The organism is Pseudomonas sp. LjRoot277 (genome assembly GCF_964253845.1).
Classification (GTDB): Bacteria; Pseudomonadota; Gammaproteobacteria; order Pseudomonadales; family Pseudomonadaceae; genus Aquipseudomonas.
This window is the reverse complement of sequence record NZ_CAXURI020000001.1, coordinates 828,751-886,421: the sequence shown is the minus strand read 5'-3', so window position 1 is coordinate 886,421 and position 57,671 is coordinate 828,751. Positions and strand designations below refer to the sequence as shown.

At 59.2% G+C, this 57,671-nt stretch carries 48 protein-coding genes (2 of these 48 only partly in view); 19 read left to right on the top strand and 29 right to left on the bottom strand.

Translation table 11 applies throughout. The annotated features are described in order from the left end of the window. Positions 1-157 carry the final stretch of a helix-turn-helix domain-containing protein gene (locus tag ACSQ87_RS04205; RefSeq protein WP_436273412.1) on the top strand. It extends 395 nt beyond the left edge of the window, so only the last 157 of its 552 coding nucleotides appear in the window; the start codon falls outside the window, past its left edge; the stop codon is at positions 155-157. Positions 158-380: 223 nt separating this feature from the next. Here ACSQ87_RS04205 and ACSQ87_RS04200 read toward each other — a convergent pair whose 3' ends face one another. The 13 genes from ACSQ87_RS04200 to ACSQ87_RS04140 all read right to left on the bottom strand — a co-directional run bounded on the left by ACSQ87_RS04200 (position 381) and on the right by ACSQ87_RS04140 (position 24,116). Continuing rightward, positions 381-2,522, bottom strand: a complete 2,142-nt coding sequence (locus tag ACSQ87_RS04200) for a GmrSD restriction endonuclease domain-containing protein (protein WP_436273411.1) — start codon at positions 2,520-2,522, stop codon at positions 381-383. 127 nt (positions 2,523-2,649) lie between these two features. Then, positions 2,650-3,708, bottom strand: coding sequence for a hypothetical protein (locus ACSQ87_RS04195; protein WP_436273410.1), 1,059 nt, complete (start codon positions 3,706-3,708; stop codon positions 2,650-2,652). A 41-nt stretch (positions 3,709-3,749) separates the two neighbouring features. Then, positions 3,750-6,482 carry a phospholipase D-like domain-containing anti-phage protein gene (locus ACSQ87_RS04190; protein WP_436273409.1) on the bottom strand — a complete coding sequence of 911 codons (2,733 nt, stop codon included), beginning with the start codon at positions 6,480-6,482 and terminating at the stop codon, positions 3,750-3,752. 12 nt (positions 6,483-6,494) lie between these two features. Next, positions 6,495-9,524, bottom strand: coding sequence for an anti-phage-associated DUF1156 domain-containing protein (locus ACSQ87_RS04185; protein ID WP_436273408.1), 3,030 nt, complete (start codon positions 9,522-9,524; stop codon positions 6,495-6,497). An 11-nt stretch (positions 9,525-9,535) separates the two neighbouring features. Further along, positions 9,536-10,180 carry an anti-phage-associated DUF3780 domain-containing protein gene (locus ACSQ87_RS04180; RefSeq protein WP_436273407.1) on the bottom strand — a complete coding sequence of 215 codons (645 nt, stop codon included), beginning with the start codon at positions 10,178-10,180 and terminating at the stop codon, positions 9,536-9,538. A gap of 2 nt (positions 10,181-10,182) precedes the next feature. Next, positions 10,183-13,302: an anti-phage-associated DUF499 domain-containing protein gene (locus ACSQ87_RS04175; RefSeq protein WP_436273406.1), complete on the bottom strand. Its 3,120-nt coding sequence runs from the start codon at positions 13,300-13,302 to the stop codon at positions 10,183-10,185. 24 nt (positions 13,303-13,326) lie between these two features. Continuing rightward, entirely contained in the window at positions 13,327-13,506 is a 180-nt protein-coding gene (locus tag ACSQ87_RS04170) for a hypothetical protein (RefSeq protein WP_436273405.1), read from the bottom strand. A 431-nt stretch (positions 13,507-13,937) separates the two neighbouring features. After that, entirely contained in the window at positions 13,938-14,753 is an 816-nt protein-coding gene (locus ACSQ87_RS04165; protein ID WP_436273404.1) for a YfaP family protein, read from the bottom strand. 3 nt (positions 14,754-14,756) lie between these two features. Continuing rightward, a complete protein-coding gene (locus ACSQ87_RS04160) occupies positions 14,757-16,376 on the bottom strand; it encodes a DUF2300 domain-containing protein (RefSeq protein ID WP_436273403.1) in 1,620 nt (539 codons plus the stop codon). Between the two features lies 1 nt (position 16,377). Further along, a complete protein-coding gene (locus ACSQ87_RS04155; protein ID WP_436275076.1) occupies positions 16,378-20,943 on the bottom strand; it encodes an alpha-2-macroglobulin family protein in 4,566 nt (1,521 codons plus the stop codon). Beyond that, positions 20,940-21,590, bottom strand: coding sequence for a DUF1175 domain-containing protein (locus ACSQ87_RS04150; protein WP_436273402.1), 651 nt, complete (start codon positions 21,588-21,590; stop codon positions 20,940-20,942). Before ACSQ87_RS04150 ends, ACSQ87_RS04155 begins: the two co-directional genes overlap by 4 nt. Next, on the bottom strand, positions 21,575-23,287 hold the full coding sequence (locus ACSQ87_RS04145; protein ID WP_436273401.1) for a DUF2138 domain-containing protein: 1,713 nt from the start codon (positions 23,285-23,287) through the stop codon (positions 21,575-21,577). The genes ACSQ87_RS04150 and ACSQ87_RS04145 overlap by 16 nt, the downstream gene beginning before the upstream one ends. 37 nt (positions 23,288-23,324) lie before the next feature. Beyond that, positions 23,325-24,116 (bottom strand): YfaP family protein, encoded by a 792-nt coding sequence (locus ACSQ87_RS04140; protein WP_223432932.1) that lies wholly within the window; start codon positions 24,114-24,116, stop codon positions 23,325-23,327. Positions 24,117-24,636: 520 nt separating this feature from the next. Between ACSQ87_RS04140 and ACSQ87_RS04135 the strand changes: the two genes are divergently transcribed. The 4 genes from ACSQ87_RS04135 (at position 24,637) to ACSQ87_RS04120 (ending at position 29,806) form a co-directional block, all read left to right on the top strand. Further along, positions 24,637-24,879 (top strand): exodeoxyribonuclease VII small subunit, encoded by a 243-nt coding sequence (locus ACSQ87_RS04135; protein ID WP_007894317.1) that lies wholly within the window; start codon positions 24,637-24,639, stop codon positions 24,877-24,879. Beyond that, positions 24,876-25,763: a (2E,6E)-farnesyl diphosphate synthase gene (gene ispA, locus ACSQ87_RS04130; protein WP_095131404.1), complete on the top strand. Its 888-nt coding sequence runs from the start codon at positions 24,876-24,878 to the stop codon at positions 25,761-25,763. Before ACSQ87_RS04135 ends, ispA begins: the two co-directional genes overlap by 4 nt. Before the next feature lie 92 nt (positions 25,764-25,855). After that, a complete protein-coding gene (gene dxs / locus ACSQ87_RS04125) occupies positions 25,856-27,754 on the top strand; it encodes a 1-deoxy-D-xylulose-5-phosphate synthase (protein ID WP_436273400.1) in 1,899 nt (632 codons plus the stop codon). Positions 27,755-27,922: 168 nt separating this feature from the next. Next, a complete protein-coding gene (locus ACSQ87_RS04120) occupies positions 27,923-29,806 on the top strand; it encodes a TonB-dependent receptor domain-containing protein (protein WP_436273399.1) in 1,884 nt (627 codons plus the stop codon). Positions 29,807-29,810: 4 nt separating this feature from the next. Here the strand turns inward: ACSQ87_RS04120 and ACSQ87_RS04115 are convergent, their stop codons facing one another. The 12 genes from ACSQ87_RS04115 to nrdR form a co-directional block, all read right to left on the bottom strand. Beyond that, complete coding sequence (locus ACSQ87_RS04115; RefSeq protein WP_436273398.1) at positions 29,811-30,611, bottom strand: cobalamin-binding protein; 801 nt, start codon at positions 30,609-30,611, stop codon at positions 29,811-29,813. Then, positions 30,611-31,030, bottom strand: a complete 420-nt coding sequence (locus tag ACSQ87_RS04110; protein ID WP_223432927.1) for an MFS transporter — start codon at positions 31,028-31,030, stop codon at positions 30,611-30,613. Before ACSQ87_RS04110 ends, ACSQ87_RS04115 begins: the two co-directional genes overlap by 1 nt. Next, a complete protein-coding gene (gene ribA, locus ACSQ87_RS04105; protein WP_033059420.1) occupies positions 31,027-31,644 on the bottom strand; it encodes a GTP cyclohydrolase II in 618 nt (205 codons plus the stop codon). The genes ACSQ87_RS04110 and ribA overlap by 4 nt, the downstream gene beginning before the upstream one ends. Positions 31,645-31,876: 232 nt before the next feature. Next, a complete protein-coding gene (locus ACSQ87_RS04100; RefSeq protein ID WP_223432926.1) occupies positions 31,877-32,614 on the bottom strand; it encodes a substrate-binding periplasmic protein in 738 nt (245 codons plus the stop codon). A 22-nt stretch (positions 32,615-32,636) separates the two neighbouring features. Further along, complete coding sequence (locus tag ACSQ87_RS04095; RefSeq protein WP_003228639.1) at positions 32,637-33,140, bottom strand: phosphatidylglycerophosphatase A family protein; 504 nt, start codon at positions 33,138-33,140, stop codon at positions 32,637-32,639. Beyond that, positions 33,137-34,102, bottom strand: a complete 966-nt coding sequence (thiL, locus tag ACSQ87_RS04090) for a thiamine-phosphate kinase (RefSeq protein WP_223432925.1) — start codon at positions 34,100-34,102, stop codon at positions 33,137-33,139. The genes ACSQ87_RS04095 and thiL overlap by 4 nt, the downstream gene beginning before the upstream one ends. Positions 34,103-34,123: 21 nt before the next feature. Next, entirely contained in the window at positions 34,124-34,624 is a 501-nt protein-coding gene (nusB, locus tag ACSQ87_RS04085) for a transcription antitermination factor NusB (protein ID WP_008153530.1), read from the bottom strand. Next, complete coding sequence (gene ribH, locus ACSQ87_RS04080; protein ID WP_003185938.1) at positions 34,621-35,097, bottom strand: 6,7-dimethyl-8-ribityllumazine synthase; 477 nt, start codon at positions 35,095-35,097, stop codon at positions 34,621-34,623. The genes nusB and ribH overlap by 4 nt, the downstream gene beginning before the upstream one ends. A gap of 91 nt (positions 35,098-35,188) precedes the next feature. Next, on the bottom strand, positions 35,189-36,280 hold the full coding sequence (ribBA, locus tag ACSQ87_RS04075; RefSeq protein ID WP_033059428.1) for a bifunctional 3,4-dihydroxy-2-butanone-4-phosphate synthase/GTP cyclohydrolase II: 1,092 nt from the start codon (positions 36,278-36,280) through the stop codon (positions 35,189-35,191). Between the two features lie 16 nt (positions 36,281-36,296). Next, on the bottom strand, positions 36,297-36,959 hold the full coding sequence (locus tag ACSQ87_RS04070) for a riboflavin synthase (protein ID WP_008033746.1): 663 nt from the start codon (positions 36,957-36,959) through the stop codon (positions 36,297-36,299). A gap of 46 nt (positions 36,960-37,005) precedes the next feature. Continuing rightward, complete coding sequence (ribD, locus tag ACSQ87_RS04065; RefSeq protein WP_436273397.1) at positions 37,006-38,139, bottom strand: bifunctional diaminohydroxyphosphoribosylaminopyrimidine deaminase/5-amino-6-(5-phosphoribosylamino)uracil reductase RibD; 1,134 nt, start codon at positions 38,137-38,139, stop codon at positions 37,006-37,008. Further along, complete coding sequence (gene nrdR / locus ACSQ87_RS04060; protein WP_003228656.1) at positions 38,136-38,600, bottom strand: transcriptional regulator NrdR; 465 nt, start codon at positions 38,598-38,600, stop codon at positions 38,136-38,138. Before nrdR ends, ribD begins: the two co-directional genes overlap by 4 nt. 128 nt (positions 38,601-38,728) lie before the next feature. On the opposite strand from nrdR, the gene ACSQ87_RS04055 reads away from it, so the two are divergent. The 3 genes from ACSQ87_RS04055 to trxA all read left to right on the top strand — a co-directional run bounded on the left by ACSQ87_RS04055 (position 38,729) and on the right by trxA (position 40,901). Then, entirely contained in the window at positions 38,729-39,193 is a 465-nt protein-coding gene (locus ACSQ87_RS04055) for a YbaY family lipoprotein (protein WP_223432922.1), read from the top strand. Beyond that, positions 39,190-39,846, top strand: coding sequence for a class I SAM-dependent methyltransferase (locus ACSQ87_RS04050; RefSeq protein ID WP_436273396.1), 657 nt, complete (start codon positions 39,190-39,192; stop codon positions 39,844-39,846). The genes ACSQ87_RS04055 and ACSQ87_RS04050 overlap by 4 nt, the downstream gene beginning before the upstream one ends. A gap of 182 nt (positions 39,847-40,028) precedes the next feature. Next, complete coding sequence (trxA, locus tag ACSQ87_RS04045) at positions 40,029-40,901, top strand: thioredoxin (RefSeq protein ID WP_056743673.1); 873 nt, start codon at positions 40,029-40,031, stop codon at positions 40,899-40,901. Here the strand turns inward: trxA and ACSQ87_RS04040 are convergent. Continuing rightward, positions 40,898-41,245: a hypothetical protein gene (locus ACSQ87_RS04040; RefSeq protein ID WP_436273395.1), complete on the bottom strand. Its 348-nt coding sequence runs from the start codon at positions 41,243-41,245 to the stop codon at positions 40,898-40,900. The two genes, trxA and ACSQ87_RS04040, sit on opposite strands and share 4 nt — an antisense overlap. Positions 41,246-41,380: 135 nt before the next feature. Here ACSQ87_RS04040 and ACSQ87_RS04035 point away from each other — a divergent pair, with 135 nt between their 5' ends. The 5 genes from ACSQ87_RS04035 to ACSQ87_RS04015 all read left to right on the top strand — a co-directional run bounded on the left by ACSQ87_RS04035 (position 41,381) and on the right by ACSQ87_RS04015 (position 45,313). Then, positions 41,381-41,959 (top strand): DUF2796 domain-containing protein, encoded by a 579-nt coding sequence (locus ACSQ87_RS04035; RefSeq protein WP_223432918.1) that lies wholly within the window; start codon positions 41,381-41,383, stop codon positions 41,957-41,959. 44 nt (positions 41,960-42,003) lie between these two features. After that, on the top strand, positions 42,004-42,714 hold the full coding sequence (locus ACSQ87_RS04030; protein WP_436273394.1) for an ABC transporter ATP-binding protein: 711 nt from the start codon (positions 42,004-42,006) through the stop codon (positions 42,712-42,714). A gap of 1 nt (position 42,715) precedes the next feature. Next, the gene (locus ACSQ87_RS04025; RefSeq protein WP_436273393.1) at positions 42,716-43,981 is read left to right on the top strand and encodes an ABC transporter permease; all 1,266 of its coding nucleotides are present in this window, start codon (positions 42,716-42,718) and stop codon (positions 43,979-43,981) included. 11 nt (positions 43,982-43,992) lie between these two features. Then, positions 43,993-44,511, top strand: a complete 519-nt coding sequence (locus tag ACSQ87_RS04020; protein ID WP_223432917.1) for a DUF3299 domain-containing protein — start codon at positions 43,993-43,995, stop codon at positions 44,509-44,511. A gap of 103 nt (positions 44,512-44,614) precedes the next feature. Further along, positions 44,615-45,313, top strand: coding sequence for an OmpW/AlkL family protein (locus tag ACSQ87_RS04015; RefSeq protein ID WP_436273392.1), 699 nt, complete (start codon positions 44,615-44,617; stop codon positions 45,311-45,313). 56 nt (positions 45,314-45,369) lie between these two features. Here ACSQ87_RS04015 and ACSQ87_RS04010 read toward each other — a convergent pair whose 3' ends face one another. Together ACSQ87_RS04010 and ACSQ87_RS04005 are read right to left on the bottom strand one after the other, a co-directional pair. Beyond that, entirely contained in the window at positions 45,370-46,299 is a 930-nt protein-coding gene (locus ACSQ87_RS04010; protein WP_436273391.1) for an NAD-dependent epimerase/dehydratase family protein, read from the bottom strand. Then, positions 46,292-47,176, bottom strand: a complete 885-nt coding sequence (locus tag ACSQ87_RS04005; RefSeq protein WP_046047341.1) for a sugar nucleotide-binding protein — start codon at positions 47,174-47,176, stop codon at positions 46,292-46,294. The genes ACSQ87_RS04010 and ACSQ87_RS04005 overlap by 8 nt, the downstream gene beginning before the upstream one ends. 327 nt (positions 47,177-47,503) lie before the next feature. On the opposite strand from ACSQ87_RS04005, the gene ACSQ87_RS04000 reads away from it, so the two are divergent. From ACSQ87_RS04000 to ACSQ87_RS03975, 6 genes are all read left to right on the top strand, one after another. After that, a complete protein-coding gene (locus ACSQ87_RS04000; protein ID WP_436273390.1) occupies positions 47,504-51,820 on the top strand; it encodes a DEAD/DEAH box helicase in 4,317 nt (1,438 codons plus the stop codon). A 363-nt stretch (positions 51,821-52,183) separates the two neighbouring features. Beyond that, positions 52,184-53,395: an MFS transporter gene (locus ACSQ87_RS03995; protein WP_223432913.1), complete on the top strand. Its 1,212-nt coding sequence runs from the start codon at positions 52,184-52,186 to the stop codon at positions 53,393-53,395. Between the two features lie 210 nt (positions 53,396-53,605). Then, complete coding sequence (locus ACSQ87_RS03990; protein WP_223432912.1) at positions 53,606-54,532, top strand: DUF72 domain-containing protein; 927 nt, start codon at positions 53,606-53,608, stop codon at positions 54,530-54,532. Beyond that, positions 54,529-55,326, top strand: coding sequence for an endonuclease/exonuclease/phosphatase family protein (locus tag ACSQ87_RS03985; protein ID WP_223432911.1), 798 nt, complete (start codon positions 54,529-54,531; stop codon positions 55,324-55,326). Before ACSQ87_RS03990 ends, ACSQ87_RS03985 begins: the two co-directional genes overlap by 4 nt. Beyond that, positions 55,323-56,606, top strand: a complete 1,284-nt coding sequence (gene clsB / locus ACSQ87_RS03980; protein ID WP_436273389.1) for a cardiolipin synthase ClsB — start codon at positions 55,323-55,325, stop codon at positions 56,604-56,606. The genes ACSQ87_RS03985 and clsB overlap by 4 nt, the downstream gene beginning before the upstream one ends. Continuing rightward, positions 56,606-57,595: a lysylphosphatidylglycerol synthase domain-containing protein gene (locus ACSQ87_RS03975; protein ID WP_436273388.1), complete on the top strand. Its 990-nt coding sequence runs from the start codon at positions 56,606-56,608 to the stop codon at positions 57,593-57,595. The genes clsB and ACSQ87_RS03975 overlap by 1 nt, the downstream gene beginning before the upstream one ends. 12 nt (positions 57,596-57,607) lie before the next feature. Here ACSQ87_RS03975 and ACSQ87_RS03970 read toward each other — a convergent pair whose 3' ends face one another. Beyond that, a protein-coding gene (locus ACSQ87_RS03970; RefSeq protein WP_436273387.1) for an alpha/beta hydrolase family protein crosses the window boundary here: on the bottom strand, positions 57,608-57,671 show its final stretch. 695 nt of this gene lie beyond the right edge of the window; 64 of the gene's 759 nt are visible here — the last part of the coding sequence; its start codon lies beyond the right edge, outside the window; it ends in the stop codon at positions 57,608-57,610.

Genomic DNA, 57,671 nt, shown 5'->3' with positions numbered 1-57,671 from the left:
GCTCGCCAATCGCTGGAGCCAGTTACCTGTGCTCAACGGTCCCCAGTGGAGCGTCGACGGCACGATGATCGTCTCCGCCCCATTCCTCTTCGCCGCAAACCTGCCGTTCCGGGAGGCTCAATTGTCAGCTCAAGAGCCGCCAAGCTTAGGCTTCTAAGTCCAGACGAAGCTTGTCAGTACATAGGCGGCGCAGGGCTACAGAAACCATCGCCCTTAATGCTGGGATTCTGAAGATGTGTTTGCTGGCCGCTTACCGTGCATTCCTGGGGAACCGATGGATCTGCTGGCGTTAATTCAATACCGATATTGATTCACCCAGGAAAAAACCATCAGCATCATGCTCTTTAGTTTTTTCCTTCATCGCCATTTTGACGACGGCATCAGACGTTGAAATCATCACCCATCTGACGGTCGAATGATTGGCGAATTAGACCAACGACATAAGGCAGCTCGTCCTTGCTGGCGAGACCAATTTCCACGTCCCCATTGCCCCAGCGCCCTAGATTGGTCACATCGCGGCACAAGCCCTTGGGATCATCGATCTCTTGAAAAGGCATATTGAGCGACAAGCGTAGGCGCCTGGTCTGCGGCACCACATCGACGAAATTGGTTTCCGCCTTGAAGGCAATATAGAGCTTGAGCACCTCTTCTTTTACGCAAGGATCAAGCTCTAGAACGGCACTACGCAAACTTTCAAAAAGCTCGCGCATAGGGCCGGCGGCCAGAAAGGGATGCTCATCAATGCTGTATTGCTGCCCAAACTGAATAGTTGCCGGACGGTAGGCGTCGAGAATATCAATGCTTAGGAACGGCGCGCCCCATACCTTTGCCGCCTCTTTTGCTAAACGATCGGCGCGAGCCTTGATCGCCTCTTCGTTCCACACTTGGACCTGTCCCAATCCTTTATTAAGCTTTAATGGACTCTGCGCAAAGCCGACAGGATTGCCGTCTTTGTCGGTCACCTGATCACGTTTGTAGCTAAAGGGATGATCTCGATACTCGCTGTTATAGCCTGTAAGCGTTAGGTTACCCAAGGTATGCAGCCACGTCTGCTGGACTGTCTGCCAGTCTGGCCCCAACTCCGCCTGCCACTGAGTGGACAGCTCCGGATTCTGCGGCAAGATGTGCTCGATGGTGTAATCCTCCACCATCACGCGCTCCTTGCGGCCATGGTTCTCCAGACGTCGCAACCAGTAGCTACGACTGCGGAAATTGTAGAGATCACGTTGTTTGAGTTCTCGCTGAAGCTCTTCATCGGCTGGAAAGCGGCGATAGGACGGCAGAAGCAAGAAAGCGGCATGAACGCTCTCCAAGTACCGATCCTTCTTTAGCGTGCGTGAAAGTCCAGCGAAAGTCTTGTTTAACGAATTGGTCGGGATGGAGCACACAGCACGACGAAAAACGTAGCTCTCAACCAACCGAACCACCTGGTGTAGCTCTTCCACGGTGAGCCGACCCTGCTTGTAGTCATGGTAGGCATCGAGCAGGAAAGGATAGGCCACATCAACCTTCAGCTCCCTGAGGTCGTGGAAGACCTGCTTGAGCATCGATTGCGACTCCGCGCCAAGCGCAATGGCGCAGTAGTAGGTTGCATAACCGTGTATATCGGCAACCAGGTCGGATATGTTGCCAGTTAAGGTACGCGCATAGATTTTGAAAGCGACATACACCTCCCGGACATTAGGGATCTCGCCAGTTTTTGCTGTCAGATAGTGGCGCATGAACGCATCGAAATGAACCGTGTAGGCTGCCTGTCCAAACCCCTTTTCCATCGGACGCCAGTAGCTCCTATAGAGTTCGGTCTGCAAATTGGGCTCCAGCCCCATTAGGATGTAGTTGCGTATCAGGTCAGCCTGGCTGAGCTCCAGCCCAGTCGAGTTCATACTCTCAAAGATCAGCTGGGGATTATCCTGAGCACGGTCCAACGACACATCGACAATAACTAGCTTCGCTAAACCTTCACAAACCGCACCAAGCTCATTGTGATGTTGCCTCAAGAGATCTCGGAACAACTGATAGTTCTCGTAGACGCGAGCACTGCTCTCGGCGGGCATAGGCGTGTCTTTGAGGATCGCCAAAAGCGTGTCTTTGTCCGTTTCAGAAAGGATCAGCTTGAAGTGACGCTCACCATCTTCATCAGGGTTGAGTAGGTAATAATTGCGAAGTTTCCGAGGGGCAAAGGTTTCCCACAACTCTTCGAAAGGCGCCAGCTCATCGGAGGTGAGACCCTCAAGGTGATTAGCCAATGCAGCGATCATTAGGGTACTGGTGGTTAGTCGCTGCTGCCCGTCGATTACCAACAAAGCTTCCTGACTGGTGACCGAGGACAACGCACGTTCGATATAGACAATGGAGCCAATGAAGTGCGCATTAACCTTTTCATTGCGCCCTGCCCGCAAAAGATCCGCCCATAGTTGGCGGCACTGCCCCTCAGTCCAGGAGTAGTTGCGTTGGTAAATCGGGATTACAAACTGTGGCGATTTGCGCAAGAACTTTAGCAAATTGGCTTCCGTTGCTTTCACTTTCTTCCCTCGATTAACTCTCGATTACCCAATAAACACATATGCGTCCGGAGTAGTCATCCAGCCCGTTTTGCAAAGCCAGGGCATGGCGTGCAATTCAATTTGAGCGGACGACATTTTTGGCAACTTAGCCGAGTAGGCCTTCACTTTTATCTATCGAGCGTTGGTTGGCCAGATCAACTACCTCTTGCACTGACAGTCTCGCAACGGAGCTGAAATTCACAAAATCCTTAGCCGAGGCGATTATTTCGGCGGCAGACTCTCTACCCAACGCGGGAACATAGGTCCGAGCTAGCACCAAGGCCTGCTCAAAGGCGTCACTGTGCATTGACAAATCAATACTTGAACCTTCGTTGAAGCTATTCATCAACGCTTGGCAGTCGATGACGATTTGTTCGTGCACACCGCCGGCAACGAAGGTTCCCGCGCCAGCTAGCCAGATCGCATGCCCGGCGGCGGACAAAAGGTGCGGGTGAACCTCTAACGCCTTTCTGGAAGCCTTTAGATCTTCGTACATGTTGGCGAACGGTCCCAACTTGTCGTTAGCTTCCTTCTCAACTACATCAATGAGCCGCCAAGTAGATTTGGATTCTGGATGCCCCGCGTGGGTGCCACTCTCAATCATCCGTTGGACAATTGCCATGCATGTTTCGGATGTGAACCATTGTTGCCCTGGCACGGATTCTTCACTGCCAGGCAAAGCAAAATGCCTCGCGTTGAATCCCTTATGCACGCTATCAATGATCGCAACGACAATGGGGGCTGACGCCGCTGGCTCGTAAAGCCTCAACAGGTCAAGAGCCTGACTGCTTGCTATTTCCTGGAATCGTACGGTCTGTTCTGTATGCAGTTGGTAATGCTCAAAGATCTTTTGTACGTGGCCGATGTGCTTTTCGTCGACTAGCCCTTGGAAGTACAGGCCGTAACCAACTATGCGGCGCGCGTACCCATAGGCCATTGTGGCCATGGGTGACTTATCCAAATCATCCTTAGTTAACAACCCAAGATCTCGATCCAAATCAGCAAACGCCCCATAACCACCTGGCGCGCCAACTGATACTAGCTCTGAGATATGTGTTGGCGGCGAGCAGGAAATGGGCAGAGGCTCTTCATTTGGCACAGATTGGGCGGGGGTGGTTTGAGGTACGCTGGGTTCACGCTTGGAGAACACCTTCCAGAAACTCATTCGTATGCTTCCCTTCACATAGGTGTTGATTGCGGAGGCGGTTACCACCCTTTACGCATTAAAGTATCAAAGTCACGCCGAGAGAGGACATTTGCGCAATCGCGCCAGTCATTATCGGTTGGCCGCAACGTGGTGTTGTAACGCAGATCGAACCCTGTCTCTTTTTTCTGGGCATTGATGTACTGATCCATCAATTCGCCTAGATGTTCGATGTTATCAATCCATTCGTCTTTGATGGTGTCCGGCAGGGAGCCAAATAGATCGAAACGATCTTTCATTCGCTCGGAAAGGCGAGCATATACCTTCTCGTCCACCGTCTGCTCATTGACTAGATTGAGCATGTCCACTCTGTCACGGACCTGGCCAAAACGCTTGATACGGCCAATTCTTTGTTCAAGTTTGGTTGGGTTCCATGGCAGATCGACGTTGATAAGTGTACCCAGCGTTTGCAGGTTCAAACCTTCACAGGCGGCGTCAGTAGCCACCATTAGGCGCAGCTTACGATCCGCAACCATGCGTTTGAGCGTTTCCCGCTCGATACTTACGCTATCACCCTGGCGATAAAGGCGGCTACGGCCAGCACCAGCGTACAGGCCAATAGCTTCATCCGGGTAAAGGGCAGCTAACGACTCAGCAACCCAGCGGGCGGTGTCATAATACTGACTGAAAATAATGCAGCCCAACTCGCGCCACCCCTCAACACCCAGGTAATGCAAAATCGCCTTGAGTTTGGGGTCTTCCTTTACGCGCTGGAGTCGATCCAATAGACGCTGTAGAGCAAGTTGCTCATCTGAGTTCTGCACTGAAACTGAGACCACACCTTCATCGCTTTCCTCAGTTACTGTTTCGCCCTGCAATAATTTCTGTGCCGTGTTAATTCCAGCAACGATGCTGCTGCAGATACGCTGCTCCATCAGATTTTTCATGAAGCCACTGCCGCGACCATTACGGGCCAATGCCTTGCCGAAGGTTCGCGCTTGGCTATAGGCCTCTCGAAAGTCTTCGCTGGAGCGCAAGGCAATTCCCTCGAATAGTGCATTGAAACGGTGAACATCCTTAACCAGTCCAGCCTCGGGATGCACATCCACGCCGATTGGCTTAAGCAAACCGGCCTCCTCCAAGGTGGTGCGCTTGCGCAGCACCACATGGCGGACAAAAGGGTTCTCACGCTGAAAGAAGCTTGCGCCAGAAACACGGCGCCCCAACGCATCCTCCAACACCTCACGAGCATCTTCGCTCAGCTCCGCATAAGAGCCGGCCAGCCAAACCTTCTGCGGTAATCCAAGATCCTGACGCACCATGCTGTAGAGCTGACGGGCTCGTCCATCTTGCGTTGAGTTGACCGTTGGAAGGGGAGACCGAAGCAATCGCCACGCATATCCGGGATCACTTACATCCTCCTCACCCGACAATATTGGAATTATCTCCTTGGGTTTGTGCCATTCGGAGAAGTCACTACCTAATACGAAGTTGCCCTTGCCCTGATGGAGCACACCCACCAGATCCCACAAGTCTTCACGTTGAGTCTGGATAGGTGTTGCCGTGCCTAAAAGGACGTGATCTGAACAAGCAGAAATCTTGCGAATGAACGCTAGCAACTCATTGTGGGTGCCCGCATCCTTGCCCATCCCCTGTCGCGTACGTGCCTTGTGCGCCTCATCAAGGATCACCAATCCGTAACCACCTCGCAATCCTAGTAGATACTGCTTCTCAAACGAGTCACGTAGCATCAGGCCAGTGGAAATGATGCCAATCCGAAGTGGACAACTGGTGACATGCTCGGGACCTGAAGGTGAAATCACTCGTTCCTTATCGTCGAGCCAAACCTTTTGCTGAGTCTGCCAACGGGCGCAGGGGACACCGAGCTTATCCATCATCTCGGTCTGCCACTGCTCACACAGGGTTGCAGGCGTGAAGATGATCACTGGCTTACTTCGCCCCTTCTGCTCGGCCAACAGACTCAACGCCAGAGCAGCGGTCCCCAGGGATAGAGTCTTCCCCAGCCCAACTTCATCGGCCAGCAGTAAACGCACATAGCCGTATTCCTGATAGTGCTTCAGGCACTCACTGACAAATCCCTGCTGCCAGGGCTGTAGAGAGAATCCCTCACGGTACAGCGGTGATTCGATCAGCACCGCCGGGGCTATTTGCTCAGGCTCATCAACTTCATCAATACCAATCTCGCGACGCCGACTGCATCTAGATATCTCACGACACACAGCATCTGGAAGCGGCTTAGCCGCATTCCATAGGTAGTCAAACTCTGCTTCGATCCAAGCCACGCCTTCCGGTGAGTCGTCCGACCACAATATTTCGTAGTGTGACTGCCACCCATTGCTGGTTTCGTTCATTGATCCTATAAAACCGAGTTTGCGGCCATCAGCGAGATCAATCACCCCTGCTTTACCATGAACGAACCCGCAGGCACTGTCTGGCGCCACCCTAATAACCTGGCCACGCTTATCCAGGAAAGCAGCCAACCGCTGATAGCGTTCACGGTTCATTAACGCTTCGGCTTCCACCGAATGCTCGTTCCACCTACCCAGCAGCTTGGCCTCGCAAACTTGGGCCACCCGCAGATCTTCTGCCTGGATGTCCGCATTGCAGACAATCTGCACCTCAGGAATCTGCTCGATCAATTCACCTGCCACCTCGAACAGCGAACTGGTGAAGTAACCGGCAATGCGCCTATAGCGCAGGGCGCCCTTGAGGTGCTCTGCAAGAAAACTCTGGTCCAGCGCATGAGTACGCGAAGACATGCGGGTCATCGTCATGTCGCTGCTTCCTTATTGATCTAGTGCCCGCTGATTTTGCATCCGTGCCGCAAGTATCTCTGCCCCCGAACGTACCGTTTCATTTCGCGACTTGCGCGACAGGAAGGTAGCGACATCGACTAATTTCAGACGGTTTTCCATGTAATCTGGCAGGTCGGCAGCCAAATTCCTCACTACCGTCTGCGGCTCGACTTCGCTTAGTAGCTGCTGAATGGAGATGATCAGCTGTCCAAGCCAGGTTGGGCCAATCTCGGTGCTGTCGGTTAACTCACGGGAGGTAAACTCATCCACCTGTTTCAGCGCAGCCTTGTTGGCTGCCATGCTACCCATCACCTTGGTGTAATCCTCCACACGGAAGGCCTTGGCGAAGTTCTGATAGTTATCCAGCTTCGATGCACCAACCGACTCCATATCCAGCATGCGTAAGTAGAAGCGTTGCACGCCACTAAGCGACTGCCATGTATCGAGCTGAACACCCTCCGGCACCAACAGGCTATTAGCCGCTTCGGAAGCCTGCTGCACAATCTCGTCCACCACTGTAACCTCGCCCTTGGTACGCGGGCGCAGGGCAAAGGTAGTCACATCCGTCTCACCAATCTTGGTGTAACCGGTCAATATCTTGAGCGCTGCTGCATAACCGGCCATCTGCAGGTCAGCGTCATTAAACACTGGCTCGCCCATACGAGCTTTCACCTCGTCGTTAAGGTGCATCATTTGCTCAATCTGGGAGGCTACTTCATTGCGAACCGCCGGCAGAATTCGTTGCTTGAAGCCGATCTTTTCTCCGTCTGGACGCTTACGCAGCATCAGGATCACGGTCCCCTGTACGTAGCCGCCCTTCTTCAGTTCAGAGGTAGTCTCAGTAGCGATATACCAGGCCGCCACAACCTGTAAGCCCGCCGCCCAGAATATACCCACCATGTCCGACCAAACCTCAGTACTTTGATGGGTGAACATCACACACTGCATGCCATTATTCGGCATGTGCTTGGCCATCGCAGAGTAAGCGTCAATCATGCCCCGGCGGAAATCATCTCCATCGCCCTTGATGGCCAACGCACGACGAGAGTCCCAAGTCCACTCGTTGAACGGTGCGGGAGGATTCTTCCTCAGCCATGCAATGAAGAATTCTGTAATCTCGTGGTAGTTCACTGCATCCGCATACGGGGGGTCAGTGATAAAGATATCCTGAGTTTCACATATGGTATTTGCTGGGGCTAGCTTGACGACTTTCGAAGTGGATATGGATTCACACTTATAGTCTTGAATGAACTCATGCTCGCTAAAGGAACGATTGGCCCAATTTGTTAGCGTATTAAGCGCTTGACTAGAGAAAACATTAGAAGTGAAATCACTTCCACCACCAGAAGAAAACCTGATGATCCACCGAGACAACTTTGAGCAAAAGTCCAAGATCCCGCAAAACTCCGGCGCCAGCACTGAACTATCTATTTCATTACGCAGAGTTGCGAGAGTTAATAGCTCTCGCGGGCCAAACATATGATGCCAATGTGACCAGCCGCGCTCCCTGATGGGTTGGTCGGTGTTATATCCCGACTCAATCTCCATATCTGGAACTAGCCCCTGCTCTTGCCAAGACGAAAGATTATTGGCAACTAAAGTCTCTATCTTTCTTTCACGCGCTAAATCATCTTCGGTAACGCTGGCAAAGTAGGTTGAAGGTCTCGATTCTTTTAATGAGGCCTCAGTGATCCACTGAATGCAATAAAGTCGCTCTTGAAAAATATCACTAACATGAGGTTTGAACTCACCTTTCCCCCAGCGACGAAGTCTGTTTGAGGTCTCGCCATCTCCATTGCGATAATCGCCTCGAATCGTTTTTATTGGCGTCCGGTATTCTTTTCCATCAAGACTATAAACCATGTTGCCATCTTGGACGCTTCCCTTAATCGCGCTTTGTAACTCCGCATCTGAAACGCCGGAAACGATCTCAATATCGAAAGTTTTACTGGCGTGATTAGGGACCATTTTAGCGATAGTCATTTGACGCGGCGAGACAACCCATGTTGTAGAAAGGGGGATCATCCAACCGGTCTCATTACAACGGGTTTCCAAACAATAAAGGTAGGCTTTGGCACGATTCCCTTGGCTGTCTCGCTCTATCGCTAGTGCGTCAATTTTAGCACGCGCCAACTCGATCGTTTTACGCTGTGCCTCCTTGATTTCCGCACTCTTTTCCTGAGAAGCGCCAATGATATTTAATGCTCCCCAAGTGAGCATGCAGGCAATCGGATTCAAATCCGAGGCATAAACATCACACCCCATACGAGCAGCCTCAAATGGAATGCTGCCGCCGCCAGCAAAGGTATCACCAACTTTCGGGCGATGACCGTATCGCAGAATTCCGAGCTGCTCAACAAGTTCGATCATGGAGTGAGCGTTGACGCCGAAGTGCCCGAGGCGCTCGTTGACCTTCAGCCACACAGGTGCAAGTAAAAAGGTCTGATCCACCTCCTCCGGGCGCTTACAAAGTAGTGAGCGCTCCTCGTAAGTCGGAAGGGTAGACAAAGCCTTAGCGTAAATATCTGCCTTAGCGTCATCGCTAATACCACGCTTCCAACTAAGCTTGAGGCCTTTTTCCTCCCCGTAAATGGGAAACATCCAGCTATCCACGTCCTGCTCGTGAAGTTCACTGTCGACCAGAATCTTGTAGCTGAAGTAATCCCATGGATTCGCCAAGGCAATCATCTTAGCTATCTCAGCCGGTTTCAGCGCCGCCTGAGAAACCGCTCGACGACCGAGACCTTGGTAATCGAAAGCCATAAGGGCCTCAAAAAGTTCAAGATCCTGCTCTGCATCGTCGGTCCGAGGCAGCAAGCTACCTAGCACAATTGCTCGCACTAGAATCAATGGCTTACGGCCTTTCCAGTACGAACCCAAAGATGTCAGGGTTTGACCAGGGCCAGCCTTGCGCTCACGTTGTGCCTCGAACGATACCTTCTGCGCCGGGAATACTGTCTCGATCAGGGCCGGCACATCTTTGAGAGCGAAGGGCACCAATTGTGGAGTCATTGCGGTCATTCCGGTAATCCTTAATCGAATAGGCCCAAGGTCGGGCGCTCGGTGTCATGTTTGCGAGCTTTTACTGTATGAGGTTTGAACAGCTCATTTTGAGCCACATCCCCCAGCGCATGACGTAAAGCCAAACGCCAACCTTTGCTACCGTCATTCACGCCGCCAGTACTCATGGCCGTCATACCAAACAACCACCACCGCTCCTCAGGGCGCAAAGCAAGCCAATTACGTACTGCGACCGGAATATTCTCCATCGCCATGCCTTCGACCGCCCACGCAATAACACATAGCTCCTTACCTAGCAGACGATCCACCGGGTTTTCACCCACCTTCCAGGCGCTGACACGCAGGTTGTGCTCCTTAAGGCGAGCATTGAAAGCACGCTGCACCTCGCTGCGGATCGCCGTCCAACGGGAACGCTCCAGTACGACGCGCTCGATGATGCCCGCTTGCTGATCCTGAGCCTGCAGACCAAGGCTCTCGATGATGCTAACGGCTCCAGACGAGTTTTTCGGGACGTCAACAATAAAGTGGTGCGGATCTGTGGTCGCTGGCACACCGAATCCGATCGTTGGGCGCTCCGGTGCCTTGGTTACGCGGGCCGGCTTGATCGGCGAACGGGCCATGTCATATTCCTCGAAAATACTTTGTGCATGGCTCATGATCATTCTTCCTGAATCACATCGCCAGGGCGAAGCTCGATACCGCTGAGCTGGGCGAACTCCTTGGCGGCATAGCCATTTTCGAATACAGCACCACTACTAATCTGCACTGTCACGACTTCCTGATCGTCACCGAGCGCTTTACGCAGGCCGTTGATCGCAGCCTCCAATATTGCGGCAGTCACCTCTCGCTCCTGGAAGCGCACGGTGACCGTGTTTTCTCCCTCACCAATCTGAATCCGAACGCCCTTAAATCTGGTATTCGTGCTGCCTTTGAATTTATTCAGCACTCCAAAAACTTTGTCGGTGCTATCCAGCGAAACCTTCTTAGTTTCCGCCAGTCGTGCCGGCTTACCGTCATCAATCTGCACCTGTTTGTCGCTGGCCGCCGGGATCGGATAATCGGCGTTACGCGATGTTTCCCCAGCGCTGGCATAGACCATCAGTCTGGCCGCCTCTGAGCCAATAGCGAAAGGCTCGACGTACAGCTCACCGTCCTTCGGATTCGATCCATCGAGTGTGTAGCGCATCTCAGCAGCTGGTAAGCAGGACAGGGTAACTATGCGTTTGTCGGCAATGGCCTGCACTTGATGGCGGACACGTAGATCGGCAACCCAACGCTGTGGCTCGCCCGTCAGATGCCGGCCTTCACTGTCGATGGCAAGAAAATAAAGCGTCGCAGCGCTCGTGGTAAAGTTGTCCAAATCCTCGACCCTAGCATCGCTAGCACTGACCTTGGCAGTCGCTGCGTAATGCACTAATGGGCTCTGGCCAGCGTTACGCGGAATGATGGCTAGTGTGGATTCGCCGGTGGACTCATTTAACGTTTGCAGGGTTACGTTTACCGTCGTTTTCTCAGCAGGGAACGGCCCTTTCTCAATATAGCCGTCAGAGCCCTGCCTCCACCGCCCCTGCTTCAGAGCTTCGGCTTTGAGGGTTTCCATACCGCTAGAGCCCGGCATCCAAGCCCAAGCAGCGTTGCTCTTAGCCCGCATTAATACGTCTTTCCAGGGTGTACGACGGTCTATTGCCGGCCACAGGTCGCTCTCAGCCATTGCCCAATAGTCGCCAATCACCTCTGACAGATTGAGGATCAGCTTGTAGTTGGCGCGCGGACTAGCCAGCAATTGCTCGATCTGATGCTCGGCAGAGTTGTTACCCTGCCCCATGCTTAGGCCGTTATCTATAGCAGCCTGCATTAGTTGAGCATTACCGGTCATTTCATCAATGGCAGGAAAGTAAAGACGGTTGTAAGCACCCGATAAAGCTTTATGGAAGCGCTGCTGAGCATCTTCCATACGGTCGCGAGCTTCTTCAAACAGGCTGTCCCCATCCTTCAAGCGCTTACAAATTGCCTCAATGGCATACAAATCACGCAGACGCTCCTCGACCGCATCAGCGAGATAGCTGTCCTGCCCCGACAAGACCATGAAGTTGTTTTTGTCCTGCTGGAACTCGAAAAAGTTGACCAGTTCACTCGGCGGCAGCTTCCCATCCGGCCGTACTACGATCAGAACACGCGGACCACCCAGCTTCAGATCATCAAGCAGAGGCAGTACCTGCACATCTTGGTAAGCCGCCTTACTCACGGGTTGCAGTACGGAAATAAGCTTATTTATCAGCGCCTGGTCTATCTTCGTTTGAGGAATGTCACGCGCATTACGTTCGATTTGGCGAGAGAGGTTTTCCGTTTCTTTGATGAAGAAACGCTCTTCCTCTCGGTGCAGATACCAAGCCTGCTCACGCAATTTTTCCAGAGCCACCTTGAACTCATCTGGTTTGCGGTTGGGTGCAGCAAGGAACTCGATGATTTCGGCTTCCGTCAAGCCAATACGGCCACCGACAGCGCGCGACATAGACGCTGCCAATAGCAGTGATCCAACCTGCTGTGCTGCATCACTACCAATATTAGAGTCGATTTCCTCTGCTATCGCTTGACCACCGTCGGCAATATCGTGAGTCATCGCCGGGCGTAAAGCGTTGGCTATTCGACCCACCTCCTCACGCACGGAATCATCATTGAGTCGCAGGTGCTGAGTGCCTATCAGGTAAACGTCGTCGAGTTCACGCTCATCAACGCTCTTGAGCAGTCGAGCGGCGAACTGCATAAGACCACGAGTCTGTCGAAAGCCCTCGTTTTCCTTGAACAGGGCTACCAGGTGTTTAAACGAGGGATGGAACGGATAGGTTTCGGTGACTTGCTGAGCTACCTGTTCCAGACTTGTCGCTACGATGTAGCCACCATCTGCAGCAGCCTTAATGCGCTGGGCATATTCTTCGGCGACCTCACCAATCACGGACTCATCCGGCAATTCCAAAATCAAGCGTTTTTTAAGGATCTCGTAAATCTCGTTACCTGCCAACTGCACCGGCGTAATGGTGCTTGCTTGGCGACTGGCTTCCTGCTGCAAGTTAGAAATCGCATCAGCAATGGCCTTGGTCTGCGCCACATAGCTGCCAGACAGGTTGGCGATCACCACACAGCAACGCGGCAACTCCAACGCGGCACTCATAAGGCAACTGAGGGTGTACGTTGTCACGGTAGCCAGTGTGCCATCACCAAGTTTGGTGGTACTGGCATTCTCTAGGTACGGCGGCAGTTCATCCAGCATAATCAGTGTTGGCTTGTCGCCGATGATCTTCTTCCAGCCTGCTTGATCAACCGCACGCGGACCATTGATCCAGTACTGCTTAACGGCCTCTTCTTCCCCTAGCTGCGCGGAAATTTCACCCCAGATGTAATTCTCTGGGTTATTCCGACCATTGAATGCAGCAACACGAACTTCACCCATTTCGATTCGGGCTGAAAGGTCAGCAGGAAGGATCTCTTCACGAAGGTGCGGGTGCTTAGCCAGAAGCCCCAGCGCGATCATCATGTGCGTTTTACCGCCCCCCATTGCTTGGGCGAGCTCGAAAACAGCTTGATCGGATTTACCATCGAGACGCAGCATCCCCTCACGAAAAAGCTGCTCCATACCGCTGGTAATGAAATTGCGCGCAAAGAACTCGCGTCCATCGCCAGCATCCGTAATCAAATCCGAAAGGTTCTCTATGCCCTCACTCATCCGGTAGTCTCGAATGATTGGGTTAAAAACGCATGCCTGCTTGACTGTCTTGAGCATCAGCTCAACTCCCTGAATTCGGTCTTAATTGCTATTTGATTCGCTGGGTTGCTTGGTTGGCTGCGTGATGGACAGCTCACGATTCACCTGCTGCAAAAACCATTCACGCATGGTCAGCCCGCGCGCTTTGAGGGCGGCATAGATTTGCTGCTTGTGAGTAGGGTCAACCTCTATCACAACGCGATTACTCGTACCTACGGACATAGATCACCTGGTTGGCAGCTGTAACATCACGTGATGTTACGTGACTTAATGATTGCTTGCTAAGGATCAAAGGGTGCAAGAATGAATCAGACGATCAGAAGGCTCAGGCTTAGCTGCTGTGATCGTCAGCATTAAAAAGAGGCATGCGCGTATCAACTGGAACCCATGTGTCCAGCTTGCTTTTGTAGTTCGAACGAATGCGAGGAATGAGCTAGGGAGTTGACACGCACGACGAGCATGGGGGGACAAATGGGGGGACAGAATAAAATACAAAAAAAATATCTTTTAAAATCAAATACTTAATAATTCAACGAAGCCGCCCACAAGCCGGCTTTTTAATGCCTGCCTTTTGAGTCAGCGTCACCATTCATGCAATTGGTCAGCAACCTGCTGACCAATTTAATAGTCTCAGCACTGCTGAGGCTATTTCCTCACGGATAACTAAACCCCTTAACCAACGTCAACTCCCCCACCGCCCGCATCGGCACCAGAAACGTTTCCATCTTCTCGTTCGGCGTCCCTTCCTCTGTAATCACCGTGACTTGCGCCGTCGTCAGCGGCTGAACTGCCTCCTCCTGCCCCTCATCATCACTGCGATACCCGCCCCCAAAGTAGTTCACATAAACGAGGTATTGGCCTTTGATCGGCGCCGGCATGGCGAAGATTTCCGGCCCATAGCCCGTCGTCACGTCAACATCGAGCGCAGCGCCATTGGGAGCAACGCGGTCGCCGTACCAGATGTGGGCGCCGTCGGGTGTGATGAGGTGCAAGTCGAGGTCGGTGCCGTCACTGTCCCAAGCCAGTAGCACCCGCAACTTCGCCGGAGTGGCCCCGCCGCTGGCGTTCAGGAATTGCGTGCGATGCCGTTGCTGGCCATCGGGGCTGCGGACTTCGACGCTGTTGCTGCCGTTGGGGAATGAGAACGGACGATCAAAGCGACCAGCGGGGTCAATCTTCAGTGGCATGCTGACGCCGTTGACGATCAACCGGCCCGGCTCACCGGACTTGGGCGTCGCGTTGATTTGCCCGGTGATGCGGGCGGTATTGGCTTGACCGACCGGGGTGTTCACCGAAGAGGCCGGGTAGTTAACGATCTGGCGAAAGCTTTCGCCTTCGCCTTCAGGCGCGCCAGTGCGCCAGCCGCCAACGGGGGTGTCGAGTTTGGCGGCGCTTTCGGAGGCGAACGTCGTCGGCCATACGCAAAAGGAGCAGAGGAACAGGAAGACCTGTGGATAACGGAGTTTCATGGCCTATTCCAGCAAGAGGTGGCGGGCGAGCCCTTCGATGTAGGTTTCATCCTGGCCGTTGGGGTGTGCTTCGAAGGCCAGGTGCAGGTATTCGTGGGTCAGGTCGAGGCGGTCTTGCAGCGACAACACACCGCGCACGTAGATGCGCTGGCGTTCGCGGTCGACGTAGGGGCGGCCGAAGGCCAGGCGGCAGACGGCGAAGGTGCTGACTTCGTTGTAGCCAACCTCGCTTTCCAACCGCGGACGCCAGCCGCGGCGTTGGTTCAGCAGCCAGTCCTGCGCGGCGGGGAGTGCTTCGCAGGAAGCGACTGGATTGTCCCAGCGGCTGAGGCTGGCGCGAGGGTAGGCGTGGAGCAGAATGGCGTCGTAGCGTTGGCCAGCGTTGGCTTGTTCGACGGCTTGCTGCCAGGAGAGCTTGTCCGGGCCGGGCTGGTCGGAGTGGTAGGTGACGGTGCTGCCGGCGAGGACCAGGTCGCTGGTCCAGGCGGCGATGTTGCGTGATTCGGCGGTAGCTGGACGTGGCGCGACGCGTTGTCGGCTGCTGCTGTCGTCGATGCTCAGGCAGTTGCCGTTGCGGGTGGCGTTTTGCAGCAGGTACGTGCGGATCGCGATGGCCAGGGCTTTGGCGGCCTCGGCGGGTTCGGATCTGGCTTCGCGCTGGAGGACGCGGGCGACGTACTCTTCGCGGTCCAGACGGGCGATCAGTTTGTCTTTCAGCAAAAACAGTTCGCCGTCGCTGTGGATATCGAGTTGGTTGCCGTTGGTGAATTCGACGCGGTAATCGCCCTGCAAAGGCCCGGATTCAACAACACGATCCCCCGCCAGAACGCGCCCGATGGGATAGCGTGAAAACTGCCCCACCTCGACACATCGTCCCGCCTCCAAAGGCCACTCAACCGGCAGCACAGAAGCCAACGTCCCACCGAAGTTACGCAAGACCATTTGACTGGTCCCACGTCCACCGGCCCAAATCGGCGTACCGTCCGCCATCCACCCGGCAAAACCACCCTGACGCGACGAAGGGTCCTGATCCCCCAACCAACTCCAGGTTTTCACCCGCAACCGGCCACCGAGCTCGCCCACGACATGGCCGTCAGCCGCATTCAACACCACATCCAGCAACACCCGCCGCGCCTGATCCTGCGCCGGCATCACGGCCAGCATTCGCAGCAACTCAGTCACTGACACGCGCGTGGAAGGCTGTAACGAAGCCAAATCCAGTAACCACTCCGGTGCCTGCCGCGCCTGCCAATACGTGCGCCAGTCAGCGCGAGCAATGCCCAGCCGCTGCGGTTCAAAATACAAACCGCAAGACTTCACCAACGCCTGATCGCGCTCAATCTTGCCGCCCGCCGTGCAGCAGTAAACTTCCTCTTTCGACTGACCGCGACATTCGTAAGCCGGCTCATGGGCGCTGGTATCCACCAGCCAGCCGTACACAAACAACTTCCACACACTGCCCAGCGGCGTCTGCACATCAGCAGGCAACGGCTCGCGCGCGATCACCTGAGTCCGGCTCAACGACAGCAACTCACCTTTAAAAGCCAGCCGCAGTGGCTCCTCCTGCGCTGTCGCCAGCGCAGGAATCAGACACAGCCACCACCAGAGCAAACGCCGGGTCATGTCAGTTGACCGTGACCTGGCCGAGCGCCGTTTTTTGCTCTTGCGCCTGATGCTGTGGCGCATAGACCTGAGTGAAACGCACCGGCGGCAGGTTGAACTGGCCTTTCTGCGAGAAGCGCACCAGATGACGCAGACGCAACTCGCCACTCAAGGCGTCGACCGGAATCGCGTAAGCCATTTGTCCCGGCTCGAAACGCGCTTTCTCCAACGCGGACGGTTCGGTCCCTGCCTTGCCCATCAGCTTGATGCCCCACGTGGTGCGCTCGACATCGGCGCCCGGTGGCAGCGGCACTTCGAGCATGCCGTAGCGCAGCGGTTTGGCCGCTTTGCTGGTGATGATCACTTCGTCCAGATACAGGCTGTCGCTGGACAACGGTTTGTTGCCGACCGCCTCCAGTTTGAAGGTGAAGGCTTCGTCGCCCGGCACCAGACGCGACAGGCGACGGGTGATGGTCACGGCCATCGGATCTACCAGCGGTTGCTTGGTCTGGAAGCTCAAAGCCGCTCGCAACGGACGCTCTTGCGCACCGGTCAGCGACAGCACTGCTGGCACTGGCGAAGCCCCCTGCCACGTCCAATAAGTCTCCCCGGTATCACCGTATTTTTTCTTCCAGCCTTCATCCGGTGCCAGTGCGATGGTGGGCGATGCCTGCTCGATGCTGCGCTGCAACCAGGTCAGCGCCAACGCACGTTCCAGGGTCGATTGCTGTGGCAGCAAACGCTGCAACAACGCTACCGCGTGAGCCTGATCAAAGGCTTGCAGCGACAGGTTCAAGGCTTCAGCAAACGGCTGCGAACTGACCGCCAATCGTTGTTGCGCGTCTGGCAATTGACGACTGAATGCGTCCGGCAGAGTCACCTTCGATTGCTTAGCCAACGAGGCTGTCAACGCACGAGCAGCAGCCAGACCGAGCGCCGAATCCGGATCGCTCATGACGATGCTGTCTTCGCCATCGTCCATCAGGTTCGCCGCATTGCCCTCGCCCGCTTTCGCCAGATCATCCATCAAACCGCTGAGCAAGGTATTCACCGGCAATTGCATCTGCTTGGCGAACGACAGAATCAGCGCGCGCTGCAACAGCGGTGTGTTTTTGGCCTGCTTCGAATAAACCTCCAGCACCCGCTGCCAATGCTCCGGCGGCAGGCTCAACTCCAGCACTTTACTGGCGTGCCAGTCGGCGTAGTAAGCGTAAGCCGTGAGGAATGCATCCGGCTCACCGTCCATGCCCCACCAGGTGAAGCTCGCCGAAGGCCCGGCCATTTGCACCAGGCGTAGACGGCTGTTCTGCATGATCAGGCGCAAGCGATCACGGATCTGTGGGTTCGACGACAAGGTCGGATACGCGATGCTCAGCGGCAGCAAACGACTGGCCGTTTGTTCGACGCCGCCGTACGGATAACTCAACAGATCGTCGAGTGCCGAGCGGAACAGCGCTTGTGGACTGTCGTCCAGACGCAGGCGAATATCCGTCGCGTCCGCTGGCAAGGTCAGCGGCGTATCACCGCTGGCCACGTCCAGGCTTTGGCTCTGAGTCACCTGCCAACCTTCGCCGGTCGCGGTCAGCCGCACAGCCAATGCATCAGCCGTTTTGCCGTCCTGCACCAGCTCAGCTGTCCACTCGCCACTGGCCAACGCGAACGCTGGCAGCGCGATGTAGTTGATGCCGTTGTTCAGCGTCACGGGGACGCGTTGTTCGGCGCCAGCGTAATGAATCACCAGCTCAGCCTTGACCGGTTTCTCGGCCTGACTGAAAGCGAACACACCCAGATCAGGTTTGTCGCCTGTGCGGAATTTGGTTGGCCCGCTCCACTTCAGGTACAGCGGTTTTTCCGAGCGTACGAATTGCTTTTTCTGCCCGACCTGACCGTCATCGGCGATGGCCCGGGCGGTGATGCGCCAGCGGGTCAGCGAGTCCGGCATCTTGAAGGTGAAACGGGTTTTGCCGTTGGCGTCGGTGAGCAATTCCGGCTGCCACGCGGCAGTGTCGACGTCTTCACGACGCGGCCGCTCCAGCACTTTCACGCCCCGCTCGCTACGGTTGGCTTTGCCCGGCGCGCCAGGGCTGCCCGGCAATGCCACGTCGTAGCTGATGAACGACAGACTGGCGCTGGTGCGCACGTTGTTGCGGCGCGGGTGGTAGAAAAACTGGTCGATGGTCGGCGCGACTTCCGGTTGCAACGCGTAGACCATTTCGTCCACCACGCTGACCGTCAGGTGCGCGGGAACAGGCTTGCCGGCGAATTGCGTGGTCAAGTCCACCGACACGGTATCGCCCGGCTGATACGACTCTTTGTCGGTGGCGATGGCCACGTCGATTTGCGGCGCGATCACCTTGATGCCGGCGTTCTGGAAGCTGTACTGACCGCCCTTGGTGTAAAGCACCGAGAACGTCAGGTTCGGCGCAAAATTGTCCTTCACCGGGATCCGCGCGCGGTATTGGGTTTCGCTGAGTTTTTCCATCTTCAGCCAGTCGCCGCCCTTGGACAGCAGCGCTGTGGCCTCGACCTTGTCGCGCTCCAACGACAGCAGTGCATCGGTGATCGGTTCAGGGAACGTGATCAATGCGAGGGCTTCGTCGCCGGCCTTGTACTCGGGTTTATCGAGGACGATTTCCACGGTGCCCGGCACGGCTTTGACGCCGTCGCCAGTGACCGAATGCCCGGTGGCACCCACCACGCGGCCATGGTCATCCTTCAACGTCAGGTTGTAAGTCCCCGGACGGTCGAAGGCCAAGGTGAAACCTTTGTCTTTCGCGGCGAGCTTGCCCTCGCCGGTGCTCTGGTCTTCCAGGCGCACCCAACTGTAGCTGCTCGGCGTGACCGCTTTGCTTTGCTCGCTGCCGCCTTCGTTCAAGTAACTGAACACAACCTTGTCGCCCACCGCGCTGAAACGCTGCGGCGCCCGCAGACTGAAACTCGCCGCGCCGCGGTCGATGAGGATTTCCTTGGTGGTCTTGACCCGATACGCCGCGCCATCGCTGGCGAACACGGTGAGCATGTAGCGACTCGGCTTCTCGGCAGCCGGCAGATCCAGCGTCGCGTTGCCCTTGGAATCGGTGGTCAGTTCGGTGCTGGTCAACTCAACCGGGAATTGCCCGAGGTATTGCAGTTCGTTGTCGACCATCGACAGTTGTTGGGCGCGCAGGCTCAGGCTCAACTTGGCGTTGGCCACCGGTTTACCGTCCGGGTACAGCAGCACGAGGCTGCCCTTCACGGGTTCGCCGGTGCGGTAATCCTGCTTGGCCAGGTTCAGGGAAATCTCGAAGTGCGGCTTGATGTATTCGGCGACACGGAAGGCGCTGCTGTAGGCCTGATCCTTGTACCTGAAACGCAGCTCGTAACCGCCGGCCACAGCGTTGTCCGGCAACTGGAACCGACCTTGAGTGCCCGCCTTGGAATCGAGTTTCAACGCCAGTGATTGCAGCGCCGTGCCGGTGGCATCGAGCACGGTGACATTGACGTCAGCTGCCGTCGGCAGCACCGAGTCACGGGCGTTCTTGAACTCACGACCGACGATTTTCAGCGAGACCCAATCCCCCGGCCGGTACAGCGGCCGGTCGGTGAAGGCATAGAGTTTGGTGTCGTAGATTTCGCTGTCGTAATAGAAGTTTTCGGAGACAAACACCCCGCCCTCTTCGTCCTCGCCGATCACGAACGAACGTTCGGGGCTGACGTGTTTCAAACGCAGCAAACCATCGGCATCGGTGGCGCCACTGCTCATCACGCCGAGGCCATCGGTCCACAGCACATTCACCTTCGGCACCGAACTGCCTTGGTGTTTTCGCGCGGCCCACACCAGCAATTCATCACCGGCAATCTTGCTCACGGCCACGGTGTTGGACACGAAGACCATGGTGGTCGCACGGTACTTGCCGATCAGCGCTTCCACCAGGTACAGACCCGGTTTCAGGTTGCCCAAAGGGATGTAAACGTTACCCGGCGCAACGCTGACGAATTCGCTGGAAGAGCCGGCCAGGTTCACGCCTTCCGGCGGCTGGATCGGTTTGGCTTGCCATAGCGGATAGCGGAATTGGCTGACCACCGGCAAGCCCGGAATCAGCGCGAATTGCGGCTGAGCGTCGTAAGGCGTTGGCGCGACCATCGCGGCGCCCATCTTCAGCTCTGGCACTTCCTCGGTGACTTGCTTGCGCGATTCGTAGGAGAACGCTCGCTGCATCACGCGACGGGATTTGCGGTACCAGTTGTCCCACAGGTAAGCGAGGGTGTTCGACAGGCCTTCGCCCTTGAACTGGCCGTCGCTGACCACCCGGTGCAGGTTCTTCTGACGCTTGAGGAAATCCAGCGGTTTGTCGATGCGGTACACGCGAATGTCGGCACCGCCGTAAGGCTCCATGCGGAACCGACGATAATCGCGGCCCGGTGCTTCGAGGCGAACCATCGCCTGTTCGTCGCTGGCAAAACTACTGTCGGCCAGCAGGAAAAAGCTTTCACCGGCTACCGGCGTGTAGCCGCTTGGCTCGACGGTGTCTTCGGCGTTGACCGCCGAAAAAGGCAGCACCAAGACCAACAGCAGAGGCAGTAAACGCAGCATGCGGGCACCGATCATTGGGAGAGAAAGTTCAGTCGATAGACGCCGATGAAGTTGGGGTTGGCTGCGTCGGGTATCCATCGGGTGTCCTTCCATGTCATGAGTTGCTGCAGGCTTGCGGAGCGCATGCCGTTGTCAGTCGGGGTGGTGGTGCCGGTGTGATAGGCGATGTAGCGACCCATCCAGATCATCAGGTGCTGGTCGTCGCCCTGATCGAAAAACATCAGGTCACCGGGCCGGGCTTGCGCCACGTCTCGGCCGACCAGATGGCTGTTGAACTGAATCAGTTTGATCGCGTTGACGTACGGCCCGACCTTGCCGCCGCCCTGCTGCCATTGCTGGGCGAGGCCGCGCTGGGCCTCGCTCAGTTGCAGCTCTGGCGGCAGGTAGCGGTTGGACAGGCCATTGCTGCGCAGCCATTTATCGTCATGGACTTTCAGCGCTTCGTTGGCGGCGAAACGCACCAGGCCCGCGCAGTCCTGCTGATACCAGCGCGGGCTCGGGCCTTGGGTCAGTTGTTCCTGGGCGATGCGCACGAACCAGGCACGAAATACCTGGGATTGCTGCACGTCCAGCGTCGGCGCCTCAGTGGCAAATGCCCGGGTGCCCAGCAGCAACGCCAGCAAGCCGAGGCCTCGGATAAGTGCTGTCACAGGGCTTTCCATTCCAGCGGCAGCCATTGCCAGTGGCCGTCGGGTTCGCTGCCTTCGGGCAAGGTCAGGGCGTACTTGCCATAACCGCCAAGCTTGCGCAGTTTCGGGATCAGGTAGGTTTGCGCGGCGTTGTAGAACACCGGCTCCATGTCCTGCGGCAGGCTGTCGAGGGTTTCCTGTTGCATCAGTTGCGCCATGGAATCCGGGCCGAAGTAGACCGGCATCAGCAGGTCTTTTGGTACCACGTCGGCCATCGGCGGGAAGCGTTTGTCGAGAGTCCCGAGGGCCTTGTCCACCAGCTTGTCGTCGAGGGAGAACAGCAGCGTCGAGCCGTGACGCGCCAGGCTGACTTTCATGAACGCCTTGCCGGTGATCACGTCCGGTTGCTCGGCGTCTTTGGCCTTGTAAGGGCCGAAGTTAGAGCTGACCTGACGCTGCCATTGGCGGGTTGGGCCTTCCTGTTTCTCGACCACCGGGAATGCGTGCTCTTCGACGTTGCCTTCGTAGGCACCGACCATCGAGCTGAACAGGTTGCCCAGGTCGCCGTCGAGTTTGGCGCTGTCATCATCGTTCAGGCTGGCCACCAGCAACGGCGTGTACAACCGCGAATCGGCGTACCAGCACAGGCCGGCGGCACCGGCCATGTGTTCGGTCAGGGCCTGGGCCACAGACTCTTCGGCGCCGAGTTTTACCAGCAATGGTTTTTGCTGCTCGGCGGCGAGCGGCAAGGCGACACAGGCACTGGCGCCCATGGGCATGGCTTGCCAGATCGGTTTGAAATCGAAGTCCGGCTGGTCGTCCAGTTCGTCCATGGCGAGGAAGCTGTGCCAGCCCTTGTCGTCCATGTCGAAGCGCAGGCCGGCGAAGTTCGGGATGAAACGCTGATAACCCATGGCCAGGACGCTGGAGTTCACCGAGAGGCGTTGTTTTACTTCAGGCGCGCGCGGTGGCAGACCAAAGGCTTCGGGGAACAGTTTGTCGCCATTGAGCAACGCGGCGATGGCCTTGGTCGAAACGCTCCCTGGCTCTTCCGATGAGCCGCTTTCCGCATCGTAGAGTTTGGTCGGGTTCGACAGCACCACCAGTTTGTCGCCGTGGGAGGCGAACACCAGGGCTTTGCTGGCGTTGTAGTTGAGTTGATAGAGCGCCACATCGTCAGCGCCGACTTTCACGTCACCGAGCTTGGTCAACTGCGAATCATCCAGCGCGACTTTGGCCAAAGGCTCCAGCACCTTGGCCAGCCCACCGCGATCCATCACCAGCAAAAAGTCTTTCAGGCGACCATCCGCCCCACGCCACAACGCCACGTCTGCCGGTTGATCGAAGAGCTGCTCGATCAAACTGTCCTGCAACTTCAGGTCATGTTCGTAAATAATCCGCCGCAGACTGCCGATCAAGCCGAGGCGATCGGCATGCGCTTCGTAATAGAAGACGAAATCTTCGGTCAGGGTTTCCTTGAGGAACGGCACCGCCAGCAAGTCCTTGGGCAACTGGCTCAAGGAATGGGTTTCGAGCAGACCGTCCGGCCGGCTCATGCCCAGTTTGTCGCTGACCAACGCCGCCGGGGGCGCCTTGGGTTTGTGCATGAACCAGCCCAACCCGGCCGCAACGCCGACCACCAGGCACAGCCCGATCAGGACGGCTGGCCAGCGCCGGGAAGGTTTGGCAGCCGGTGCGTCAGCGGCCGGAGAAACAGTGTTATCGCTCATGTTCACAAAACCCGATGTCATCCGTGGAGCGGGATGCTTAATAGTTGAAAGTCTTGACCAGCAGCAGGTCACCGATGGCCCGCAGGGGCACGATGAAGGTCTCGCGTTTTTCGTCGACGGTGTTTTCGTTGAGCACCAGGTTGATCTGCGAGGTGATCACCTCGTTCTGGTTGCTGGTCTCATCGAAGTTATAGCCGCCACTGCCGAAGTTGCCCCAATAGTTCACGTAAACCAGATAGGTGCCATGCATCGGCGCGGTCATGGTGAACATTTCCGGGCCGGGGCCATCGACGCCGTCCGGATCCAGACCGCCGCCGTTGCTCATCGCCGGGCGAGCCCAGAACGCGTGCTGGCCGTCGGGGGTAATGATGTGCAGGTCGAGTTCGGCTTTCGGGTCATCCCAACCCAGCACCACGCGAATCCGCGCCGGGGTACGCAGGTTGTTGGCTTCATAGAATTGAACGCGCTTGAGCGATTTGCCTTCGGAGCTGCGCACTTCGACGCTGTTGGAGCCGGCGCCAAATGCATACGGCCGGGCGAAACGTCCCTGGTCGTCGGTGTACAGATTCAGCGGATTGCCGTTGACGGCCAGGGTGTGCGGCCCTCGCTGAGTGCCGATGGCCTTGAGTTGGCCCTGGATCATGGTGCGATTGCGCTGCACACCGCGATCAATGGGTGGCGTGGGATAAGCGACTTGAGGATGTTCACTGCGGTCCAGCAGGCCGGAATAACGCCAGCCACCCACCGGTTCCGACACCTCGGCCGAAGGCTCGGCCAACGCCGCGGTCGCGCAGACGAGCCCCATCAGCAATAGAAGAAATGAACGCATGTGACGCCTCCTGCCATGCATAACGAAACCTTGCGCCCGATCCTCGGCGCGTTACAGATCCAAAAACTGCGTTTCGTCAGAAAGACCCATGACTATCGGGTCGTAGAAGGCGCGAAGATTAGCCATTCGGCGGTTTTTTAACAATCGGATACATCTATATTTGCGGCAGGAATCACGGTGATTGTTGGGCGTGAGCCGAATAGCGAGGTTATTCGGCTCATAAAGTGAGCCGAATAATCCCCATCACTTTCAGACGCGACATCCCTTTGTGGCGAGGGAGCTTGCTCCCGCCGGCCGGTCCGCGCTCGGGCGAAGCAGTCGCAAACCGCCGAATATGAGAATTTTAACGAAATGCGGCGTCTGGTTTAGGGACGCTTCGCGCCCCAGCGGGAGCAAGCTCCCTCGCCACAGAAACCGCGTTCGCCCCGAAACACAATGGCCGAAACACCCGGCCCATTTGCCCATAACCCCCATGTCTGCTAGTGTCGCGCCGGTTTAACGTCAACCGGAAATAGCCGCCATGGCCCGCAAAAAAGCTGCACTGGATTTCGAACAATCTCTCGCTGACCTGCAAACGCTGGTGGAGCGTCTGGAGAACGGCGAATTGTCGCTGGAAGACTCGCTGACGGCTTTCGAGCAAGGCATCGGTCTGACCCGCGATTGCCAGGCGGCGCTGGCCCAGGCCGAGCAAAAGGTTCAAGTGCTGCTCGAGCGTGATGGCGAGCTGGCCGAGGAACCCTTCGACGCGGATCAGCCAGAATGATTGCAGCGTATTCGGCGACCAGCCAGGCCCGCGTCAACGCTGCACTGGAAACCCTGTTCAACGCGCCGAGCCCTGAGCTCGCGCGTCTGTACGAGGCCATGCGCTACAGCGTGATGAATGGCGGCAAACGGGTTCGCCCGCTGCTGGCCTACGCCGCGTGCGAAGCGCTGGGCGGCAAGGCCGAGCAAGCCAACGGCGCGGCGTGCGCGGTGGAGCTGATACACGCTTATTCCCTGGTGCATGACGATTTGCCGGCCATGGACGACGACGATCTGCGTCGTGGCCAGCCGACCACTCACAAAAAATTCGATGAAGCCTGCGCGATTCTGGCCGGTGACGGCTTGCAGAGCCTGGCCTTCAGCGCCCTGCTCGACCCTCGCCTGAGCAACTCTGACGCTGAAATCCGCCTGCAAATGGTCAGCGCTCTCGCATTGGCCGCGGGCCCGGCCGGCATGGTCGGCGGTCAGGCCATCGACCTCGGTTCGGTCGGTCTGAAGCTCGATCAAAAGGCCCTCGAATACATGCACCGGCACAAGACCGGCGCGCTGATCGAGGTCAGCGTCAAACTCGGCGCCCTGGCCAGTGGTCGTGCCGAGAAAGACGAACTGAAGTCTTTGCAGACTTATGCACAGGCCATCGGCCTGGCGTTCCAGGTGCAGGACGACATTCTCGACGTCGAAAGCGATACCGAAACCCTCGGCAAACGCCAAGGCGCCGACATCGCACGCGACAAGCCAACCTACCCGGCCCTGCTCGGTCTCGACGCTGCCAAGGCCTACGCCCTGGAACTGCGCGATCAAGCCTTGCACGCGCTGCGACCGTTTGACGCGGCGGCCGAGCCGTTGCGCGACCTGGCCCGCTACATCGTCGACCGGCGCAGCTGACGGCGTATCCGCCAAGTTAAAACCAACGCGTGGGCAGGGGGCGATGCATCAGGTAAACTGCCGCATCTTTTATACCTATAACGATTCGCCTGATGCCCACGACGTTTCATGAGATTCCCCGCAAGCGCCCGACCACGCCCCTGCTCGACCGTGCCAACACGCCGGACGGCCTGCGCCGGTTAGGCGAAGCCGAGCTGGAAACCCTGGCCGATGAGTTGCGCCTGGAATTGCTCTATACGGTCGGTCAGACCGGCGGGCATTTCGGTGCCGGCCTGGGCGTCATCGAATTGACCATCGCGTTGCATTACGTCTTCGACACCCCGGACGACCGGCTGGTGTGGGACGTGGGTCATCAGGCCTATCCGCACAAGATCCTCACCGGCCGTCGCGGGCGCATGGGCACCCTGCGCCAGAAGGACGGCGTCGCGGCCTTCCCGCGTCGCTCCGAGAGCGAGTACGACACCTTTGGCGTCGGCCACTCCAGCACGTCGATCAGCGCAGCGCTGGGCATGGCCATTGCCGCCCGCCTGCAGAACAGTGATCGCAAGGCGATCGCCGTGATCGGCGATGGCGCACTGACCGCCGGCATGGCCTTCGAGGCGCTGAACCATGCGCCGGAAGTGGACGCCAACATGCTGGTGATCCTCAACGACAACGACATGTCGATCTCGCGCAACGTTGGCGGGCTGTCGAATTATCTGGCGAAGATCCTTTCCAGCCGCACTTACGCAAGCATGCGTGAAGGCAGCAAAAAGGTCCTGTCGCGCCTGCCCGGCGCTTGGGAAATCGCCCGTCGCACCGAAGAATACGCCAAAGGCATGCTGGTTCCCGGCACGCTGTTTGAAGAGCTGGGCTGGAACTACATCGGCCCGATCGATGGCCACGACCTGCCGACCCTGATCGCCACCTTGCGCAACATGCGCGATCTGAAAGGCCCGCAGTTCCTGCACGTCGTCACCAAGAAAGGCAAAGGCTTCGCCCCGGCGGAAGTCGACCCGATCGGTTACCACGCGATCACCAAACTTGAACCGCTGGACGCTCCGGCCGCCGCGCCGAAGAAAGCTGGCGGGCCGAAGTATTCCGGTGTGTTCGGTGAATGGCTGTGCGACATGGCCGCGTCTGATCCGCGTTTGGTGGGCATCACTCCCGCGATGAAAGAAGGCTCCGATCTGGTGGCCTTCAGCGAGCGTTTCCCGCTGCGCTATTTCGATGTGGCGATTGCCGAACAACACGCCGTGACCCTCGCTGCCGGCATGGCCTGCGAAGGCGCGAAACCGGTGGTGGCGATTTATTCGACGTTCCTGCAACGTGGCTACGACCAATTGATTCATGACGTCGCGGTGCAAAACCTCGACGTGCTGTTCGCCATCGACCGCGCGGGCCTGGTGGGCGAAGACGGCCCGACTCACGCGGGTAGCTTCGATCTGTCGTTCCTGCGCTGCATCCCCGGCATGCTGGTGATGACCCCGAGCGACGAAAACGAACTGCGCAAAATGCTCACCACCGGCCACCTGTTCAACGGCCCGGCGGCGGTGCGTTATCCGCGCGGCTCTGGCCCGAACGCGACGATCGAGAAAGACCTCGAACCGATCGAAATCGGCAAGGGTGTGGTTCGTCGTCAGGGCAGCAAAGTCGCCCTGCTGGTGTTCGGCGTACAACTGGCCGAGGCGCTGAAAGTCGCCGAGACGCTGGATGCCACCGTGGTCGACATGCGTTTCGTCAAACCGCTCGATGAAGCACTGGTTCGCGATATCGCCAGCAGCCACGAGCTGCTGGTGACCATCGAAGAGAACGCGATCATGGGCGGTGCCGGTGGCGCCGTCAGCGAGTTTCTCGCCCGCGAAAACATCCTCAAGTCGATGCTGCACCTGGGCTTGCCGGACAGTTACGTCGAGCACGCCAAGCCTGCGCAAATGCTGGCCGAGTGCGGGTTGGATGAGGCCGGGATCGAGGCTTCGGTGCGTGAGCGCCTGCAACTGCTGAGCATCTAAATCTCAGACTTATGCAAAACCCCTTGTGGGAGCGGGCTTGCTCGCGAATGCGGTGTGTCAGTCGGCATCAATGTTGACTGACACACCGCATTCGCGAGCAAGTCGGATCGCCGCACCGCCGCTCCCACATTTGATTTGTGTTCGCTCTAACGCGTCGATGGATTACCGATGAAACTCTCCCCTTTTGCCCTGACGCTGACCCTGCTGCCGGCCGGCCAACTGCTGGCCGAAACCTTCGAACGCGACCAGGCCCTGAAACTTCCCGACGTGCTGATCAGCGCCAACCGTCAGGTCGAAGCGCGCAATGACAGCAGCGCCGCCAACACCGTGTTCACCCGCGAAGACATTGATCGTCTGCAACCGAGCAGCGTGACTGACTTGCTGCGTCGTGTGCCGGGTGTGCAGGTCGGGCAAACCGGCGGGCGCGGGAGTCTGCCGGGGATTTACATTCGCGGCACCAAGTCGGCCCAAAGCCTGGTGCTGGTCGACGGCCAGCGCATCGGCAACTCCACCTCGGGCGACAGCAACCTGCAACACATCAACATCGAACAGGTCGAGCGCGTGGAAGTGTTGCGCGGTTCCCGCTCGGTGATTTATGGCAGCGATGCGATTGGCGGGGTGATCCAGATCTTCACTCGTCGCGGCGACGAGCAAGGCCTGCAACCGCGAATGCACGTGGGCTTTGGCAGCAACCAGACCTGGGAACGCAGCCTCGGGCTGTCCGGCGGCGACGAGCAGACCCGATTCAACCTCGGCGCCAGCCTCGATGAGACCGCCGGGATCAATCGCACCCATGAGTCGTACCCGAGCGATGGCGATCACGATGAGTATCGCAACAAATCGTTGAGTCTGAGCCTGAGTCACGTACTCAACGATGACATCGAAATCGGCGCCAACCTGCTGGATAACCGTGGCAAAAGCGCATTCGACAACCCTTTCGGCCGCTTCGATAGCACCACTTTCGAATCGGTCCAGCAGCAGCCTTACAACGAGTTCACCGTGAGCAGCATCAGCAGCTACGTCGATGCGCGAATCAATGACCTGTGGAAAACCCGCGTCGAATTCGGCCACAGCGAAAACCGCGAGAAGACTTTGGACAAGCTCAGCGACGAACGCAGTGTGTTCAACACGTATCGCGACTCGGTGAACTGGCAGAACGACCTGACCCTCGATGAGCGCAACAGCCTGATCCTCGGCGGCGACTGGTACGAAGACCGGATCAACAGCAGCACGCCATTCGACGAGGACAGCCGCTGGAACCGTGCCGCGTTCATTCAGCATCATTACCAGGCGGACAGCTTCTCCACCGAACTGGGTCTGCGCCGGGATCAGAACCAGCAGTTCGGCGGCCAGAACAGCTGGAGCGGCACCTTCACCCTGCCGCTGAATCCGGACAACGATGTGCTGCTGACCTACAGCGAAGGCTTCCGCGCGCCGACGTTCAATGACCTGTATTACCCCGATTTCAGTAATCCCGATCTGAAACCCGAGACGTCGAAAAGCTATGAGCTGCAATGGCGCAGTCAACTGACCGACACCGCTCGCCTGGAAGCTTCTCTGTACCGGACGGACCTGGAAGACGCGATTATTTTCGGCAGCAACTCACGGCCGCAGAACGTCGCCTCGGCACGCATCAATGGTTTCGAAGCGGCATTGAAACAGGAACTGCTCGGCTGGCAGAGCAATCTCGGCGTAGCGATCATCGACCCGCGCGATCGTGACAGTGGGCACACCCTGGCTCGGCGCGCGCGGCGGACCTTGAGCCTGGATCTGGATCGACAGTTTGACCAACTAGGGCTCGGCGCCAGCTGGCAAGCGGTGAGCAGCAGCTATGACGATGAGAACAATCAGCAGCCATTGGGCGGGTACGCGTTGCTGGGGTTGCGCAGCAGCTGGGAATTGAATCGTGAGATCAAGCTTGAGCTGAAGGTCGATAACTTGCTGGACAAGGGTTATAGCCGGGCGCTGTACAGCCATGATGGCAGTCAGTATGGGTATCGTGAAGAAGGTCGGGCGTGGATGTTTGGGGTGACGTGGACGCCGGAACTCTGAGCGATCAGCGTGAAGGCGCGATCAACTGGCACAACTTTGTGGTCGCTTCGATCATCTGCCCACTCGGCCGCTCCAAACCTTTATCTGTCACCAACAGCAATTGCCCCTGCGCCACCGCCGTCACCTGCGGCCAGGCTTTCCACGCATCGAGTTGCGCCTGATCGCTGGCCAGAATCACTTCTGGATTACGCTGCAACACCGCCTCAATACTGACCTGCGGCGCCGGCAACGCCAGGTCGGAAAACACATTGCGCGCCCCGCACACCTCAAGCGCATCGCTGATGATCTGCCCGCCGCCAACGGTGTACAGCGGCCGATCCCAGACCTGATAAAACACCCGCAATGGCACATCCCGACGATAACGCTGGCGTAGCGAATCCAGTCGCTGACGCAAATTTTCAGCCAATGAAACGCCTCGCTCCGGTCGGCCGAGCTGTGAGGCAATCGCCTCAATCTGCGCAGTGAGTTGATCGAGATTGTGGGGTTCGGCAACGTAGGTCGGGAGATTCAACCGCTTGAGCTGTTCACGCTGGGCCGGGCCAACGCTGCCGGGCCAGAGCAACAACAGATCGGGTTTGAGACTGAGCAGCTGCTCCATGTCCAACTGGCCGTAGCGACCCACCGAAGGAAGGTCTTTGAGCTCGTCAGGACGCTCACCGGCATCCAGCACACCCACCAGCAGGTCGGCTGAACCCAGCTCAACAACGATTTCAGAGAGAGACGGCGCGAGGCTGACAACGCGTTCGACCGCAGCCGCCGGGCCACTGACGGCCAGCAGCAAAACCGCCAGCCAGACGGGCCGCATCAGCCGAGTTGACGCGGAATACGGTAGAGGTAGAACAGCACCAGGGTCGACAGCGACAGCAGCATCAACGGCACGGCTTCGAGGCCGACGAATACTGCCAGCGCACCGATCCAGGCCGGCAGGCTGGCAGCCAGGAACGCCGTGCGACGCTTGGCCGCCAGGGCGATCCAGGCAGCTGGTTCTTCAGGGGTGTCGAGGGCTTTTTGAGTGGCGATCAGCGCGTGTTTGTAGCCGCCAAAGAATTTCAGGCTGACAAACATCGACGCCACACCCGCGATGAACAACGGCATCGCCAGCACCGGCAGGATCGCCTCGCTCTGGCCAAATACGCCGTTGATCACGAACAGCGGCACCAAGGCCAGCGCCAGGTATTGCCACCAATTGACGGACAGTCGCCGCCGAACCTGACCGCGGGTCACGCCCGGTCTGCCTCACCCTGGTGCTCGTTGCCCATCATGTGGTCGAGCTTGCTGGCCTTGGTGGCCAGGTAGAGTTTGTTATGCGGGTTATGGCCGGTGTGCAGCGGCACGCGCTCGGCGACCACGATGCCCATGTCGGTCAAGGCTTTGACCTTGCGTGGGTTGTTGGTCATCAGACGCAGGGACTTCACGCCCAGGTGCTCCAGCATCGGCAGGCACATGGCGTAGTCACGCTGATCGGCGGCAAAGCCCAGACGCTCGTTGGCTTCAACGGTATCGGCGCCGCCATCCTGCAATTCATAGGCGCGGATCTTGTTCAGCAGGCCAATGCCGCGACCTTCCTGACGCAAGTACAGCAACACGCCACGACCCTCACGGGCGATGGCCTGCAAGGCTGCTTCAAGTTGCGAGCCGCAATCGCAACGCTGGCTGAACAAGGCATCGCCAGTCAGGCATTCGGAGTGCAACCGGCCGAGTACCGGGGCACCGTCGACGAACTCACCCAGGCTCAGCACAACGTGCTCGCGCCCGTTTTCTTCATCGAGAAAGCCGTGCATGGTGAATTGCGCAAAAGGCGTTGGCAGCTTGGAAGCGGCGACAAAAACGACAGGCACCGGTGTGCTCCTGATCAATAAGTACTGGAGATTCGCAGACGCGGCATTGTAACAGCACGTTCCGACAGACGCTTAGGCTGAATTATGGGGCATAACAATCAAAAAGTTAGATATCGGCCCTGCCGTCGACCGTGTGGGAGCGGGCTTGCTCGCGAATGCGGTATGTCAGCCGGCATGAATGTTAACTGATACACCGCATTCGCGAGCAAGCCCGCTCCCACATTGACCGTGTTCAGTTTGAGTCGAACGGATAGGGTTGTTTCCAGCGCTCGAAGATCGGTTTCAGCTGACCGCTTTTCACCAATTGCTCCATACGCTGATCGAACAGGGCCATCAGCGTTCGGGCCTTGGGGGTCTTGGCAAAGCACAGATACAGCGGTAATTCAGCGATGTGGGTACGACGGAACTGCGACGGATCCTTGGCCCACCTGAGGACATAGTCGACCTCGGTCAGCGCGTCGATGTAATAGTCGGCGCGGTTGCGGGTCAACATCGACAAAATCCCGGTACGCCGCATGACTTCGTTATAGCGGCGTACGTTGGGCAGGTAATCCTGAAAGTCGTAGCCACGGACCCAGGCCAGTCGATAGTTGCCCAGGGTTTCCGGGGTCGGTGCGGGGTTGCTGGCCAGGCCCAAGGCATAGATGTGATCGGTATCGAAGTTCCAGCGCGGATAGAGCAGATCGCTGGACCCATCAAGATAGGAGCCGACACAGGCATCCACTTCGCCGCGCTGGGCCAGGCCCATGGAACGCACGTACGGTTCGCTGCGGATGTCCAGTTTGACCCCCGCCGGCTCGAAGACTTCCCGCAATACATCCCAGCCCAAACCGTGGCCATCGGCGGCGGTGTAGTCTTCCCAGTCTTCGCTGGCCAGATGAATCACCGACGGCGTCGTGCCCTCGTCACTCGCCTGGGTGAGTGAGCAAAACATCGCGAAAATCATCACAGCCAACCAGCGTCGAGCCATCCCTAGTCCCCAGTTTCGCCCGTCAGGCAAAAATCCATACCAGTCCCTGCATCGCCAACCACGCAAACACCCCGGCCAATACGTCATCGAGCATGATCCCGACGCCGCCATGCACATGCCGGTCGATCCAGCGAATCGGCCACGGCTTGAGGATGTCGAAGAAGCGGAACATCAGAAACCCCGCCAGCAACCAGTACCAACCTTCCGGCACCAGCCATAAGGTGATCCACATCCCGACCATTTCGTCCCAGACGATGCCTTCATGGTCGTGCACCCGCAAATCGTCGGCGACCTTGCCGCACAGCCAGAAGCCAAACAGCATGGTGATGCCGAGCATCAACCAGTAACCCCAATCGGGCAGCATCTGCCACAACGGGATAAAGGGTAGCGCAACCAACGAACCCCAGGTGCCCGGTGCTTTTGGCAAGGTGCCCGAGCCGAAGCCGAACGCCAGGAAATGCCACGGATTGCGCCAGACCGAAGGCGGTACGAATTCCGCCGGGACCTGTTTGGGATGATCTGTCACGGTGTCTCCCGAAAATGTTGATAGCCCCGGGTTTGCGGGGTGATGTCTTGTCCATCGGCGTCCAGCAGCACCACGCCCTGCCCCGTCACAACACGGCCGACCACATGGATCGGCCAGCCGTCGCTCAACAATTGCGGCAACTCGACGGACGGCAAGGTAAAGGCCAACACGTAATCATCACCACCGCTCAGGGCCGCTTTTTCGGCACCCGACTGGCCGAGGAAGGCGACTAAAGCTTTCGACAATGGCAGCGTGTCCCGTTCAACCTGAATGCCGACCTGTGACGCGAGGGCAATATGCCCGCAGTCCGCGAGCAGGCCGTCGGAGATGTCCAGCGCCGAGGTGGCTTTACCGCGCAGCGCCATTCCCAACCCAAGCTGCGGCTGCGGCGACCAGTAATGTGCCAGCAGCGGATCGGCGATGGCGGCTTCAGCCGTCCGCTGACCGAGCACCAGCGGTAATGCCCCCGCCGCGTTGCCAAGTTCACCGCCAACGCACAGCAAGTCGCCTGGCTGCGCACCGCTGCGGGTCAACGCCAAACCTGCCGGCACACGACCGAACACGGTCATTGTCAGGCTCAATGGTCCACGGGTGGTATCACCGCCCACCAGCGCCACACCACAGCGCTGCGCCATGATGTTCAAACCACGGGCGTAGGCGTCCAGCCAATCGGCGGTCACCGTCGGCAAGGTCAGGGCAAGGGTAAAGGCAACGGGAGTGGCGCCCATGGCAGCCAGATCGCTGACGGCCACGGCCAGCGAGCGCTGACCAAGCAGAAACGGGTCGCAAGGATCTGCGAAATGCACACCGGCAACCAGCGTGTCGGTGGAAATGGCCAACTGCTCCCCGGGGGGAACAGCCAGCAAGGCGCAGTCATCGCCAATCCCAAGGGCAACGCCTTCGCCGCCTTGCGCACAGGGCGCGGCGGCGAAGAAATTGCGGATCAGCTCAAACTCGCCCATTGGCAGCAACTCAAGCGCCGATTAGCGCTTGAACGCCTTCACTTCAGCTTCACGCAGACGCGGGGCCAGCTTGTCGAGTACACCGTTGACGAACTTGTGGCCGTCGGTGGAACCAAAGACTTTCGCCAGCTCGATACCTTCGTTGATCACAACGCGGTACGGCACGTCGACGCGCTTGAGCAGTTCCCAGGTCGACAGGCGCAGGACGGCCAGTTCAACCGGGTCCAGCTCTTCGATCGTGATGTCCAGGCACGGCGTCAGTGCAGCGTCGATCTCAGGCTTGTGAGCCGGAACGCCGTGCAGGATGTCGTGAAAGTAAGCGGCATCGACATCGCTGAAATCGTTATCGACCCGGAACTGCGCTTCGATCTCGTTCAAAGATTGCTTGGCCATGTGCCACTGGTACAGCGCCTGAGTCGCGAGCTGACGGGCTTCGCGACGCTTGACGCTTTTCGATGGCTTGCCGGCATCCGCAGGCTTTGGATCGCGCGGGTTGAAACGATCGCTTTCGTCGCTAATCACTTGGCCTCCAACTGCGCCAGCAGGCTGACCATTTCCAGAGCGGACAGGGCAGCTTCAGCACCTTTGTTACCGGCCTTGGTGCCGGAACGTTCGATGGCTTGCTCGATGGAATCAACGGTCAGCACGCCAAATGCGACTGGAACGCCGAACTCCATGGACACCTGGGCCAGGCCCTTGGTGCATTCGCCAGCCACGTATTCGAAGTGCGGAGTACCGCCACGAATGACCGCGCCCAGGGCGATGATTGCCGCGTATTCGCCCTTCTGAGCGACTTTCTGCGCAACCAGCGGGATTTCGAAGGCGCCAGGTGCGCGGATGATGGTGATGTCGCTTTCGCTCACGCCGTGGCGAACCAGGGCATCAACTGCACCGCTGACCAGGCTTTCAACGACGAAGCTGTTGAAACGGCCTACTACCAAAGCGTAGCGGCCTTTAGGGGCGATGAAGGTACCTTCGATGGTCTTCAGGGTCATTCGTTAGATCTCTTAAAGAGCCGGGACGCGTTTTCTACGCGTCCCTCAGTGATGTGTTAACCGCGAATCAAGGACTGGAAACAACCGGTCATTATTCGGAGGGCACGTATTCTACAACTTCCAGATCGAAACCGGATATCGCATTAAATTTCATTGGTGCACTCATCAGGCGCATTTTGCGTACGCCCAGGTCCCGAAGGATCTGCGAACCGGCACCCACGATGCTGTAGGTGGTCGGTTTTTTCGCCGGTACGTGCTCCGCGGTTTCGCGGATGTGCGCCAGCAACACGTCACCATCGAGCGGGTGACCGAGCAACAGCACGACACCGCTGCCAGCCTCGGCAACCGCGGCCATCGCGGCGCGCAGGCTCCAGCGGCCAGGCTGCTTGACCATCAACAGGTCACGCAGCGGGTCCATGTTGTGCACCCGAACCAGGGTCGGCTCTTCGGCGCACACGGTGCCCAAAGTCAGGGCCATGTGCACGTCGCCTTCCACGGAATCACGATAGGTCACCAGGTTGAATTGGCCCAGTTCGCTGTCCAGCGGCTGCTCGGCAATCCGCTGAACGGTACGTTCGTGGATCATCCGGTAGTGAATCAGGTCGGCGATGGTGCCGATCTTGATGTTGTGTTCGGCAGCAAACGCTTCCAGTTCCGCGCGGCGGGACATGGTGCCGTCGTCGTTCATCACTTCGCAGATCACGCCGCTCGGCTCGAAACCGGCCATGCGCGCCAGGTCGCACGCCGCTTCGGTGTGGCCGGCGCGAGCCAGCGTTCCGCCGGCCTGAGCCATTAGCGGGAAGATGTGGCCGGGGCTGACGATGTCTTCAGCCTTGGCGTCTTTCGCGGCAGCGGCCTGCACGGTACGCGCACGGTCGGCGGCGGAAATGCCGGTGGTCACGCCGGTGGCCGCTTCGATGGACACGGTGAACTTGGTGCCGAAGCCGGAACCGTTGCGCGGCGCCATCAAGGGCAACTTCAGCAGTTCGCAGCGCTCGCGGCTCATCGGCATGCAGATCAGGCCACGGGCGTGCTTGGCCATGAAGTTGATGTGTTCAGGCTGGCAGCACTCGGCGGCCATGATCAGGTCGCCTTCGTTCTCGCGATCTTCGTCATCCATGAGGATGACCATCTTGCCTTGGCGGATGTCTTCAACCAGTTCTTCGATGCTATTGAGCGCCACAAGGCACCCCCTTGGGTCAGGATTTGAGGTAGCCGTTGGCGGCCAGAAAGCTTTCGGTGATGTTACTGGAGGTTGGCTCTGCGGCTTTATCGCCTAAAAGCAGGCGTTCCAGATAACGTGCCAGCAAGTCAACTTCAAGATTCACCCGGCGACCTGGCTGGTAAGACGCCATGATGGTTTCGCTCAGGGTGTGCGGAATGATCGTCAGCAAGAACTCGGCGCCATCGACCGCGTTCACGGTCAGGCTGGTGCCGTCGACGGTGATCGAGCCTTTATGGGCGATGTACTTGGCCAGCTCTTTGGGAGCGCGGATGCGGAACTCCACCGCGCGAGCATTCTCGGTACGGGCAACCACTTCGCCCACGCCATCGACGTGCCCGCTGACCAGATGCCCACCGAGGCGAGTGGTCGGGGTCAGGGCTTTTTCCAGGTTTACCGGGCTGCCGCTTTTCAGATCATTCATGGCGGTGCAGTCGAGGGTTTCGCGGCTGACGTCCGCCGCAAAGCCGTTGCCTGGCAACTCAACCGCGGTCAGGCACACGCCGTTGACTGCAATGCTGTCGCCCAGTTTGACGTCGCTCAGATCGAGCTTGCCGGTTTCTACGTGTACCCGCACATCTCCGCCTTTTGGGGTCAATGCACGAATACTGCCGATGGATTCGATGATGCCGGTAAACATGGAGTCCTCCTCGAGAACAGGGCCGTCGCGTGGCGCAGGCCCGGAATTATACGCTTGCCGCTGGCGAAGGAATGGCGATGACTCGCCAGTCATCGCCAACCGCGCGAATTTCGGTGATTTTGAGTTCAGGCGCATCCTTCATTTGCGCGAGCGGCCAATCCAGCAACGGACGCGCAGACGAACCTAAAAACTTGCCGGCGATGAAAATCTGGAATTCGTCGACCAGCCCTTGCTGAGCGAAAGCCCCGGCCAGACGCGGGCCCGCTTCGACCAGTACTTCGTTGACCCCACGGGCGGCCAGTTCGACCAGCAGTTTACGTAGGTCGACCAAGCCATCCTCGCCCGCCACGATCAGGCACTCTGGGCCATTGGCGTATTGCTCCTCGATCGCCATGCACGTGGCGACCAATGCAGGCCCGGCCTTGAAGAACGGTGCATCCAGCGGCACGCGCAGGCGGCCGTCGATCAACACACGCAGCGGCGGACGGCTCATGGCCAGGGCCGTTTGCTCAGGATCCAGGCCCAGCTCATCAGCACGCACAGTGAGACGGGCATTGTCCGCCAGCACCGTGTCGGCGCCGGTCAATACTACGCTGGCCTGAGCGCGCAGGCGTTGTACCGCCGAACGCGCCGCCGGACCGGTGATCCATTGGCTTTCACCGCTTTCCATAGCCGTACGGCCATCGAGGCTCATGGCCAACTTGACCCGCACGAACGGCAAGCCGTACTCCATGCGCTTGAGGAAACCTTCATTAAGCTTGCGCGCTTCGCCTTCCAGTACGCCGCTTTCCGTAGCGATGCCGGCCTGGGCCAGGCGCTGCATGCCACGACCTGCAACCGATGGGTTGGGGTCTTGCATCGCCGCGACGACCCGAGCCACACCCGCATGTACCAGCGCATCGGCACAAGGTGGCGTACGTCCGTGGTGGCTGCAAGGTTCGAGGGTCACGTAAGCGGTGGCGCCTCGAGCTTTATCGCCGGCGGCGCGCAGGGCGTGGACTTCGGCGTGGGGTTCGCCGGTGCGCACGTGCCAGCCTTCGCCGACAATCTGCCCGTCCCGCACGATCACGCAGCCTACCCGAGGGTTGGGGTGTGTCGTGTAATGACCTTTGCGCGCCAGTTCCAGGGCACGAGCCATGTAATGGGCGTCGAGGATGGCTTGTTCGGCGGAGGTGGTCATTCTTTCACCGGCTCACGGGCCAGGCGATCGATCTCTTCGCGGAACTCGTTGAGGTCCTGGAAGCGCCGATACACGGAGGCGAAACGAATGTAGGCGACTTCGTCGAGCTTTTGCAGCTCGGCCATCACCAGTTCACCGACGACAAGGGATTTAACCTCTCGCTCACCGGTGGCGCGCAGTTTGTGTTTGATGTGCACCAACGACGATTCCAGACGCTCGACACTCACCGGGCGCTTCTCGAGCGCACGCTGCATGCCGGCGCGGAGTTTTTCTTCGTCGAACGGCTGGCGGCTGCCGTCGGTTTTGATCAGGCGCGGCAACACCAGTTCGGCCGTCTCGAACGTCGTGAAACGCTCGCCGCAGGCCAGGCATTCACGCCGGCGGCGTACCTGTTCGCCCTCGGCGACCAGACGCGAGTCGATGACCTTGGTGTCGTTGGCACCGCAGAAGGGACAGTGCATGGTGGCAGGCAACAAAAAAAGGGAGGGCCATGGTAGCGCATCCCCGTGGCAAGACAAGCCATAGGGTTTGCGGTATACAGACGGGCTATAGAGCTAGATCCATGGATTTCACCTTGCTGGAGCCGAAAATGTCCCTAAGACCGCTCGTTTTGCTCAGTCTTTTCAGCCTGCTGGTGGCCTGCAGCAGCGATGCGCCCAAGCCCCAGCCGCCGACGCCAGGCCCCGCGCCACAGCAGGCACAGAAGAAAGCCAAGGAATCGGCCAACCTCGGCCCGCTGCCCGCGTATCAGCGTGAATTGAGCGGCACCTTGCAAGGCGTGCCGGCCGGTGCCGAAGTCGAACTGGCGCTGCTGGTGATCGACGACAAGGACCGCCCGCAACAATTGCTGGCCAGTTCCAGCCTGATCGGCACCAATCAGATTTTGCCGTTTCACCTGCGTTTCAACCCGGAATCGTTCCCGGTCGGCGCCCGCGTTGAACTGCGTGGCCGCGCCAGCCAGTCCGGCCAGCTGATTTTGCATCTGCCGTCGCAGGTCATCAGCCAGCCAACGACGCAAGCGCTGGGTCAGCTGCAATTCGTCAAAGCGCCATGATTGCACCGCTCGACCTTCAACAAGCGCTGGGTGAGTTGCTCGGCGACGCACAACTGGTTGCCTGTGAATTGCCGGACACCGATCTGAAGCTTTGGCTGATCGACGGCGAGAACATGGACCGCGCGTTCAGCCCGGAAGAAACCCGGCGGATTCTGCATGAGCCGCCTTATTGGAGTTTCTGCTGGGCCAGTGGTCTGGCGGTCGCCCGCTATCTCGCCGAATTCCCTGAGTGGGTCAAAGGCAAACGGGTGCTGGATTTCGGAGCCGGTTCCGGGGTGGCGGGGATCGCAGCAGTCAGGGCCGGAGCGCTGGAAGTGATGGCCTGTGACCTCGACCCGCTGGCGATTGCCGCCTGTCGGGCGAATGCCGAACTCAATGACGTACACCTCAACTACTCAACGGACTTTTTCGCCGAGTCGGATCGGTTTGATCTGATTCTGGTGGCCGACGTGCTGTACGACCGGGCGAATCTGCCGTTGCTCGATGAATTCTTGAGTCGCGGCCAGGAAGCGTTGGTGGCGGATTCCCGAGTGAGGGATTTCAGGCACCCGCTTTATCAACGTATCGAGATGCTGGAAGCGATGACCTTGCCCGATCTGGCCGAGCCCGAAGAGTTTCGGCATGTGAGCCTCTACCACGCGCGGCGCGGCTAAAAGCTTCGCGAGCAAGCCCGGTCCCACAGTTGACCGCATTCCCCTGTGGGAGCGGGCTTGCTCCGGGCGGCGTTCCGACGAAGGCGCCCTGTCAGCCAACACATCTCCAACGACCACACCGCTTCCGGCCAGCCCCCACCAAGTCGTATAGTTGCCCCATTCACGCTTTTACGAGATCCCCCATGAGTCAGGAAACGCCGTACATCTTCGACGCCACGACTGCCGATTTCGAGCAGTCGGTGATCGAGAACTCTTTCCACAAACCGGTGCTGGTGGATTTCTGGGCCGAATGGTGTGCGCCGTGCAAGGCCTTGATGCCGATGCTGCAAACCATCGCCGAGAGCTATCAGGGCGAGTTGCTGCTGGCCAAGGTCAACTGCGACGTCGAGCCGGACATCGTTTCGCGCTTCGGCATTCGCAGCCTGCCGACGGTGGTGCTGTTCAAGGACGGTCAGCCGGTGGATGGCTTTGCCGGTGCACAGCCGGAATCTGCGGTGCGCGCAATGCTCGAACCTCACGTGCAAATGCCGCCACCGGCTGCTGCCGATCCGTTTGAGCAAGCTCAGGCGTTGTTCGATGACAACCGCTTTGCCGACGCCGAAGCCACACTGAAAGTGCTGCTGGGCGAAGACAACACCAACGCAAAAGCCCTGATCCTCTACGCCCGTTGCCTCACTGAACGTGGCGAGCTGGGTGAAGCGCAAATCGTGCTCGATGCGGTCACGAGCGATGAGCACAAAGCTGCCTTGGCCGGCGCCAAGGCGCAGATCCAGTTCCTCGGCCAGGCCAAGGATTTGCCGGATGCGGCAGACCTGAAAGCGCGTCTGGCGAAAAATCCGCAGGACGATGAAGCGGTTTATCAACTGGCGATCCAGCAACTGGCCCGCCAACAGTACGACGCGGCGCTGGATGCGTTGCTCAAGCTGTTCGTGCGCAATCGCAGCTACAGCGAAGGTTTGCCGCACAAGACCTTGCTGCAGGTGTTCGAACTGCTGGGCAACGATCACCCGCTGGTGACCACGTACCGCCGCAAGTTGTTTGCTGCGCTGTATTAACCTGCGTTGATCCAGCTGTAGAGCGGCGTATCCCCGCCGCTCGTCACTTTCACATCAGAGTTGTGGCGCAAACGCACCAGCAACCGCTTGCCCGACGCCGCGCTGCCGGTCAATCCTTCCAACTGATCCAGCAAATCCGGCCCGCTCAATTGCCCGGCCTTGCGCAGTAAATCCTTGGCGATCTGCCACAGCGCATCATCCTGATTGATCGGTTTTGCCGGCGCTGCACTGGCCTCCGGTTTCACCACCTGCAACTGCGCACCGAGCCGTGCCCAGTCGCCGTCATCCATCTCCAGCGTCAAATCCACCGGCCAGTCGCCGATGCTTCCGCGTATACGCAACATAAGTCTGCTCCTGCACATTTCTGACTTGCATGCTCCCATGGGACTTGTGCAACGCCAAGCAGGCGGTCAAACTCTCGCCACTTACGTTATAAGATTACATAACAAATTCTTCATTTTACTTTTCGGAGACCTTCCATGCGCCGTCTGCTTCTCGCTCTGCCGTTTGCCCTGTTGCCGCTGGCCGTCGCCCACGCTGGCGATGAACATGATCATGAGCACGGCAGCCTCAGTGCCCACGAACATGGTGTCGGACGCCTGAACGCAGCGCTGGACGGTCAGACTCTGGAGCTGGAGCTGGAAAGCCCGGCGATGAACCTGGTGGGTTTCGAACACACCGCCACCACCGACGCCGACAAAGCCAAAGTCGCCGCGGTTCGTGCGCAGCTAGAGAAACCGCTGGTGCTGTTCAACCTGCCGAAAGCCGCTGGCTGCGTGGTTGCGACTCAGGAACTGGAAAGTCCGCTGTTCGGCGACAAACCCGATGCCGATGATGATCACGACGAGGAAGGCAAGGACGAGCATCACCACGACCACAGCGAAATCCACGCTCATTATCAATTCAGCTGCTCGGCACCGGGCGCGCTGAAAACCCTGGACCTGGCGAACATCTTCAACACCTTCCCGGCGACCCAGAAGATTCAGGTACAACTGATCAGCCCGAGCGGGCAGCAAGGGGTTGAAGTGACGGCCAAGGCTGCCGCCCTGAAATTCTAAATTCACCCCGATCCCCTGGCATCAACATTCATGAAACCGGTTAAATGACCCAAGCACTCATCGAACTGTCCGACCTCGGCTTCAGCTGGCCCGGTCACCCGCCGCTGCTGGATATCCCGGCGTTTCGCCTTATGCCTGGCGAAACCCTGTTCCTCAAAGGCCCCAGCGGCAGCGGCAAAACCACCCTGCTGGGCCTGCTCGGTGGTGTGCAGAAGCCCGATCGCGGCAGCATCCGATTGCTGGGCCAGGCGCTGACCGAACTCTCGGCCGGCGCTCGCGACCGCTTCCGGGTCGATCACACCGGCTACATCTTCCAGCAGTTCAACTTGCTGCCATTTCTCTCGGTGCGCGAGAACGTCGAGTTGCCCTGCCACTTTTCCAAACTGCGTGCTCAACGGGCGATCCAGCGCCACGGCAGCGTCGATCAAGCGGCGGCCACCCTCCTCGCCCACTTGGGCCTGAAGGATGAAAGCATCCTCAGTCGCCGCGCCGATTCGCTGTCCATCGGCCAGCAGCAACGGGTCGCCGCTGCGCGCGCGTTGATCGGTCAGCCTGAATTGGTGATCGCCGACGAACCGACCTCGGCCCTGGATTACGACGCCCGCGAGAACTTCATCCGCTTGCTGTTCGCCGAATGCCGCGAAGCCGGGTCGAGCCTGCTGTTCGTCAGCCATGACCAGAGCCTGGCACCGCTGTTCGATCGCCACTTGTCGCTGGCCGATCTCAATCGCGCCGCCACCCCGTCCGAGGTCTGAGATGTATTTGTTTCGTCTAGCCATGGCCAGCCTGGCTAACCGCCGCTTCACCGCGATCCTCACCGCGTTCGCCATTGCCCTGTCGGTCTGCCTGTTGTTGGCCGTGGAACGGGTGCGCACCGAAGCCAAGGCCAGTTTCGCCAGCACCATCAGCGGCACCGACCTGATCGTCGGCGCGCGTTCCGGCTCGGTGAACCTGTTGCTGTACTCGGTGTTCCGCATTGGCAATGCCACCAATAACATCCGCTGGGACAGCTTCGAACACTTCGCCAACAACCCGAAAGTGAAGTGGGCAATCCCGATGTCCCTCGGCGACTCCCATCGCGGTTATCGGGTGATGGGCACCACCGAGGCGTACTTCGAGCATTACCAATACGGTCATCAACAACACATGGAACTGGCCGACGGCCGCGCCTTCGCCACTGACCCGTTTGAAGTGGTACTCGGTGCCGAAGTGGCCGATGCGCTGCACTACAAACTCGGCGACAAACTGGTTCTGTCCCACGGCGTGGCAGTGATCAGCCTGGTCAAGCACGACGACAAGCCGTTCACCGTGGTCGGTATTCTCAAACGCACCGGCACCCCGGTGGACCGCACGTTGCACATCAGCCTCGGCGGCATGGAAGCGATTCACATCGACTGGCATAACGGTGTGCCGGCGCGCGGTAACGGTCGAATCAGTGCCGATCAGGCACGCAACATGGACCTGACGCCGCAAGCGATCACCGCGTTCATGCTCGGCCTCAACAGCAAGATTTCTACCTTCGCGCTACAGCGTGAGATCAATGAATTTCTGGGTGAACCGATGCTGGCGATCCTGCCGGGCGTGGCGCTGCAAGAGCTGTGGAGTTTGATGAGCACGGCGGAAAAAGCCTTGTTCGTGGTGTCGCTGTTCGTGGTGCTGACCGGGTTGATCGGCATGCTCACGGCGATCCTCACCAGTCTCAACGAACGCCGCCGGGAGATGGCGATTCTGCGTTCGGTGGGTGCCCGGCCGTGGCACATCGCGACGTTGCTGGTGCTGGAGGCGTTTGCCCTGGCGCTGTCGGGCGTGATTGCCGGGGTGGGTCTTTTGTATGTGGGCATCGCCTTGGCCCAAGGTTATGTGCAATCCAATTACGGCTTGTACCTGCCGCTGGCCTGGCCGAGCGAATATGAATGGACGCTGCTCGGTGGCATCCTGATCGCCGCATTGCTGATGGGCAGCGTGCCGGCCTGGCGCGCGTACCGCCAATCCCTGGCCGATGGCCTGTCGATCCGTTTATGAGGACGTTGAACATGCCCCGCGCTGCGCTTGTGCTGTTGATGCTGGTCGCCTTGCCCCTGTGGGCGGCCGAGCCGAAAGACCTGACCTGGTCGGAAATGATCCCGCCAGACGCCGCACCAGAAGTGCCGAACATGACGCCGCTGCACGACCTGTCGCAGATGGGCAACGCGTTGGCCGCCGAATCGGCACCCGCGGCCAAGCAAGACATGCCCAATGCGCCGGTGGTGAAAAGCCTCGACGGTCAGAACATTCGGCTGCCGGGCTACATCGTGCCGCTGGAAGTGAGTGAAGAAGGTCGCACCACGGAGTTTCTGCTGGTGCCTTATTTCGGCGCCTGCATCCACGTGCCGCCACCGCCGTCGAACCAGATCGTGCACGTCAAAAGTGAGGTGGGTGTGAAGCTCGACGAGTTGTATCAGCCGTACTGGATCGAAGGGGCATTGCAGGTTAAAGCGTCGACCAGCGAGTTGGCGGATGCCGGGTATCAGATGCAGGCAGACAAGATTTACGTGTATGAGCTGCCGGAGTGACTGACGTCCCCATCACTGTTTCATTGAGCTGAGTCAAAAGACCGTACCAGACGCCTCCGTACCATTGGACATCGAACATTTTTAACGTCCTTTGGAGCCCTCCATGCACAAGTCCATGCTCTGCGTTTCGCTGTTTGCCCTCGCGCTCGCAGCACCGCTAGCCTACGCCCACGAAGCCGGCGATATCATCGTTCGTGCCGGTGCAATCACCGTCAACCCGAAAGCCGACAGCTCCAGCGTCAAGGTTGATCAGGGTCCGCTGAAGGGTGCCGATCTGGGCGGCAAGGCCACCATGAGCAGCGACACGCAACTGGGTTTGAACTTCGCTTACATGCTCAACAGCCACTGGGGGATCGAGCTGCTGGCGGCCTCGCCGTTCGAGCATGACGTGAAGCTCAAAGGCACCGCCCTCGGCGCGGCCAACGGCAAACTCGGTACGCTGAAACACCTGCCACCGACGCTGAGCGTTGTGTACTACCCACTGGACTCGAAGTCCGCGTTCCAGCCGTATGTCGGCGCCGGTATCAACTACACCTGGATCTACGACGAGCACGTTGGCAGCGAAGCCAGCGCCAACGGCTTCAGCAACTTCAAGGCGGATAACTCCTGGGGCATGGCGTTCCAGGTCGGCGCCGACTACATGCTGACCGACAACATCATGATCAACGCCCAGGTGCGCTACATCGACATCGACACCACCGCGACGGTGCAAAATAACGCAGTGGCGCCGGGCACTCGCGCCAAAGTCGATGTGGACGTAGACCCGTTCATCTACATGGTTGGTCTGGGTTACAAGTTCTAAAACTGCCACACAAAAAAGGCGCCTCGAAAGGCGCCTTTTTCATGACGGCGTAAACCTCAGCGCCCCAACAACCGCGCCAGGCCGACACGCATCGGTGTCTGCTCCGGGTAGGTAAAGCGCTCCAGCAAACGCTGATTGTTCGCTCGCGAATGGCGGATGTCACCAGAGCGCGCCGGGCCATAGCTCACCGGCGGCAATTGACCGACCACCGCTTCAAGGGCTTCAAGCATTTGCTTGAGGGTCGTGGCCTGGTTCCAGCCGACGTTCACCGCTCCGACTTCGACCTGCGGTTTCTCGATCGCTTGCACCAGCAAGTCGACCAGGTCTTCGACGTAGACGAAATCGCGAGTCTGCTCACCGTCACCGAACACAGTGATCGGCAGACCCTTCTGCGCGCGCTCGCTGAAAATGCTGATCACCCCGGAGTACGGCGAAGACGGATCCTGGCGTGGGCCGAAGATGTTGAAGAAGCGGAAAATCACCGGCTCCAGACCATGCTGGCGACGGTAAAAATCGAAATAATGCTCGCTCGACAATTTGTCCGAAGCGTAGGGCGTCAACGGTGCCTTGGGTGTGTCTTCGTCGATCGACTCGCCTTCGCCATTGTTGCCGTAGACCGCTGCGCTGGACGCATACAGCACCCGCTTGACGCCGGACTGACGCATGGCTTCGCAGACATTCAGCGAGCCAATGAAATTGCTCTGGTGAGTCTTCACCGGATCATCCACCGACGCCTGCACCGACGCCACCGCGGCCAAGTGCGCCACAGCGCTGCATCCGACCATCGCCTGCGCGACCAGCGCGGCATCGGCGACATCGCCCACGATCAGTTCGACGCCGGGATTGTCCAGCGGCAAGTTGCTGCGTTTGCCGGTGGAGAGGTCATCGAGAATGCGTACCGAATGGCCCTTGGCGAGTAAGGCATCGGTGAGGTGCGAGCCGATGAAACCGGCGCCGCCGGTGATTAAAACAGGGCCGTCAGCCATGGCGATAAAACCTATCCAGTAAGCCCGGGAGTGCCGCACGCCAGGCGCGAGGCTTGATCCCGAAAGTGTGCAGAATTTTCTTGCAGGCCAGCACCGCGTGTTGCGGCTCTTCGGCGGCGTCGGGCCGGGCGGCGTGAGCCTGGGCGGTCGGCGCTTCGATGGCCAGCGGATGCAGCGCGCGTGCTTCGGTGAGGATCGCCTGCCCAAGCGCCAGCGGCGTGGTCGCCTCATGCCCGGCGTAATGGTAGGTGCCCCACAGCGGCGCCGAGCAATCGAGTTGCTTGAGGACCGAGATGATCACCCGGGCGGCGTCATCCACCGGCGTCGGATTGCCCCGACGGTCGTCGGCCATCAGCAATTCTTCAGGCAGTTCGGCGCGGCCGAGGAAACGCCCGAGGGTGCCGTCGGGGCTGTCATCGAGCAGCCAGCCGAATCGCAGCAACACGTGTTGCGGGCAGGTGGCGCGCACGCTTTGTTCGATCCGCCACAAGGCCTGACCGCGCAGGCCCAAGGGCACCGGTTCGTCTTTTTCGCTGTAGGCCGTCGCCCGGGAGCCATCGAACACTCGATAGCTCGACGGTTGCAGCAGCACGATGTTGTGATGCTGGCACAGTTCGGCCAAACGCTCGATCGCCCGCTCCTGCCCGGCCAGACGCTGTTCGCTGACCGTCTCCGCCTGAAACCAGTCGAAGTAATAGGCGAGGTTGATCAACGCGTCTGGACGGGTGTCGTCGAGCAGTTGCGTCAGGCTCGCGGCGTCCCAGCCGTCTTGCGGTGGGCGGGGGGCGAGGAAGCCGATGTCTTCCTCCGCACCGAGGCGAATCAGCGCCTGCCCAAGGGCATTTCCGCCGCCCAGTAACATAAGGCGCATTCGCATAGAGTCAGCAGGCCCAGTCTGATTGAAACAATGGCTTTATCGACACCGCTCGCGGGCGATGCCGTCGATAGTTGCCGGAATCGTTGCATTTTGCGGGTTTAGTGCGCAACCGTCATCCGTAAAGTGTAGATACCTGAGAACGGCGGCGCCTGTTTCGGCCCTATCGCGAGCAAGCTCGCTCCCACATTGGATCTCCTGTGTACTCATAATTTGTGACCGACACCGTTCAAATGTGGGAGCGGGCTTGCTCGCGAAGGGGCCCTAAAGACCACCAGAGGGCTTGAGCGGTACTTGCATCTTCAGCCCCCCGCCCGCATAAATTGCTCCATGAATCTGCCAATCCCGACGGACAGCGCCCTGGCAGGCTTCCACCCCGCCGTCAGCGCCTGGTTCAGCAGCACCTTCCCGACGGTCACCGCCGCCCAGGCCCGGGCGTGGCCGTTGATCCGCCAGCACCGTTCGACCCTGGTCGCCGCACCCACCGGCTCTGGCAAGACCCTCACCGCGTTCCTCGCGGTCATCGACGACCTGGTCCACCGCGCAATGGCCAACGGCGGCCATCTGCCGGATGAAACCCTGGTGGTCTACGTTTCGCCGCTAAAAGCCTTGTCCAACGACATACAGATCAACCTGCAAGACCCGCTGGCCGGCATCACCGAGCAGTTACGCGAGATGGGCCTGCCGCAATTGCAGATCAACACCGCCGTGCGCACCGGCGACACACCGCAAAAAGACCGCTCGGCGATGCGCAAAACCGCCCCACACATTCTGGTGACCACCCCGGAATCCCTTTACGTGCTCCTAGGCTCCGACTCCGGCCGACAAATGCTCAGTACCGCCCGCACGGTGATCGTCGACGAAATTCACGCGATCGCCGCCAGCAAGCGCGGCAGTCACCTGGCCCTGAGCCTCGAGCGACTGCAAGCGTTATGCGCGCAACCGCTGATGCGGATCGGCCTGTCTGCCACGCAAAAACCCATCGAAGCCGTCTCGCAGTTTCTGGTTGGCCGTGATCGCGCGTGCGAAATCATCGACATCGGCCACGCCCGCCCACGGGATCTGGACATCGAAGTGCCGCCTGTGCCGTTGTCGGCGGTGATGGCCAACGACATCTGGGAACTGGTCTACGACCGCCTCGCCGCCCTCGCACGCGAACACCGCACCACGCTGATTTTCGTCAACACCCGACGCCTCGCCGAACGCCTGAGTCGACACTTGAGCGAGCGTCTCGGCAAAGCAGCCGTCGCCGCCCACCACGGCAGTCTGGCCAAGGAGTTTCGTCTCGACGCCGAACAGCGGCTCAAGCGCGGCGAGCTGCAAGTGCTGATTGCCACGGCGTCCCTGGAACTGGGGATCGATATCGGCGATGTCGACCTGGTCTGCCAGATTGCCTCGCCGCGTTCGATTGCCGGGTTTCTGCAACGGGTCGGCCGCTCCGGGCACCAGGTTGGCGGCACGCCCAAGGGCCGTTTGTTCGCCACCACCCGCGACGACCTGATCGAATGCGCCGCCCTGCTCGACTGCGTGCGGCGTGGCGAACTCGACACCTTGCTGATTCCCAAGGCGCCGTTGGATGTACTCGCGCAACAAATCATCGCCGAGGTCAGTTGCCAGGAATGGCAGGAGCAGGCGCTGCTGGAGATGTTCCGCAACGCCTCGCCCTACCGCGAACTCGACGAAAAACATTACCAGGCGCTGCTGCAGATGCTCGCCGAAGGCTACAACGGTCGCCTGGGCATCCGCAGCGCTTACCTGCACCGCGACGCCGTGACCCGCACCCTGCGCGGTCGTCGGGGCGCCAAACTGACGGCCGTGACCAGCGGCGGGACGATCCCGGACAACGCCGACTACAGCGTTTTACTCGAACCCCAAGGGCTGAACATCGGCAGCGTCAACGAAGACTTTGCGGTGGAAAGCATCGCCGGGGATGTCTTTCAGTTGGGCAACACCTCCTACCGGATTCTGCGGGTCGAAACCGGCAAGGTCCGGGTCGAAGACGCGCAGGGCCAACCGCCGACCATTCCATTCTGGCTCGGCGAAGCGCCGGGGCGCAGTGCGGAACTGTCGTTTGCCGTGGCCCGCCTGCAAGCGCAACTCGATGAGCTGCTCGGCGCCACACCCGGTCGCTTGCAGCCCGCGACCGACTGGCTGACTGACACCCTCGGTCTGAACCTCGCCAGCGCGGAACAATTGGTCGATTACCTGGCCCGTGCGCGCCTGACATTGGGCGCCCTGCCGTCACAAGACTCGCTGCTGATGGAGCGGTTTTTCGACGAGACCGGCGGCACACAATTGATCATCCACACGCCGTTCGGCAGCCGCATCAACCGTGCCTGGGGCCTGGCCTTGCGCAAGCGTTTCTGCCGCACCTTCAACTTCGAATTGCAGGCTGCCGCCAGCGAAGACGCCATCGTCCTGTCGCTGTCGACCAGCCACAGTTTTGAACTCGATGACGTCTGGCGCTATTTGCACAGCAACAGCGCCGAGCACACCCTGATTCAAGCCGTGCTCGATGCGCCGCTGTTCGGCGTGCGTTGGCGCTGGAATGCCGGGGTCGCGCTGGCGCTGCCGCGCTACAGTGGCGGCCGCAAAGTCCCGCCGCAGATCCAGCGGATGAAAAGCGAAGACCTGATCGCCAGCGTATTTCCCGACCAGATTGCCTGCGTGGAAAACCTCGCCGGCGAACGGGAAATTCCCGACCATCCACTGGTGGAGCAAACCCTCGACGACTGCCTGCACGAAGCCATGGACAGCGAAGGCTGGCTGGCGTTGTTGCGGCGCATGGAACGTGGCGACATCCGCCTGATCAGCCGCGATTTACCAGCGCCCTCGCCGCTGGCCGCGGAAATTCTCAGTGCCCGGCCCTACACCTTTCTCGACGATGCGCCGCTGGAAGAGCGCCGCACTCAAGCGGTACTCAACCGCCGCTGGAGCGATCCGCAGTCCACCGACGACCTCGGTGCGCTGGATGCGGACGCGATTCAAGCCGTGCGCGAGGAAGCCTGGCCAGCGCCCACCGGCATCGATGAAATGCATGAAGCGTTGATGAGCCTAGCGTGCATCTCCGACGCCGAGGCTTTGGCTAATCCAGACTGGCTCGACTGGCTGAACGCCCTGGCCGACAGCGGTCGCGCCAGCCGCCTGCCAATCAATGCCGGGCAAGCGCTATGGCTGGCACTGGAGCGGCTGACTTGCCTGAACGCGATTTATCCACAAGCGATTTTGCAGCCACCGTTGGAGGCGTTGCCCGGGTTCGATGAAGTCTGGGCGCCGGACGAAGCGGTGCTGGAAGTGATTCGTGTGCGGCTCAGCGCATTCGGTCCATTGCCGCTGAACGCGATTGCCGAACCGCTCGGATTACCGGCGACTCAAGTCACCCACGCGTTGGCGCAACTGGAACGCGAAGGCTATGTGCTGCGCGGTCAATTCACGCCCGGCACGGCTGAGGAAGAATGGTGCGAACGGCATTTGCTGGCGCGAATTCACCGCTACACCGTCAAGCGTCTGCGGCGAGAAATCGAGCCCGTGGCGTTGCAGGATTTCATGCGTTTCCTGTTCGACTGGCAGCATCTGTCCGCCGCGACCCAAGGTCAGGGCAGCGCAGTATTGCCAGCGATAATCAGTCAGTTTGAAGGCTACCCCGCCGCCGCTTCAGCCTGGGATAGCGATATTTTGCCGGCACGAATAAAAGACTATTCAGCGAGTTGGCTGGATGACCTGTGCCGCAGCGGCAAACTGGTGTGGACACGGCTGACCGCACGCAACAAGAGCACCAGCACGGCGCTGCGCAGCACGCCGATTCTGCTATTGCCGCGCAGTCAGGTCGGGTTGTGGAGCGGGTTGACCGAGCAGACGCCGGTCAGCGAACTGTCGCCCAAAACGCAAAAAGTCTATGAAGCCCTGAGCCAACACGGCGCGCTGTTTTTCGATGAGCTGACTCACGAAGCCCACCTGCTGCGCTCGGAACTGGAAATCGCGTTGCAGGAATTGGTCGGCGCCGGGCTGGTGAATGCCGACAGCTTCGCCGGTCTGCGAGCGCTGATCACTCCGGCCAGCAAACGCCAGAATCGCAGCAGCCGACGCGGGCGCGGAGCGTTTGTCGGCGGGATGGACGATGCCGGGCGCTGGGCCTTGCTGCGACGCGGGGCGCAAGCTCCGGTTGTGGAGAACAAACGTCCGGCACCGACGCCGACCGACACCCTTGAACATATCGCCATGACCTTGCTCCGGCGCTACGGCGTGGTGTTCTGGCGCTTGTTGGAACGTGAAGCGGATTGGTTGCCGAGCTGGCGAGAATTGCTGCGCACGTTCCATCGATTGGAAGCTCGCGGCGAAATTCGCGGCGGGCGATTTGTCAGTGGCTTGGCGGGTGAACAGTTTGCGTTGCCCGAAGCCATTCCATTACTACGCGAGGTGCGGCGACGGCCGCATGATGGGAGTTTGATTGCCGTGTGCGGGGTTGATCCGCTGAACCTCGCCGGGACGCTTTTACCGGGCGCAAAAGTGCCGGCATTGGCGAGTAATCGGCTGGTGTATCGCGATGGTCTGCCGGCCGCTGCCGAGATCGCCGACAAGCAAATTTTCTGGCTGGAGCTGGATCCGCAATCGACTACCCAGCTGCACAACAAACTGATCCGGCATTGATGTTGTCGGCACCACGCCGTTAAGGTCCAACTTGTCGACACCAAACACATCCAGCGGTCCTTGCAGGTTGGGTGAAATCAAAGGCCACCCCTCACCCCAGCCCTCTCCCCGAGGGAGAGGGAGCCTACCGAGGTGTTCTTGGAGCTACATCGACCTGAAACATCGAGTCGAACTCAGGTTTTGAAAACAACACAACTCTGCTCCCTTTCCCCCTCGCCCCCTTTGGGGGAGAGGGCTGGGGTGAGGGGGTAGCTTTTGATCTTTGCGCACAACGCAAATATCAAATGCCCATCCCTGTATTTTTCCACACACCCCAAACCCCGACACTGCGCTCCATCAATCAATCCCACCGGAGTTGCAGCCATGCCCATTGCCTTGCTCGCGCTGACCCTCAGCGCCTTCGCCATCGGGACGACCGAGTTCGTCATCGTTGGCCTGTTACCCACCATCGGCGCCGACCTCGGCGTCAGCCTGCCGTCCGCCGGCCTGCTGGTCAGCCTTTACGCATTGGGCGTTGCCATTGGCGCCCCGGTGCTGACCGCCCTCACCGGCAAAGTCCCGCGCAAAATGCTGCTGTTGTCACTGATGGTGCTGTTTACCCTCGGCAACCTGCTGGCCTGGAAAGCGCCAAGCTACGAATCGCTGATCATTGCGCGGATCGTCACCGGCCTGGCCCACGGCGTGTTTTTCTCGATTGGCTCGACCATCGCCACCAGCCTCGTGCCGAAAGAGAAAGCCGCCAGCGCAATCGCCATCATGTTCACCGGCCTGACCGTGGCGCTGGTCACCGGCGTACCACTGGGGACGTTCATTGGCCAGCATTTCGGCTGGCGTGAAACCTTCCTCGCGGTGTCTGCGCTGGGTGTGATCGCGTTCATCGGCAGCCTGCTTTACGTGCCGAAAAACATTGCCCACAGCAAACCGGCTTCACTGTTGCAGCAATTGCAGGTGCTCAAGCAGCCGCGTTTGTTGCTGGTGTATGCCATGACCGCGGTCGGCTACGGCGGCTCGTTCATCGCGTTCACCTTCCTGGCACCGATTCTCCAGGACATTTCCGGCTTCAGCGCCAGCACCGTCAGCCTGGTGTTGCTGGTCTACGGCATCTCGGTGGCCGTCGGTAACATCTGGGGCGGCAAACTGGCGGACAAACGCGGCCCGATCAGTGCCCTGAAAATCATCTTCGCCCTGCTCGCTGCGGTGTTGTTCGTACTGACCTTCACCGCTGGCAATCCATGGTTGGCCCTGGCCACCGTACTGGTCTGGGGCGCGGTTGCGTTCGGCAACGTGCCGGGGCTGCAGGTTTATGTAGTGCGTCAGGCCGAACATCACACCCCGCATGCGGTGGATGTGGCGTCGGGCCTGAACATCGCCGCGTTCAACCTCGGCATCGCCGGCGGTGCGTGGGGCGGTGGCTTGATCGTTGCTCATATGGGCCTGATCCACACCGCATGGATTGGTGGGCTGGTGGTGTTGGTTGCGTTGGCACTGACCGCGTGGAGCGGTCGCCTTGATCGGTTGGGTCCGGTGTACGCCGAACCTGCTGAAGGCTCACAACGGATCGTCACCGGCCACTAACCCCTGTGGGTGCGAGCCTGCTCGCGAAGGCGGCAGCACATCCAGCATCGATGTGACTGACACACTGCATTCGCGAGCAGGCTCGCTCCCACATTGATTTTGTGTTGGTCTGTTAAGCATTAACCGTCCGTAGTCCCGTCGAAACTTTCTCGCCCGCCCCGCAGTCATCAGAAGACAGGGCAGTCCGAGGACCATTAGACGGGAGGCGACATGGCGGCGATCCACATCGGTATTTCAGGCTGGCGCTACACGCCCTGGCGGGGGGATTTTTACCCGAAGGGGTTGACCCACAAGCGCGAATTGCAATTCGCCTCACGGGCGGTCAACAGCATCGAAATCAATGGATCGTTTTACGCCCTGCAACGGCCTGAACGTTATGCCCAGTGGTACGCCGAAACCCCGAGGGGCTTCGTTTTCAGCGTCAAAGCCCCGCGCTTCATCACCCACATCAAGCGACTGCGGGAGATCCATAAACCCCTGGCGAATTTCTTTGCGTCAGGGGTGCTGGAACTTAAAGAAAAGCTCGGCCCGATTCTCTGGCAATTCCCGCCCAACTTCAAATTCGATGCCGAGCTGTTCGAAACCTTTCTGGAGCAGTTGCCCCACAACACCGAAGAGGCCGCCGCCCTCGCCCGCCAGCATGATTCGCACGTGAACGGTCACGCCAGTCTGAAGGCCTACGGGAAAAAGCCTTTGCGCCATGCCGTAGAAATCAGAAACGAGAGCTTCATCGACCCCGCCTTCATCCGCCTGCTCAAACGCCACAATGCTGCGCTGGTTATCGCCGACACCGCCGGTAAATGGCCGTACCGCGAAGACCTCACCAGCGACTTCGTTTACCTGCGCCTGCACGGTGCCGAAGAACTTTATGCCAGCGGTTATACCCCCGAAGCGCTGAAACGCTGGGGCGACCGGATCGAGGCCTGGTACCACGGCCAGCAACCGCCCGACCCGCACCTGATCGCACCGCGGCAAAAGCCCAAGGCGCGCAAGTCCCGTGAGGTGTTTTGCTATTTCGACAACGACATCAAAGTCCGCGCGCCCTTCGATGCCCGCCGCTTGCTGGAGCGTTTTCATCTGGATAGAGACCTTGCCACCCGTCCCGGTGAACTGGCCGCCGAAGGAGTGCTGTCATGAGCATTTCCGAACCGGTCGGCACCACCGACGAACAGCAACCCATCATCACCACCGTGCGCAGTTTCACCGTGCTGACGGTCAACACGCACAAGGGTTTCACCGCGCTCAACCGGCGTTTCATCCTGCCGGAATTGCGCGAAGCGGTGCGCAGCGTGTCCGCCGACGTGGTGTTTTTGCAGGAAGTCCACGGCACCCACGAGCGTCATCCCCAGCGCTACAGCAATTGGCCGGCGATGCCGCAATACGAATTTCTCGCCGACACCCTGTGGCCGCAGTTCGCCTATGGACGCAACGCGGTCTATCCGGCGGGCGATCACGGCAATGCGCTGCTGTCTAAATTCCAGATCATTCGCCACGACAACCTCGACGTTTCCATCAGCGGTCACGAGAACCGTGGCATCCTGCATTGCGTGCTGCGCCTGCCCGGTGACGGCCAGGAAGTGCATGCCATTTGTGTGCATCTGGGCCTTCGCGAAACCCACCGCACCGAACAACTCAAGTTGCTGGCCCAGCGCCTCGAAGAACTGCCGAGCGATGCCCCGGTGATCGTTGCCGGTGACTTCAACGACTGGCGCCAGCGTGCCGACGCGCTGCTCAAACCCAGTGGTTTACGGGAGGTTTTCGCCGAACTCCATGGCAAACCGGCGCGCAGTTTTCCAGCGCGATTGCCCGCGCTGCGCCTTGACCGCATCTACGTGCGCAACCTCAAGGCCAGCCAGCCGCAAGTGCTGGCCGCGCGACCCTGGTCACACCTTTCCGACCACGCACCGCTGTCGGTGGAGATCGAGCTATGAGCAGCCCATCGATGGATAAAACCCAAGTGGAGCACTTATCCACAACCCCGCCGATCCGTGAACCGGGCGTGGTCGACGTCGAATATGGCTGGCAGGGCAACAACCGCGTAGAGCTGCTGGAAAACGGCGAAGCGTATTTCCCTCGGGTGTTCGAGGCCATGCGTCAGGCCAAGACTGAAATCCTGCTGGAAACCTTCATTGTGTTCGAGGACAAGGTCGGTGATGAGCTGCAGGAAGTACTGATCGCCGCCGCTCAACGTGGCGTGCGGATCACCGCCAGTCTCGATGGCTTTGGCTGCGGTGAACTGAGCACGGGATACCTCACCGTCCTGAGCGAGGCCGGCGTGCGCATCCAGATTTTCGACCCGGCACCCAAACATCTGGGCATCCGCACTAACTGGTTCCGCCGCCTGCACCGCAAGATCGTGGTGGTCGATGGCACGATTGCGTTCATCGGCGGCATCAACTTTTCGGCCGACCATTTGGCCGACTTCGGCCCTGAGGCCAAGCAGGATTATTCCGTTGAAGTGCAAGGACCGGCGGTGGCCGACATCCATCACTTCGCCTTGCTGCAATGCGGTCGCCCGGCTCGCGCCAAATACTGGTGGCAACGCCGCAGACAACGGCGCTCGGAGCTGGCGTTCACTGATCATGACGGCCAGGTTCGCCTGGTGTACCGCGACAATGGCGAGCACCCGACCGACATCGAAGAGGTTTACCGGCAGGTGCTGCGCAGTGCCCAGCGCCGAGTGGTGATCGCCAATGCCTACTTCTTTCCGGGCTATCGCCTGCTGCGCGAGATCCGCAACGCGGCACGCCGTGGCGTCAATGTGCGGCTGATCCTGCAAGGCCAGCCCGATATGCGGGTGGCCAAACTCGCGGCGCGCATGACCTATGACTACCTGCTCAAATCCGGCGTGCAGATTTACGAATATTGCGACCGTCCGCTGCACGGCAAAGTCGCGCTGGTGGATGAGGACTGGAGCACGGTCGGTTCGAGCAACCTCGACCCGTTGAGCCTGTCCTTGAACCTGGAAGCCAATGTGTTGATCCGCGATCGCGCCTTCAACCGCGACCTGTTCGAGCGCCTCGAAGACCTGAGTGACAACCATTGCAAGGTCATGTCCGCAGACAAGTCCCCACGCGGGCGGGTCTGGCACATGACCGTCGGTTTTCTGGTGTTTCACTTCCTGCGGCACTTCCCCGCCTGGGCCGGTTGGCTGCCGGCGCACAAACCGCGCCTGAAACCTTTTTCCCATTCCGCCGGGAGTGACACCTGATGAGCCACTCTGATACACAACCGACGACCCACGCCGACACCCCGCCCAAATCCCGCTGGAGCCGCTGGAAACGGCCGCTGACAATGCTGTTTTTCCTGGCGCTGATCGTGCTGTTCACGATGCTTGCCCAGCGCATCGAATGGGATGAAGTGTTCGACAACCTCGCAGATTTCAAGGTGCGCACACTGATCATCGCGTCCGGTCTGACCTTGGTGAGTTTTCTGGTCTATGCCTGCTTCGACTTGATCGGCCGTACCTACATTCGCCAGGACCTGACGTGGAAGCAGATCCTGCCGGTGGGGATTATCAGCTATGCCTTCAACCTCAATCTGAGCGCTTGGGTCGGCGGTATTGCCATGCGTTATCGGCTGTATTCGCGACTCGGGGTGAGCAAGGGCAACATCGCGAAAATTCTCGGGTTGAGCCTCGCGACCAACTGGTTCGGTTACATGGTGATTGCCGGTGCGGTGTTCAGCAGCGGACTAGTGCGAATGCCGCCAGGCTGGAAGCTGAGCACTGATGCGTTGCAAGGTGTGGGGGTGTTGTTGCTGCTGGTGAGCGCGGGGTATCTGGCGGCGTGTCAGTTTTCCAAGCGGCGGGAGTGGGCGATACGCGGGGTGGAAATCAACCTGCCGTCCCTGCGCATGGCAGTGCTGCAACTGGCCCTCGGGGCGCTGAACTGGTCGCTGATGGCGGCGGTGATTTTCACCCTGCTGCCGAGCAAGCTGGATTACCCGCTGGTGCTTGGGGTGTTGCTGATCAGCGCGATTGCCGGGGTCATTACGCACATTCCCGCCGGGCTTGGCGTGCTTGAAGCGGTGTTCGTGGCGCTGCTGCAACATGAAGTGTCCCGAGGCAGCCTGGTGGCCGGATTGCTGGCCTATCGGGCGATTTATTTCATCTTGCCGCTACTGATTACCCTGGTGATGTACCTGATCGTGGAAGCCAAGGCCAAGTCATTGCGGATCGAGAAGAAACCGAGGCATTAACCGCCGATGTTTTTACGATGACTGAATAATGCTCAACCGCTCGCCCACCACCATCTCGGTGATCCAGCCCACCAGG

Excerpts from the sequence above, each read along its gene's own strand:
- ACSQ87_RS04195 (WP_436273410.1), bottom strand. The coding sequence starts at position 3,708 with ATGAGTTTCTGGAAGGTGTTCTCCAAGCGTGAACCCAGCGTACCTCAA.
- ACSQ87_RS04190 (WP_436273409.1), bottom strand. The coding sequence starts at position 6,482 with ATGACGATGACCCGCATGTCTTCGCGTACTCATGCGCTGGACCAGAGT.
- ACSQ87_RS04185 (WP_436273408.1), bottom strand. The coding sequence starts at position 9,524 with ATGACCGCAATGACTCCACAATTGGTGCCCTTCGCTCTCAAAGATGTG.
- ACSQ87_RS04180 (WP_436273407.1), bottom strand. The coding sequence starts at position 10,180 with ATGAGCCATGCACAAAGTATTTTCGAGGAATATGACATGGCCCGTTCG.
- ACSQ87_RS04175 (WP_436273406.1), bottom strand. The coding sequence starts at position 13,302 with ATGCTCAAGACAGTCAAGCAGGCATGCGTTTTTAACCCAATCATTCGA.
- ACSQ87_RS04170 (WP_436273405.1), bottom strand. The coding sequence starts at position 13,506 with ATGTCCGTAGGTACGAGTAATCGCGTTGTGATAGAGGTTGACCCTACT.
- ACSQ87_RS04165 (WP_436273404.1), bottom strand. The coding sequence starts at position 14,753 with ATGAAACTCCGTTATCCACAGGTCTTCCTGTTCCTCTGCTCCTTTTGC.
- ACSQ87_RS04160 (WP_436273403.1), bottom strand. The coding sequence starts at position 16,376 with ATGACCCGGCGTTTGCTCTGGTGGTGGCTGTGTCTGATTCCTGCGCTG.
- ACSQ87_RS04155 (WP_436275076.1), bottom strand. The coding sequence starts at position 20,943 with ATGATCGGTGCCCGCATGCTGCGTTTACTGCCTCTGCTGTTGGTCTTG.
- ACSQ87_RS04150 (WP_436273402.1), bottom strand. The coding sequence starts at position 21,590 with ATGGAAAGCCCTGTGACAGCACTTATCCGAGGCCTCGGCTTGCTGGCG.
- ACSQ87_RS04145 (WP_436273401.1), bottom strand. The coding sequence starts at position 23,287 with ATGAGCGATAACACTGTTTCTCCGGCCGCTGACGCACCGGCTGCCAAA.
- ACSQ87_RS04140 (WP_223432932.1), bottom strand. The coding sequence starts at position 24,116 with ATGCGTTCATTTCTTCTATTGCTGATGGGGCTCGTCTGCGCGACCGCG.
- ACSQ87_RS04135 (WP_007894317.1), top strand. The coding sequence starts at position 24,637 with ATGGCCCGCAAAAAAGCTGCACTGGATTTCGAACAATCTCTCGCTGAC.
- ispA (WP_095131404.1), top strand. The coding sequence starts at position 24,876 with ATGATTGCAGCGTATTCGGCGACCAGCCAGGCCCGCGTCAACGCTGCA.
- dxs (WP_436273400.1), top strand. The coding sequence starts at position 25,856 with ATGCCCACGACGTTTCATGAGATTCCCCGCAAGCGCCCGACCACGCCC.
- ACSQ87_RS04120 (WP_436273399.1), top strand. The coding sequence starts at position 27,923 with ATGAAACTCTCCCCTTTTGCCCTGACGCTGACCCTGCTGCCGGCCGGC.
- ACSQ87_RS04115 (WP_436273398.1), bottom strand. The coding sequence starts at position 30,611 with ATGCGGCCCGTCTGGCTGGCGGTTTTGCTGCTGGCCGTCAGTGGCCCG.
- ACSQ87_RS04100 (WP_223432926.1), bottom strand. The coding sequence starts at position 32,614 with ATGGCTCGACGCTGGTTGGCTGTGATGATTTTCGCGATGTTTTGCTCA.
- thiL (WP_223432925.1), bottom strand. The coding sequence starts at position 34,102 with ATGGGCGAGTTTGAGCTGATCCGCAATTTCTTCGCCGCCGCGCCCTGT.
- ribH (WP_003185938.1), bottom strand. The coding sequence starts at position 35,097 with ATGACCCTGAAGACCATCGAAGGTACCTTCATCGCCCCTAAAGGCCGC.
- ACSQ87_RS04070 (WP_008033746.1), bottom strand. The coding sequence starts at position 36,959 with ATGTTTACCGGCATCATCGAATCCATCGGCAGTATTCGTGCATTGACC.
- ribD (WP_436273397.1), bottom strand. The coding sequence starts at position 38,139 with ATGACCACCTCCGCCGAACAAGCCATCCTCGACGCCCATTACATGGCT.
- nrdR (WP_003228656.1), bottom strand. The coding sequence starts at position 38,600 with ATGCACTGTCCCTTCTGCGGTGCCAACGACACCAAGGTCATCGACTCG.
- ACSQ87_RS04055 (WP_223432922.1), top strand. The coding sequence starts at position 38,729 with ATGTCCCTAAGACCGCTCGTTTTGCTCAGTCTTTTCAGCCTGCTGGTG.
- ACSQ87_RS04050 (WP_436273396.1), top strand. The coding sequence starts at position 39,190 with ATGATTGCACCGCTCGACCTTCAACAAGCGCTGGGTGAGTTGCTCGGC.
- trxA (WP_056743673.1), top strand. The coding sequence starts at position 40,029 with ATGAGTCAGGAAACGCCGTACATCTTCGACGCCACGACTGCCGATTTC.
- ACSQ87_RS04040 (WP_436273395.1), bottom strand. The coding sequence starts at position 41,245 with ATGTTGCGTATACGCGGAAGCATCGGCGACTGGCCGGTGGATTTGACG.
- ACSQ87_RS04035 (WP_223432918.1), top strand. The coding sequence starts at position 41,381 with ATGCGCCGTCTGCTTCTCGCTCTGCCGTTTGCCCTGTTGCCGCTGGCC.
- ACSQ87_RS04030 (WP_436273394.1), top strand. The coding sequence starts at position 42,004 with ATGACCCAAGCACTCATCGAACTGTCCGACCTCGGCTTCAGCTGGCCC.
- ACSQ87_RS04025 (WP_436273393.1), top strand. The coding sequence starts at position 42,716 with ATGTATTTGTTTCGTCTAGCCATGGCCAGCCTGGCTAACCGCCGCTTC.
- ACSQ87_RS04020 (WP_223432917.1), top strand. The coding sequence starts at position 43,993 with ATGCCCCGCGCTGCGCTTGTGCTGTTGATGCTGGTCGCCTTGCCCCTG.
- ACSQ87_RS04015 (WP_436273392.1), top strand. The coding sequence starts at position 44,615 with ATGCACAAGTCCATGCTCTGCGTTTCGCTGTTTGCCCTCGCGCTCGCA.
- ACSQ87_RS04010 (WP_436273391.1), bottom strand. The coding sequence starts at position 46,299 with ATGGCTGACGGCCCTGTTTTAATCACCGGCGGCGCCGGTTTCATCGGC.
- ACSQ87_RS04005 (WP_046047341.1), bottom strand. The coding sequence starts at position 47,176 with ATGCGAATGCGCCTTATGTTACTGGGCGGCGGAAATGCCCTTGGGCAG.
- ACSQ87_RS04000 (WP_436273390.1), top strand. The coding sequence starts at position 47,504 with ATGAATCTGCCAATCCCGACGGACAGCGCCCTGGCAGGCTTCCACCCC.
- ACSQ87_RS03995 (WP_223432913.1), top strand. The coding sequence starts at position 52,184 with ATGCCCATTGCCTTGCTCGCGCTGACCCTCAGCGCCTTCGCCATCGGG.
- ACSQ87_RS03990 (WP_223432912.1), top strand. The coding sequence starts at position 53,606 with ATGGCGGCGATCCACATCGGTATTTCAGGCTGGCGCTACACGCCCTGG.
- ACSQ87_RS03985 (WP_223432911.1), top strand. The coding sequence starts at position 54,529 with ATGAGCATTTCCGAACCGGTCGGCACCACCGACGAACAGCAACCCATC.
- clsB (WP_436273389.1), top strand. The coding sequence starts at position 55,323 with ATGAGCAGCCCATCGATGGATAAAACCCAAGTGGAGCACTTATCCACA.
- ACSQ87_RS03975 (WP_436273388.1), top strand. The coding sequence starts at position 56,606 with ATGAGCCACTCTGATACACAACCGACGACCCACGCCGACACCCCGCCC.